The organism is Sphingopyxis sp. BE235, from assembly GCF_031457175.1.
Taxonomy (GTDB): Bacteria; Pseudomonadota; Alphaproteobacteria; order Sphingomonadales; family Sphingomonadaceae; genus Sphingopyxis.
The window spans coordinates 1-54207 of record NZ_JAVDWC010000004.1; the positions used below are offsets into that span (position 1 = coordinate 1).

62 protein-coding genes and 1 tRNA gene are annotated in these 54207 nt (G+C 64.4%); 45 read left to right on the plus strand and 18 right to left on the minus strand.

The genetic code is table 11. The features are described from left to right. Window positions 1-123 precede the first annotated feature (123 nt). The 15 genes from J2X38_RS16320 to J2X38_RS16390 all read left to right on the plus strand — a co-directional run bounded on the left by J2X38_RS16320 (window position 124) and on the right by J2X38_RS16390 (window position 7829). Window positions 124-540 (plus strand): hypothetical protein, encoded by a 417-nt coding sequence (locus J2X38_RS16320; RefSeq protein WP_310255486.1) that lies wholly within the window; start codon window positions 124-126, stop codon window positions 538-540. Further along, window positions 537-767 (plus strand): hypothetical protein, encoded by a 231-nt coding sequence (locus tag J2X38_RS16325; RefSeq protein WP_310255487.1) that lies wholly within the window; start codon window positions 537-539, stop codon window positions 765-767. Before J2X38_RS16320 ends, J2X38_RS16325 begins: the two co-directional genes overlap by 4 nt. Window positions 768-791: 24 nt before the next feature. Beyond that, entirely contained in the window at window positions 792-2807 is a 2016-nt protein-coding gene (locus tag J2X38_RS16330) for a hypothetical protein (RefSeq protein WP_310255489.1), read from the plus strand. Then, on the plus strand, window positions 2807-3148 hold the full coding sequence (locus J2X38_RS16335; RefSeq protein ID WP_310255491.1) for a hypothetical protein: 342 nt from the start codon (window positions 2807-2809) through the stop codon (window positions 3146-3148). The genes J2X38_RS16330 and J2X38_RS16335 overlap by 1 nt, the downstream gene beginning before the upstream one ends. A gap of 215 nt (window positions 3149-3363) precedes the next feature. Next, entirely contained in the window at window positions 3364-3531 is a 168-nt protein-coding gene (locus tag J2X38_RS16340; RefSeq protein WP_310255493.1) for a hypothetical protein, read from the plus strand. Window positions 3532-3558: 27 nt separating this feature from the next. Further along, a complete protein-coding gene (locus J2X38_RS16345) occupies window positions 3559-4146 on the plus strand; it encodes a hypothetical protein (RefSeq protein WP_310255495.1) in 588 nt (195 codons plus the stop codon). Continuing rightward, window positions 4143-4478, plus strand: coding sequence for a hypothetical protein (locus tag J2X38_RS16350; RefSeq protein ID WP_310255497.1), 336 nt, complete (start codon window positions 4143-4145; stop codon window positions 4476-4478). The genes J2X38_RS16345 and J2X38_RS16350 overlap by 4 nt, the downstream gene beginning before the upstream one ends. Continuing rightward, the gene (locus tag J2X38_RS16355) at window positions 4475-4732 is read left to right on the plus strand and encodes a hypothetical protein (protein ID WP_310255499.1); all 258 of its coding nucleotides are present in this window, start codon (window positions 4475-4477) and stop codon (window positions 4730-4732) included. The genes J2X38_RS16350 and J2X38_RS16355 overlap by 4 nt, the downstream gene beginning before the upstream one ends. Before the next feature lie 121 nt (window positions 4733-4853). Beyond that, the gene (locus J2X38_RS16360; protein WP_310255500.1) at window positions 4854-4988 is read left to right on the plus strand and encodes a hypothetical protein; all 135 of its coding nucleotides are present in this window, start codon (window positions 4854-4856) and stop codon (window positions 4986-4988) included. A gap of 1046 nt (window positions 4989-6034) precedes the next feature. Continuing rightward, complete coding sequence (locus tag J2X38_RS16365) at window positions 6035-6283, plus strand: hypothetical protein (RefSeq protein WP_310255502.1); 249 nt, start codon at window positions 6035-6037, stop codon at window positions 6281-6283. A 1-nt stretch (window position 6284) separates the two neighbouring features. Beyond that, window positions 6285-6782 carry a hypothetical protein gene (locus J2X38_RS16370; protein ID WP_310255504.1) on the plus strand — a complete coding sequence of 166 codons (498 nt, stop codon included), beginning with the start codon at window positions 6285-6287 and terminating at the stop codon, window positions 6780-6782. Continuing rightward, window positions 6779-7096: a hypothetical protein gene (locus tag J2X38_RS16375; protein WP_310255506.1), complete on the plus strand. Its 318-nt coding sequence runs from the start codon at window positions 6779-6781 to the stop codon at window positions 7094-7096. The genes J2X38_RS16370 and J2X38_RS16375 overlap by 4 nt, the downstream gene beginning before the upstream one ends. Then, window positions 7096-7299 (plus strand): hypothetical protein, encoded by a 204-nt coding sequence (locus J2X38_RS16380; RefSeq protein WP_310255508.1) that lies wholly within the window; start codon window positions 7096-7098, stop codon window positions 7297-7299. The genes J2X38_RS16375 and J2X38_RS16380 overlap by 1 nt, the downstream gene beginning before the upstream one ends. Window positions 7300-7313: 14 nt before the next feature. After that, complete coding sequence (locus tag J2X38_RS16385; RefSeq protein ID WP_310255511.1) at window positions 7314-7568, plus strand: hypothetical protein; 255 nt, start codon at window positions 7314-7316, stop codon at window positions 7566-7568. A 21-nt stretch (window positions 7569-7589) separates the two neighbouring features. Then, on the plus strand, window positions 7590-7829 hold the full coding sequence (locus J2X38_RS16390) for a hypothetical protein (protein WP_310255513.1): 240 nt from the start codon (window positions 7590-7592) through the stop codon (window positions 7827-7829). Between the two features lie 6 nt (window positions 7830-7835). Here the strand turns inward: J2X38_RS16390 and J2X38_RS16395 are convergent, their stop codons facing one another. Genes J2X38_RS16395 through J2X38_RS16405 form a run of 3 tightly spaced genes read right to left on the minus strand, consistent with a single transcriptional unit; the run spans window position 7836 to window position 10996 of the window. Then, window positions 7836-7958: a hypothetical protein gene (locus J2X38_RS16395; RefSeq protein ID WP_310255514.1), complete on the minus strand. Its 123-nt coding sequence runs from the start codon at window positions 7956-7958 to the stop codon at window positions 7836-7838. 59 nt (window positions 7959-8017) lie between these two features. Next, window positions 8018-10657: a VapE domain-containing protein gene (locus tag J2X38_RS16400; RefSeq protein ID WP_310255516.1), complete on the minus strand. Its 2640-nt coding sequence runs from the start codon at window positions 10655-10657 to the stop codon at window positions 8018-8020. 39 nt (window positions 10658-10696) lie between these two features. Further along, entirely contained in the window at window positions 10697-10996 is a 300-nt protein-coding gene (locus J2X38_RS16405) for a hypothetical protein (RefSeq protein WP_310255518.1), read from the minus strand. A gap of 200 nt (window positions 10997-11196) precedes the next feature. On the opposite strand from J2X38_RS16405, the gene J2X38_RS16410 reads away from it, so the two are divergent. The 8 genes from J2X38_RS16410 (at window position 11197) to J2X38_RS16445 (ending at window position 18904) form a co-directional block, all read left to right on the plus strand. Continuing rightward, on the plus strand, window positions 11197-11889 hold the full coding sequence (locus J2X38_RS16410) for a hypothetical protein (protein ID WP_310255520.1): 693 nt from the start codon (window positions 11197-11199) through the stop codon (window positions 11887-11889). Window positions 11890-12043: 154 nt separating this feature from the next. Beyond that, window positions 12044-12595, plus strand: coding sequence for a hypothetical protein (locus tag J2X38_RS16415; protein ID WP_310255522.1), 552 nt, complete (start codon window positions 12044-12046; stop codon window positions 12593-12595). After that, a complete protein-coding gene (locus J2X38_RS16420) occupies window positions 12592-13827 on the plus strand; it encodes a DUF2800 domain-containing protein (RefSeq protein WP_310255524.1) in 1236 nt (411 codons plus the stop codon). Before J2X38_RS16415 ends, J2X38_RS16420 begins: the two co-directional genes overlap by 4 nt. A gap of 41 nt (window positions 13828-13868) precedes the next feature. Then, window positions 13869-14582 (plus strand): ssDNA-binding protein, encoded by a 714-nt coding sequence (locus J2X38_RS16425; protein WP_310255526.1) that lies wholly within the window; start codon window positions 13869-13871, stop codon window positions 14580-14582. Between the two features lie 47 nt (window positions 14583-14629). Beyond that, on the plus strand, window positions 14630-16606 hold the full coding sequence (locus tag J2X38_RS16430) for a hypothetical protein (RefSeq protein WP_310255527.1): 1977 nt from the start codon (window positions 14630-14632) through the stop codon (window positions 16604-16606). A 2-nt stretch (window positions 16607-16608) separates the two neighbouring features. Next, window positions 16609-16902 carry a hypothetical protein gene (locus tag J2X38_RS16435; protein ID WP_310255528.1) on the plus strand — a complete coding sequence of 98 codons (294 nt, stop codon included), beginning with the start codon at window positions 16609-16611 and terminating at the stop codon, window positions 16900-16902. Further along, on the plus strand, window positions 16889-18304 hold the full coding sequence (locus tag J2X38_RS16440) for an SNF2-related protein (RefSeq protein ID WP_310255530.1): 1416 nt from the start codon (window positions 16889-16891) through the stop codon (window positions 18302-18304). Before J2X38_RS16435 ends, J2X38_RS16440 begins: the two co-directional genes overlap by 14 nt. A 219-nt stretch (window positions 18305-18523) precedes the next feature. After that, window positions 18524-18904, plus strand: coding sequence for a hypothetical protein (locus J2X38_RS16445; RefSeq protein ID WP_310255532.1), 381 nt, complete (start codon window positions 18524-18526; stop codon window positions 18902-18904). A 102-nt stretch (window positions 18905-19006) separates the two neighbouring features. On the opposite strand, the gene J2X38_RS16450 is transcribed toward J2X38_RS16445, so the two are convergent. Continuing rightward, window positions 19007-19080 (minus strand) — tRNA-Gln (locus J2X38_RS16450). 156 nt (window positions 19081-19236) lie between these two features. Between J2X38_RS16450 and J2X38_RS16455 the strand changes: the two genes are divergently transcribed. Both J2X38_RS16455 and J2X38_RS16460 read left to right on the plus strand, forming a co-directional pair. After that, entirely contained in the window at window positions 19237-20529 is a 1293-nt protein-coding gene (locus J2X38_RS16455) for an FAD-dependent oxidoreductase (RefSeq protein WP_310255534.1), read from the plus strand. Continuing rightward, window positions 20526-20927 (plus strand): DoxX family protein, encoded by a 402-nt coding sequence (locus J2X38_RS16460; protein WP_310255536.1) that lies wholly within the window; start codon window positions 20526-20528, stop codon window positions 20925-20927. The genes J2X38_RS16455 and J2X38_RS16460 overlap by 4 nt, the downstream gene beginning before the upstream one ends. A gap of 3 nt (window positions 20928-20930) precedes the next feature. Here J2X38_RS16460 and J2X38_RS16465 read toward each other — a convergent pair whose 3' ends face one another. Continuing rightward, window positions 20931-22202 carry a dipeptidase gene (locus tag J2X38_RS16465; protein WP_310255538.1) on the minus strand — a complete coding sequence of 424 codons (1272 nt, stop codon included), beginning with the start codon at window positions 22200-22202 and terminating at the stop codon, window positions 20931-20933. A 78-nt stretch (window positions 22203-22280) separates the two neighbouring features. Between J2X38_RS16465 and J2X38_RS16470 the strand changes: the two genes are divergently transcribed. Next, complete coding sequence (locus tag J2X38_RS16470; RefSeq protein ID WP_310255540.1) at window positions 22281-23456, plus strand: acyl-CoA dehydrogenase family protein; 1176 nt, start codon at window positions 22281-22283, stop codon at window positions 23454-23456. Here J2X38_RS16470 and J2X38_RS16475 read toward each other — a convergent pair. After that, window positions 23453-23788, minus strand: coding sequence for a metalloregulator ArsR/SmtB family transcription factor (locus tag J2X38_RS16475; protein WP_310255542.1), 336 nt, complete (start codon window positions 23786-23788; stop codon window positions 23453-23455). The genes J2X38_RS16470 and J2X38_RS16475 overlap by 4 nt on opposite strands. 71 nt (window positions 23789-23859) lie before the next feature. On the opposite strand from J2X38_RS16475, the gene J2X38_RS16480 reads away from it, so the two are divergent. Genes J2X38_RS16480 through J2X38_RS16490 form a run of 3 tightly spaced genes read left to right on the plus strand, consistent with a single transcriptional unit; the run spans window position 23860 to window position 26247 of the window. Continuing rightward, window positions 23860-24819 (plus strand): acyl-CoA desaturase, encoded by a 960-nt coding sequence (locus J2X38_RS16480; RefSeq protein WP_310255545.1) that lies wholly within the window; start codon window positions 23860-23862, stop codon window positions 24817-24819. After that, window positions 24800-26005 (plus strand): M20 family metallopeptidase, encoded by a 1206-nt coding sequence (locus J2X38_RS16485; protein ID WP_310255548.1) that lies wholly within the window; start codon window positions 24800-24802, stop codon window positions 26003-26005. Before J2X38_RS16480 ends, J2X38_RS16485 begins: the two co-directional genes overlap by 20 nt. Beyond that, complete coding sequence (locus J2X38_RS16490) at window positions 26002-26247, plus strand: GlsB/YeaQ/YmgE family stress response membrane protein (RefSeq protein WP_310255550.1); 246 nt, start codon at window positions 26002-26004, stop codon at window positions 26245-26247. Before J2X38_RS16485 ends, J2X38_RS16490 begins: the two co-directional genes overlap by 4 nt. A 4-nt stretch (window positions 26248-26251) precedes the next feature. Here J2X38_RS16490 and J2X38_RS16495 read toward each other — a convergent pair whose 3' ends face one another. After that, the gene (locus tag J2X38_RS16495; protein WP_310255552.1) at window positions 26252-26977 is read right to left on the minus strand and encodes an AAA family ATPase; all 726 of its coding nucleotides are present in this window, start codon (window positions 26975-26977) and stop codon (window positions 26252-26254) included. A gap of 57 nt (window positions 26978-27034) precedes the next feature. Beyond that, on the minus strand, window positions 27035-28612 hold the full coding sequence (nadB, locus tag J2X38_RS16500) for an L-aspartate oxidase (RefSeq protein ID WP_310255554.1): 1578 nt from the start codon (window positions 28610-28612) through the stop codon (window positions 27035-27037). Window positions 28613-28684: 72 nt separating this feature from the next. Here nadB and J2X38_RS16505 point away from each other — a divergent pair, with 72 nt between their 5' ends. After that, complete coding sequence (locus J2X38_RS16505) at window positions 28685-29509, plus strand: endonuclease/exonuclease/phosphatase family protein (RefSeq protein ID WP_310255556.1); 825 nt, start codon at window positions 28685-28687, stop codon at window positions 29507-29509. Window positions 29510-29512: 3 nt separating this feature from the next. Here the strand turns inward: J2X38_RS16505 and J2X38_RS16510 are convergent, their stop codons facing one another. Beyond that, window positions 29513-30433 (minus strand): ABC transporter ATP-binding protein, encoded by a 921-nt coding sequence (locus J2X38_RS16510; protein WP_058537820.1) that lies wholly within the window; start codon window positions 30431-30433, stop codon window positions 29513-29515. A 102-nt stretch (window positions 30434-30535) separates the two neighbouring features. On the opposite strand from J2X38_RS16510, the gene J2X38_RS16515 reads away from it, so the two are divergent. The 13 genes from J2X38_RS16515 (at window position 30536) to J2X38_RS16575 (ending at window position 42475) form a co-directional block, all read left to right on the plus strand. Further along, entirely contained in the window at window positions 30536-31096 is a 561-nt protein-coding gene (locus J2X38_RS16515) for a DUF4402 domain-containing protein (protein WP_310255562.1), read from the plus strand. 136 nt (window positions 31097-31232) lie between these two features. Beyond that, a complete protein-coding gene (locus J2X38_RS16520) occupies window positions 31233-31430 on the plus strand; it encodes a zinc-finger domain-containing protein (RefSeq protein ID WP_037513506.1) in 198 nt (65 codons plus the stop codon). A 184-nt stretch (window positions 31431-31614) separates the two neighbouring features. Beyond that, on the plus strand, window positions 31615-32106 hold the full coding sequence (locus J2X38_RS16525) for a DUF4402 domain-containing protein (RefSeq protein ID WP_058800982.1): 492 nt from the start codon (window positions 31615-31617) through the stop codon (window positions 32104-32106). A 39-nt stretch (window positions 32107-32145) separates the two neighbouring features. Further along, window positions 32146-33585 carry a metalloprotease TldD gene (gene tldD / locus J2X38_RS16530; protein WP_310255568.1) on the plus strand — a complete coding sequence of 480 codons (1440 nt, stop codon included), beginning with the start codon at window positions 32146-32148 and terminating at the stop codon, window positions 33583-33585. A 220-nt stretch (window positions 33586-33805) separates the two neighbouring features. After that, window positions 33806-35026, plus strand: a complete 1221-nt coding sequence (locus J2X38_RS16535; protein ID WP_310255570.1) for a hypothetical protein — start codon at window positions 33806-33808, stop codon at window positions 35024-35026. A gap of 80 nt (window positions 35027-35106) precedes the next feature. Next, complete coding sequence (locus J2X38_RS16540) at window positions 35107-35508, plus strand: hypothetical protein (protein ID WP_058537552.1); 402 nt, start codon at window positions 35107-35109, stop codon at window positions 35506-35508. A gap of 162 nt (window positions 35509-35670) precedes the next feature. Continuing rightward, window positions 35671-36240 (plus strand): DUF924 family protein, encoded by a 570-nt coding sequence (locus tag J2X38_RS16545; RefSeq protein WP_310255573.1) that lies wholly within the window; start codon window positions 35671-35673, stop codon window positions 36238-36240. Window positions 36241-36268: 28 nt separating this feature from the next. Further along, a complete protein-coding gene (locus J2X38_RS16550) occupies window positions 36269-36829 on the plus strand; it encodes a pyridoxamine 5'-phosphate oxidase family protein (RefSeq protein WP_058537550.1) in 561 nt (186 codons plus the stop codon). Continuing rightward, the gene (locus tag J2X38_RS16555; RefSeq protein WP_058537549.1) at window positions 36829-37059 is read left to right on the plus strand and encodes a DUF2007 domain-containing protein; all 231 of its coding nucleotides are present in this window, start codon (window positions 36829-36831) and stop codon (window positions 37057-37059) included. Before J2X38_RS16550 ends, J2X38_RS16555 begins: the two co-directional genes overlap by 1 nt. Window positions 37060-37077: 18 nt before the next feature. Beyond that, complete coding sequence (locus J2X38_RS16560) at window positions 37078-37776, plus strand: endonuclease/exonuclease/phosphatase family protein (protein WP_310255574.1); 699 nt, start codon at window positions 37078-37080, stop codon at window positions 37774-37776. Between the two features lie 249 nt (window positions 37777-38025). Then, window positions 38026-38364: a P-II family nitrogen regulator gene (locus tag J2X38_RS16565; protein ID WP_056367782.1), complete on the plus strand. Its 339-nt coding sequence runs from the start codon at window positions 38026-38028 to the stop codon at window positions 38362-38364. Between the two features lie 17 nt (window positions 38365-38381). Then, window positions 38382-39731, plus strand: coding sequence for an ammonium transporter (locus J2X38_RS16570; RefSeq protein ID WP_058537819.1), 1350 nt, complete (start codon window positions 38382-38384; stop codon window positions 39729-39731). Between the two features lie 353 nt (window positions 39732-40084). Then, on the plus strand, window positions 40085-42475 hold the full coding sequence (locus J2X38_RS16575) for a TonB-dependent receptor (RefSeq protein WP_058537547.1): 2391 nt from the start codon (window positions 40085-40087) through the stop codon (window positions 42473-42475). A gap of 232 nt (window positions 42476-42707) precedes the next feature. Here J2X38_RS16575 and J2X38_RS16580 read toward each other — a convergent pair whose 3' ends face one another. Both J2X38_RS16580 and J2X38_RS16585 read right to left on the minus strand, forming a co-directional pair. After that, window positions 42708-43187: a hypothetical protein gene (locus J2X38_RS16580; protein WP_310255580.1), complete on the minus strand. Its 480-nt coding sequence runs from the start codon at window positions 43185-43187 to the stop codon at window positions 42708-42710. Beyond that, complete coding sequence (locus J2X38_RS16585) at window positions 43184-43558, minus strand: VOC family protein (RefSeq protein WP_310255582.1); 375 nt, start codon at window positions 43556-43558, stop codon at window positions 43184-43186. Before J2X38_RS16585 ends, J2X38_RS16580 begins: the two co-directional genes overlap by 4 nt. A gap of 96 nt (window positions 43559-43654) precedes the next feature. On the opposite strand from J2X38_RS16585, the gene J2X38_RS16590 reads away from it, so the two are divergent. Further along, window positions 43655-44197 carry a winged helix-turn-helix transcriptional regulator gene (locus J2X38_RS16590; RefSeq protein WP_058800981.1) on the plus strand — a complete coding sequence of 181 codons (543 nt, stop codon included), beginning with the start codon at window positions 43655-43657 and terminating at the stop codon, window positions 44195-44197. Here the strand turns inward: J2X38_RS16590 and J2X38_RS16595 are convergent. The 4 genes from J2X38_RS16595 to J2X38_RS16610 all read right to left on the minus strand — a co-directional run bounded on the left by J2X38_RS16595 (window position 44194) and on the right by J2X38_RS16610 (window position 47713). Beyond that, the gene (locus tag J2X38_RS16595) at window positions 44194-45780 is read right to left on the minus strand and encodes a GMC family oxidoreductase N-terminal domain-containing protein (RefSeq protein WP_310255584.1); all 1587 of its coding nucleotides are present in this window, start codon (window positions 45778-45780) and stop codon (window positions 44194-44196) included. The genes J2X38_RS16590 and J2X38_RS16595 overlap by 4 nt on opposite strands. Before the next feature lie 187 nt (window positions 45781-45967). Then, window positions 45968-46882, minus strand: coding sequence for a sterol desaturase family protein (locus tag J2X38_RS16600; RefSeq protein ID WP_310255586.1), 915 nt, complete (start codon window positions 46880-46882; stop codon window positions 45968-45970). Further along, window positions 46875-47282 (minus strand): hypothetical protein, encoded by a 408-nt coding sequence (locus J2X38_RS16605; RefSeq protein WP_310255588.1) that lies wholly within the window; start codon window positions 47280-47282, stop codon window positions 46875-46877. The genes J2X38_RS16600 and J2X38_RS16605 overlap by 8 nt, the downstream gene beginning before the upstream one ends. Next, a complete protein-coding gene (locus tag J2X38_RS16610; RefSeq protein WP_310255590.1) occupies window positions 47279-47713 on the minus strand; it encodes a TIGR01244 family sulfur transferase in 435 nt (144 codons plus the stop codon). The genes J2X38_RS16605 and J2X38_RS16610 overlap by 4 nt, the downstream gene beginning before the upstream one ends. A gap of 104 nt (window positions 47714-47817) precedes the next feature. Between J2X38_RS16610 and J2X38_RS16615 the strand changes: the two genes are divergently transcribed. Further along, the gene (locus J2X38_RS16615; RefSeq protein ID WP_310255592.1) at window positions 47818-48444 is read left to right on the plus strand and encodes a GNAT family N-acetyltransferase; all 627 of its coding nucleotides are present in this window, start codon (window positions 47818-47820) and stop codon (window positions 48442-48444) included. A gap of 12 nt (window positions 48445-48456) precedes the next feature. On the opposite strand, the gene recQ is transcribed toward J2X38_RS16615, so the two are convergent. The 3 genes from recQ to J2X38_RS16630 all read right to left on the minus strand — a co-directional run bounded on the left by recQ (window position 48457) and on the right by J2X38_RS16630 (window position 54169). Next, window positions 48457-50244 (minus strand): DNA helicase RecQ, encoded by a 1788-nt coding sequence (recQ, locus tag J2X38_RS16620; RefSeq protein WP_310255593.1) that lies wholly within the window; start codon window positions 50242-50244, stop codon window positions 48457-48459. A 161-nt stretch (window positions 50245-50405) separates the two neighbouring features. Next, a complete protein-coding gene (ybaL, locus tag J2X38_RS16625; protein WP_310255595.1) occupies window positions 50406-52049 on the minus strand; it encodes a YbaL family putative K(+) efflux transporter in 1644 nt (547 codons plus the stop codon). A gap of 77 nt (window positions 52050-52126) precedes the next feature. Next, window positions 52127-54169 (minus strand): EAL domain-containing protein, encoded by a 2043-nt coding sequence (locus tag J2X38_RS16630; RefSeq protein WP_310255598.1) that lies wholly within the window; start codon window positions 54167-54169, stop codon window positions 52127-52129. Window positions 54170-54207: the final 38 nt, after the last annotated feature.

A 54207-nucleotide genomic window follows, 5' to 3' on the forward strand; every position in this document is an offset into this window, starting at 1 on the left:
AAAACCAGTCGGCCGACTAAATCCCCGGGATGAAGGGGTCCTTTTTGCACGCCGATCACCCCACGAAGGGGGTGCCTATTGCACGCTGATCCTCAATCGTGGGATTGCGTTCGCGAAGTCGAAATGACTGACGAGCGCCCCGACGAGAGGGACGAGGGTTTTTGGCCGTCGCTTGATCCTGAGGCGCCCGGCTATATCGGCGACCCGCTTCCGACCGACGTGAACGGTTCGCAGCACGCGGCCGAGTATGAGCAGCAAACGCACTTCGCTACCGCGCGCATGGCAGCGTTCGAGGCTGGCGATTGGGAATATATCGGCCTTCGGTGCCGCGCGATTATCCATATTCCGATTGGCGGCAATTCGTTTCGGGTCCTGACCATCGAGTCGGCTGGCCTTTGGGGCGTCGAGTCCGATGCGCCCGACGACTATGTCCGCAAGGTCTTTGGCGACGAACGCGAAACGCTTCTGTCCGAACTCCGCACGCTCGGCCGCGCGCTCGGATCCGAACCCGACTTTGACGAGGAAGGGCCGGAACTGTGAACCGGTGCGAATGGGAAGCCGACGCCGCCGCGCGTCGCCGGGGCTTCGCGGATCGTCACGAACTGTTCGCCGCTATCGCTGCGGAGCGCTTGGCCGCCATTCGCGAAGCTGAGCACCTCCGGGAAGTTGAGGCAGCGCGGGAAGCGTCGAACAGCAAGGTTTCCGACTGGATCGGCCGGTTTGACCGCGCCCGGCAGTCGAATTGCGCCCACAATATCACTATTTAATTGAACTACTGAGGGAGTCTTACCATGAACGCACAAACTACCATCGTCGCCCCCTGCCCCGTCATCGTTGGACAGCCGCTCTATTGCAGCGCCCACGGGTTGCATTGGGTTGCGACCATCGAGCCAAACGCGGCCGGTCAATTTCTGGCTATTGGTGGTCCTGCCCCTATGTCGCCGATCCGGTGGGACATCGTCGCAGTGTCAAGCGACGCAAAGCGGTTCACTATGGACGAATATACGGCGACCAAGCGAGCCGCTGACGGTGAACGCTTTCCCGCCCGGTCGGACGTTGCGGACCTTCTGGCACTCGCGGACTCGGCGGCCGAAACGCGCCGCGCCGCCTATCAGCAAGAGCAAGTAGAGACGCAAGCCGGCCGATCGGCCGCCGAGTCCGCTATTGCTCAGTACAAACCGGCGTGGGCCGAATGCGCTATCATCGCAGAATTGCACGAGGACGCCAGCGACAGCGCAAGCGACTATCACAATCATCGGACCGTGCGGACTGTAGTGCTCGCCTGGTCTTCTCATCGGCGCGACCTGTTCGCGGAAATGCGAAAGGCGGCCGCAACCTTCCCCGAAACGGCGCACCTTGCCGAGGCTCCCGAAAATGCCGAGCACCGCGAAAAATACAGCATGGGTGCGGGCTACTATCTCAAGAATGGCTGGCGCGACTCTAGCGGTTGGTGCGTCAAAAAATCCCACGGTCAGTATTTCGCGGTAGCGGGACTGGAATTCAGCGACTCGGCTAAGGGCATTACTCCGGCAAAGCCGGCGGCGGCAACTCGCGACATCCCGCCAAGCGCTGCGGGCGGCCTGTTCACGATCGAAGAGCACACGCACACGAAAAAGGGCTTTCAGATGCATATCGCTATCATGGGCGAGCGCGTTGACCGCGACACCTATGACGCGCTGTTGTCCGCGGCTCGACCGCTCGGCGGTTGGTACTCGAAGCCCTGGGGCGGCACGCCCGGCGGTTTCGCGTTTAAGGACGGAGCGAAAGCCCGCCAGTTTGTCGCCGAGCAGGGAGGCGCGGCGCCGGGGTCAAATGAGGGGAAGGCGCGACCCGTCGCCGACAGCAAACCCGCACCCTCTACCGGTCCGGCCAAGCTGCGCGCGCACGCCGATAGCATGCAAGCGAAGATTGACCACTGTTTGCGCGACCGCGACACGAACACGCCCCGCAAGGCCCGCATGGCGGCAGAGGCGCGCAACGAGGGGACGCAGTGGGAGCGAGCGCAGCGGATTGCCCGCACTCTTGCCGAGCGTCTCGAAGCCGGCGATTATCCTTCGGCCCTCGCTCGCGTCTCGACCAAGGCGGAACTTTTCGACTTGGCGGCCGAGGCGATGGACCGCGGCGGCGGTTATTATGACGCAGGGCGCCCCCTTGGCCGTCCCTATGACCATCGCGACCTTGCGAAGAATGACAAGGCCGCCGCGGCGTGGGCGTTGCTCGATGCTCCCACCGATCCGGCGCGCGCCAACGAAGAGGAACTGCGGCGGCAACTCGAAGCTATGAGGTTTGCCAAAATTCCCGGTTATTTCCCGACGCCGTCGGCGTTGGTGGTCGAGATGATCGAACGGGCCGAATTGCCCGACGGCGCGGACGTACTCGAACCGAGCGCAGGCAGCGGGGCTATTGCCGACGCGCTGCGCGACGCCGGGCACAATGTCCATTGCATCGAACGCCATGCCAGCCTTGCGGATATTCTGCGCCTCAAGGGGCACGAGGTCGAGCAGGGCGACTTTATGGAACTCGACACCGCGCGACAATTTGCCGCCGTGATTATGAATCCCCCGTTTGAGAACGGGCAGGATGTCGAGCACGTCCGCCGCGCGTTCGAAATGGTCCGTCCGGGTGGCGCACTAGTTGCCATCATGGGGGCGGGCGTGTCGTTCCGCGCGCAACGCCCTTATTCGACGTTCCGCGAATGGCTCGAAGAGCAGGGCGGCGAAATGGCCGAAATTCCGGCCGGGGCTTTTAAGGAAAGCGGCACGGGCGTTGCGTCGGTGATGATCGTTGTTCGTAAAGGGGCGGAATAATGAACATTCTGGCCAAAATTCACTCGATCGGCCTTCGGGCTATCACCTACACCAATAAAACAACCGAGCCCGACGAAAACGGCTCGCGCTATTGGATCCCGCGCGACTGCGTAGCGACGAATGGCAAGGCGGGAATCTTCTATCGCATTAGCGAGGGCGGCCGTCGGGATGTTCCGGGTGCGACGTATGACTTCGACGGGTGGGAACCCTGGGCTGACGGGGCTTTCGGAACGATGTTCGGCGGGCGCTATCAGACATTTGAACAGGCGATAGGCTGGCTGACAGATTCCCGCTTTGGCAATCTGCAACCGGTCGAAGCTGAGAATGAGAAGGCAGCATAATGCGCGCGCTTGTCCCCCTGCTCATTCTGACGATCGTCATATTTCGCCACCAACGCCGAAAGGGGCGCCCTAGCTGGCTGGCCTATGGCAGCGCGGCGCTCATTTGGGCGGTTGTCGTTTTCAAAGCCCCTTGGCCAATCTGAATATCTCAAGTTTTAATTGATATTCAACCTTTGGTGCGGTATACCCGAATCATCAAAGGAAAGGGAATCACAATGTTCGCACCTATCGCAATCGCTGCCTTCCTCTTCGTCGCTATCGTCGTTGCTGGCCTGCGTGCCTTTGACAGGCTCGACCGCGCCGCGCCTTCCAAGCGCGTGCCCAACCCGACCGCCTACACGGGTCCGCTTTTCAGCAAGCACGGCCGGGAAATTCGCGCCTAACAGTTCACTATTAAGGAGATATTCGCCATGAGTGATTTTCGCAAAGAGTTCCCGGACTATCCGGCCGACGCCGTGCCGACAATACCGGCGGGCTTCATTGATCGTAGCTGGAAACAGGAACCTTGCCCTTGCTTCATCCATGAGGCGAGCGGCGTTGTGCTTTGGGTGGATTATCCCGACGCGAACGACCGCGAAGCCGGAGGCGACTTCTCACGCTTTCAGGTGCAGCGCTGCACCAATCGTCACCCTGAGGGGGGCTGGCAGTTCGCCGACGGAATCCTCAGCCTGTTCGAAACCGACGATTGGGACGCCGTGTTGCGGTCCCTGCCGGGATTCACCGAACCGGCCGCCATCGCCTTTGCGTTCGTTGAAGGGCTGCGCAAAACGCTTTCACCGGACGAATGGGTAGAGATGCGAGTTCGCAACTTCGCCGCCGAACCCGGCATTTGCGCGAGCCACGATTTTTGCGACGCCAATGTCCCCATGGCCGTCGCATTCAAGGCAGTCACGGGCCGCGACATGACACCCACCAACGCCGACGATGCGGCGCTTTGGTCCACAGCGTGGGACATCGCCAAGGCCGAGCACCTGACTGCTGGAAAGGTCGACCAATGAGCGCGCGCCGCTATCTGCTCGGCGCAATCGTTCCGCTCGCTTTGGTCGGCATTGTCACCGCAGCGAATACCCCCGCGCCAGCGGTCAAGGAATCGTGGCGCGCCATCGTCGAACATGCGGACGGCAATAGCGACATCGTGGAGCACGGCGTCACCCTGTCCGATTGCATGGCGGCTTTGCAGTCCCATACGGCCGCGCCTGTCACCTATTGCGAGCGCGAGCCGCACAACCCGCCCCGCTTCATTGGTCTCGGCTGCGATGGTGCCGCCGGGCCGCTCTATGCGGTCGAAGAGTCGGACTTCCCGACCTGCGCACGGATCGAACGGCTATGAGGAGCGAGCAATCAACCTCATTCGCCTACGCGCAGCGGTGCGAGTTGCTGCGGCGCATCCGTCGGGCGCTTGCTGCCCTCAACAAGGGCCGAATCAGCGGCGACACGTTCGACCGCCTGATTGCTCGTCATGCCACAATCGAACATGCGACACGCTTCTATGACCCGTACCGCAAGGCCGACGCGGCACGCAATCCAAGAGCCGCGGCCCATGAGATAACCCGCTATTTGGATTCACTCACCGAGGATCCCTAACCCCCTTCCTCTGCTCCCTCACCTTGGCCCGCTGGCGCAACCCGCCCGCGGGCCTCTTCGTATGTGCGCCCCGCACCCTGGCCGACCTGCACCCCTGCCATGGGTGGCCAGCGCGCCGCGCTTGAGAGTCGATGACCTTGCCGAGCCCGTGGCGCTCGACCTGCTCGACCTTGCCTTACCCCTGCTGTTCAAGCCCCGCGCCGCGCCTGACCCGCCGGCATTGCTTGCCCATTGGGTAGCTGCACCGCTTCACTAATCGAATAATTCGATCACTCGTGAGTCCCTCAATGGGGGCTGCTGGGTGTCTCATGGTGTCTCTCTGCGTAGCAGTAGAGCCCACGGCTTCTCATGCCTTCTCATTATGCGCATCCGTGCATCCGTGTGGATTGATGCGAACGCGGCCTTTGTGTCTCTCGTCGTCTCATGCCTGCTCAGAGGGGGGTTAGGGTCCTTCCGGGCGTCGGGGGGCTTCCGGGGGTGGCGCTGAGCGCGGAATCCCGGTGTTTTCAAATTCTGCTATATAGACATAGGGTGATTGTTAATCAGGGCTACGCAATCGCTGCGCATTGATCGACTGGCCCGATATGTCGCGCAGATCGGTTATCGGAAAATTCGATCAAAAGCGGCCGATTGATCGGGAATTAACAGGGTTACAAGGTGGGTTGGGGACCTGTTCGACCTTAAGTGCTTGAAATTACACGTCAGAACACAGGATTTACAGGGTAACAAGATTATATAAGAAGTTGTCGAATTAGAGGGGAAGCGGAAAAGGAGGATTGGAGCGCAAGGCGAACACCAGTGGGCGTGATGCGAGCGTGAGAGATGACACGTATAGGGGGAAAACCCTGTTACCCTGTCAATTGCGTGTATTATCATGCGAAATCAGCACTTTAAGGTCGAACAGGTCCCAAATCGACCCTGTTCGACCTGTATTTGCCCCGCAAAATCAGTGATTTGCTTGTGTTCGATACGTCGTGAGACACAAAACCGGATTCAAAGCCCGATGGCCCGATCAACAATGGCCGGAATGTTGAGACGGCCTGAGATTCCTGCTTGCGAAAATCTGAATCTCAACTTAAACGTGAGATTGAAAGAATCGGAGATGCAAGCGATGGCCGTTCCAAATAATCCCGCCTCAAGGGCACTATTGAACGCCGCAATGTTCAAGATTTTGACTGCCATCGCCAACGATGACGTGCGAGGCTACGGAAACAGCCCCTATGTCAAACTGGTCAAGCATGTCCGTATCCATTGGCCCGAGCACGTCTTGGTCCCCCGCCGGCCGATCCAGGAGTACAGAGCGTGAGCAATCAACCGGACCTCAATATTCCGCCGACGACCGACCCAATCGCTCAAAAGGCGTATGACCTCGTTAAGGCGACCAATGCTGCCATCGCGCAGGCATGCAAAGAGGCGGCCATGGTGCGTTGGATGTCGATCGCCGAGCGCGAGGCCGCGCTGTTGATCGACCCCGAGCATTGGGACATCCTGTGGAGCGTTTCTCTCGGCCAGCCGCCTCGCGTCGCAATCACACGATATAAGGGACATTGAGATGACCGAGGGGCGCTATCCGCCAGCGCGCGGCATTCCAGGCAAAGCCCGCTTCAAGAAGCCGGCCGATCTTCGATATGGCGAGACGCCATTTGACGACCTGACCCGCGGGGAACTCCTACGGCTGGTGCAGGCTTATCATTCAGCAGCGGTGAGCGCGAACGGCGTCCTTGCAATGACGGAGCACCACCAGAAAGGGCACCCCTATTGGGGGCCTGAGGGCTCGGGCGGCCGGGCGAAGCGCCGACTCGAGTATCTGATCGCGCGATGCGGAGACGGCGGCGCCAACAGCGGATCCGAGCGTATCTATCGCTCCTTTTTTCGGTATGCGAGCGACTTGCTCTTTCCGGGCGTCGAGGGCGACAAGGATTATTGGGGAATCGACGCCAAAGGCGAGATGGTCGCCCCGTCGGCGCCGGGAGACATCAACAGATTTACCGGCTTGCCCCTACGGCCGCTGAAATGGTCGGACATCACCCCCAAGGAGCGCGCAGCATGAGCATCCTGAAACGCATCTTCGGTCGCCGCGCGCAGCCGACGGCCGCCCCAGCTTCGGATTGGGACGGCCTTGCCGCCCACGTCCACCCGCCAATCACAGTCGAGCAGCACAAGGCCGCCATCGCGCGCATCCAGGCCCAACAGGCAAAGGTCGTCGAGTTCGTGCTGCCGGACGGTCAGCTTGTGCGTTCGGCGGCCGGCGCGATCGACATCCGCGATATTCAGCACGCGCAGGGGTACACCTATTTTATCGTCGGCTATGACACCTTCGGTTGGCCCCTTGGGCACCCGGACAGCCCGCGGGCAGCAATGTGATGCCCGCCACATTCGAAATTCTACCGTTCTGCGTCACGAAACCGCCGCGCACATTCGCCGAGCGCTTTGCTCAAGCTGTTTGGCAAGCCTGGTGCGCCGAGAATATTGGGGCTGGCGTTACTCCTATCACCAGCGTCTTCTTCGGCTACGATCCGCAATTGCTGCTAGCCGCGCCGGACAGCCCGCGAGCGCTGCCGGCGTGATCGGAGCAAAAATCATGCTCGCCGACGACACGGAAATCGCGAGCCTCTGGCTTCGGGCGAAACCGTCCGTCGGCGAGTATATCTGGCTCACGGGCAATGCTGGTGAAGCCGCCCGCGCGGAGCACGGCACTTCAAGCTTTACCGTCCAGGAAGTCGCCCATTGGGTCAATGCTGCATGGTCTCCCGGCACGCACACCGGAGACCCAATTCACACGCTCGCGGTCTATGTCGAGCCGACGCAGTGCCCCGAATCGGTTGCGAACGAATAGGGAACATCCCAAAGCGGCCCCATGGCCGCAAATTACAATCGACCGAAGCCGATCGACCCGATTGGGTATCGGATGGGCTGCTATCTCAACATCCGCTGCGGCTGCGGGCGTTCGGTAAGCGAGCCGCTCGGGCGATTCGCGCAGGCGCGCGGCCTGTCGGAAAAGACCGTCGTCTACAAACTGATTAAACGGCTCCGGTGCCAGCAATGCGGCGCGCGGCCGACCTACGCCGATGTGACGCGCTATCGTGGCTCAAACTAACACAATTCAGGGCGTCGGCGAGCGTGCAGCCTCGTACATAAAATCCCGCATCCGTTCGTTGCCAGCGGTCATATAAGCGACTGCGGCGATCGCGACGAGAACAAGCGCAATGGTGATTTTTTGCTTCATAACCGATCCTTTGCGCCTTGATACGCCGAGATGGTTAATCAAAGGATAAACGGGACCGGTCAGAAAATGAGGTCGAGCCCGCCGCGATCCAGGTCAGCGCGCGCCGCGCCGCGGAAATATGCCCGCTGCTTGCCATACTTCCCGAAGTCTCGCGTGCGCGTCGAGCGGTTGTCCCAGCCCTTGATACGCTGGAACGCCCGGCCGACCGTCTGTGCCGCCTGCGCGTTATAGGAGCGCGGGTCGTTGCCGAGCCCTTCGATCCAAACTTGCTTGAGGCAGGTGGCATTGCGCAGCACCTTCTCGTCATCGGCGAAACCGTCACCCTTCGAGATGGGCATTTCGAGCCAGCCGGCGATTTGCCCGGCCATGGCGTCCTCGACGGTCTCGACGCGACGCGATTCTTGCAGGCGCTCGGCCTCTTCGTTCGCTTCGGCGTCAGCAAGATAGAGCGGCAGGGGGCCATTGGGCTGCTCGGCGCGCATCGCACGGTATCCCGCGCGCGCCTCGGCCCAAAGCTGCTCCACTTCCTCGCGCAGCGCCTCGATGTCGATGTTCGAGTCTTCGTCGAGCAGGCATTCCACCGGCCAGAAGCGGCGCCCGCCGGTTTCGTCGCGCAGATACTTCGCGTCGTTCGTTGACCCGATGAAGATGCACTGCCGATGGTAGTCCTGCGCGCGCTTGGCCCATGCGAGGCGGGCGCGATCGACGCGCCGGGAGATGAACGCCTTAATTGCCTGCACGTCATGCTTCGAGAAGCCCGAGAGTTCGGGAATTTCGATGATCCATGCGTTCTGCATCGACTCGATCATCTTGTTCGTGTTGTCGAACTCGGACGCCAGTTCGCCGAACCAGTGGCAGGCCAGCGTCTCGATGAAAGTGGTCTTCCGCTTGCCCTGCATACCTTCGAGGATGACCGCATAGTCGAATTTGTGGCCCGGCTCGTAGATGCGCGTCACGCCCGCAATCATCATCATGCGCGCAACACCGCGGGTATACGGGTTGTCGGGCGCGCCGAAATAGCGGACGAACAGCGTGTCGAGGCGGCTTTTGCCGTCCCATTCCAGCCGGTCGAGGTAATTGCGGACGGGGTGGAACAGGTTGTCGCTGGCGGCCATCGAAATCGCTGCGGTGAGGTCGCGATCCGACACCTTCACCCCATAGCCACCCATGCGGCCGGGCGTTTCGATGAGGTCGCGGACAGCGTGATCGTGAACGTCCTTCCAAAGGTCGCCGTTCACATTGTCGCGCCGCTCCCAAATCGAGCCGAACAGTTGCTTGGTGCCCTGCGCGCCGTCGCGCTTCTTCACCAGCTTGCCCGGCGTGCCCATGCGCACGAGGCCCTCGGAGAACTCGTTATAGGCAAGGACGCCGCGGATACGGATGTCGTGCGCGACGATGAGCCGGATGTTCGGCAGCGTCGGGCGGATCCCGCCGTCGTCGTTGAAATCTAGCTTCGACATCCACTCGGCGGCTGAGCCCGCGGGCTTGCCCTTTTCCATGAGGTCGTCGAGGTCGCCGAGCGGATTGTCGAGCCCCGGATTGATCGGTGTGCCCGGCTTCACGCGCTCGATGAGGTCGTCATCGTCGTTCGCTGCGGCGGGCGCGCCAAGGAGGTCGTCGATACCCGGTGCCGAGGAGGCTTGGAACTCGGCTGCACCGTCAGCTTTTGCGCCACTTTCGGGCGGTGCTGAGGGTGTTTGCGCATCGTCCCCCGGCGTCTCATCGAACCCGTCGCCTTGGGCTTCGATCGTCCCCTCGAACATGCGCTCGAACCGTGCCAGCCGGGCGGCCTGCATGATCGTCGCCATGCGGATGTTGCGGCTCTTCGTGTCCTTGAAGCTGACCCACACCCGGCGCGCGTCGTTGATGTCGAACTTATCGGACTGGCCCGAGAACTCGCACCACAATCCGAACGCCTCGCCCGCGAGTCCGCGCCCGGCGAACTCGTGATGAAGCGCCATGCCGACATTTGTCCAGCCGTCGCGGTCGATGCACCACTGCTCCGTCGGCAATGCCATCACATGGTCACGCGCCTGGCCGAGCGTCAGCCCGATCGGAGGCCGCGCGTCGGCATCGGCGCCACCTTCCGACACGACTGCGATGCCCTCGATATGGTTTGCCGGGATCGTCGGCGCGATGCCAAGGTCGAGCATGGACCAATCGAAATCGCGGCCCCACGCATATTCGGCGCCCGTTTCGGGGTGAACCGATGGCGGCATTGCCACCTGTTTTCCGGTCCCGAACAGGTCAATTTCCCAATCGTGCTTTTTGACCGGCCGCCCTTTCGCGGGATCAAACACCATGGAGAAGCCCTCGGATCGCCCCAGCTTGCGGCTCGCGAACGGCTTGTCAGACACGAAATAGAAGTGGCGGCTTTCACCGCCTGAGCCCGAGATGACGTGCGGCAGGGTCGTATAGGTCGGGAATAGCGCGGCGAGGCGCGAGTGCGCTTCATCGACAAGGTCGTCTTTTCGAATATCGAGGTCGATGGCGTGGAGATAGCCGCCGCCAACCTTCGAATATTCGCCGAGCCGGACGCCAACGTTGAGGTCAGCCGAATAGCTGGCCTCCAACTGGTCGAGCGTCTTGCGCGGCAGGGTGGACCACGCGGACTCGACGGGCGCCTTCGATTGGGCCTTGAGCCAGTGGACCGAGAACCCTGCGGCTACATACGGTCGGATTTTTGCGATAATCGACATGCGTTCCTTTCCCGATGACAAGCGTGCGGCGTCGCGCGCTTACGAGAAGGGCCGGAGGTCGTTTTCGGTCAGGGGAGCGATGTCGAGCAGGCAGAGATTGTCGAGCAGGTGGAGATTGTCTTCGGCATTGCCGATTTCGACGAGGCGCTTCCGGCCGCGCTTCGAGATTTCGTCGGAGCGGAGCCAGCGATAGACGCCTTCGTGGCTCATTTGCAGCCGGTCCGCGAGCGTGGCGATTTGCAGAACCCCGTTCCCGTTGCAGCACACCGGCAGCTTGTCCGCGAGCAACTTATATAGGTCCCCTGCGATTGCATCGGACTTGGGGGCAGTGGTGCTCATCTCAATCTTCTCCTGATTCGCTCCGACCTTATGACGATGTAGAAAAAGAGTTCAACTTTAAGTTGACATTGAAAATGAGACGGAGGCATTAGGAGCAAGTCAGATGGGATTCGACATTTGCGATTCGACATACACGAAGGGACGACGATCCAATGAGCCTTGAACAAGCACTCCTCGAAAATACGACCGCTCTCAACCGCGTGGCCGACCTGCTCGAAGTCAGCAACGCCGACCGGGCCAAGCTGCTCGCATCTGCTGGCGCCGGGGCGACCGCCTCGGGTGGAGCAGGTGGCGATGACGGCCTGAGCGTCGCCGACATCAAAACCAAGGCAGCAAGCGCCGACGCCGCGACCCTCAGCGCCATGCTCGCCGAGGAAAAGGCAGGGAAGAACCGTTCGAGCGCCGTGAAGGCCATCGAAGATGCGATTGCGAAAGCCAAGCCCGCCGATGAGGGAAACTCCGGTGCGAACGCGGGCACGGGAGCGTCGTCGGACCAGGCTGGTACGCAGGAAGTTGGATCGAACAACTCCGCAAATGGCCAAAATGCGACGAATACTGCGTCCCCTTCTGACAAGAACGCTCAGCCGGTCCCGGCCGCAGTCACGGCCGAACAGGCAGCGGCAGCGTTCGGCGCGTGGTTCGGTGAGACCGACGAAGAAGGCGAGCGCGCGACGCGCCGTGGCTTCGTCGAGCAGATCGTCGGCAAACTCGGCGCCCGTGTCAGCGAACTCGAACCGGCCAAGGCACGTCAGGCGGTCTTCTATCTCCGCCGCAAGCGCGCTGGCCTGACGGTCGATTTCGACGCCGCCTACGACTTCGACGGCTCGCCGACGCAGGACGCTCCGGCCGCTGCTGCGGCACCTGCCGCCGAAGCGGACGACGACCTGCTCTGATTGTTCCGCCGCCGGGGCCTTGCAGCCCGGCGGCGCCACCTGCCCGACGCACCTCCCCTCTCCTGCGTCGGGCAGGTGCTCAGATGGCCAGCGGGGGTCCTCCCCTCTCCCTGCTCCCGCTGTCCTTCTGAGCACCTGCCAAGGAGGCCCCCGAATGCTCGACTTCACAGCACTCTCCTGCACTCCGCCTGAGCGGACGATCCCCGAGATTGTCGGCGTGAACGGTCCCGAATTGTGGGACCAGATTCTCGCATTCTTCCCCGGTGCAGTTATCGGAGGCGGAGCGGTTCGCGATTACCTGCTCGGCGTCGAGCCGAAGGACATCGACGTTTTTGCGTATTCCGCTGACCTCGACATTCCGACGAATTTCGCCTCGTTGGATAGCGATCGTCGCGAGGAATATGAGGCTTTGGGCTTCATCGACATCGTCACCCGCGCCACACTGGCCGGCTATCAGGTCGATCTTGTCGGCATCAACATGTTCTCCACCCCCGATGCGCTGATTGAGTCCTTCGATTTTGGGGTGTCGCGGTGCGCCTACACCACCGAAAGAGGGATCATCGACACGCCGGAATGTCGCTCCGACCGGGAAAATAGGACCGTCAGCATTCTTCTCGACGACCGCCTCATTCGCGGTCGGCGCCGATTTGAAAGGTTCAACGATCGCATGGGCGGCGATTGGACTCTCATCGAGGACGCAGCTTGAGCGCACACGCCCGATTAGGTCCCTCCGGCGCCGAAGCCTGGATGACGTGCGCCGGCTATCCGGCTGCGGTCGAAGGCCTGTATGATCCCGGCAGCGAGTTCGCGGCCGAGGGAACGGGCGCGCATTCCATCTCGGACGATTGCCTCGCCCTCGGGCTCGATGCTTATGATTTCATCGGCTCGAAGCTGACCGTCACCGAGAAGGACCACGATGGCAAGGTCCTGCAATCCTGGACCTTCGAGTGGACCGAAGAGGATGCCCACGACCTCCAACCCGGCCTCGACGAGATTCGCGCGTTCGAAGGCAAGTTCTATGGCGAACACCGGGTCGATTTGAGCGAGGTGTACGACACCGATGGCCAGTTCGGCACGCTCGACCGCGGCGTGGTCGGTAAGGACCTCATCGTCATCTCCGACCTCAAGTGGGGCCGCGGTGTTCCGGTCTCACCGGTTCGAAACAAGCAGTTGATGATTTACGCCCTCGGCTTCTGGCGCAACGTCGCCATGTACGAGACCGAGGCGACCGATTTCCTAATCATCATCGACCAACCGCGATGCGCTGGCGGTGGCGGGCACTGGCGCTGCACGCTCGACGACCTCCTTGAGTTCGAGAATGAAGTTCGCGCTGCCGCGCTCCGCACGCTGGATCCGGCCGCGCCGCGCACGGCGTCCGAGAAGGGCTGCTATTGGTGCGCCCGCCGCAAACAGCCGCCGAGCGAGCCGGGTGCGGTCTCGGGTTGCAAGACCTATGACGATTTCGTGCTCGACCTCATGGGCTCCTCGTTCGACGCGATCGACGGTGCGAACCTCATCGGTGCCGAGTTCCAGCCGCCGCGGTACGACACGCTTTCCGCCGAGCGCCGCACTTGGGTCGTTCGGCACAAGGGCGCAATCGAGAAGTGGCTTGAGAACCTGCACGCGCAGACGATCCAAGCCGCGATCAACGGTGAACCGACGCCGGGCCTCAAAGCCGTCGATGGTCGGCGAGGTCGTAAGAAGTGGGTCAATGAGGACAAGGCCGCCGAATATCTCGACCCGCTGCTTGGTGAGAAAAAGTTCACTATTAAGTTGAGTTCTCCGGCTCAGGCACTCAAAATGCTCCCAGCCGCAGAGAAGAAGGCCCTGAGTGATTCGGGCCTCTTCATCGAAGGCGAGGCGAAGCCGGTGCTAGTCGATGAAGCCGACGACCGACCGGCAAAAGCAACTGTCGATGACAAGCTTGAGAGCCTCTGACGCTGTGACTTTGTGATGATGTGAATTTGAAAGGAAGAATTGTGGCTGCTGACATCGAAATTATTCTCAAGAGCACCGCCGAACATCCGGTGTTCCTCTCGTTCCCCGACCTCTTCACCCCGAAGGAGTATGAGAACGAAGGGCGTAAATCCTACGTCCGCGAAGCGAACTTTATCATCGGGCCGGACCATCCGCAGGTCGAGCAGATCAAGGAAGGCATTCGCCGCGCCATCGCCGACAAGTGGCCGAGCAATCCCCCGACGATTCCGGTCGAGCGCCGGCCGCTGCGCAGCGGCATGGTCGAAGACCCGGACACGGGCGAAAAGAAGGCCCGGTGGGATGGCTACGACGGCAAGCTGTTCATCTCAGCAAACCGCCGCTGCAAGGGCGAGACCCGCGAAGCCGCAATGGCCGAAACCAACCCGATCCAGCTTATCGACGGCGTGAAAGGACCCGACGGAAAGTTCGTCCGCCTCAAGGAATCCGACGGGAAGCTGTACGCTGGCGCGCGGGTCAACGCGATCCTCCGCATCTATGCCTATGACGGTACGCGGCACCAGAACCCGAACCGTATCAACTGCTCCATCGAAGCGGTGCAGTTCGCGGGCCATGGCGAAGCGTTCGGCGCCAAGCCGGTCGATGCCGACGGCCTGCTCGACGAAGTCCCCGGCCTCATGGAGGACGGGTTTGACGCACCTGCTGGTGGCGCAGCCGCCGGGAGCAAGTCGTCCGGCGCAACGGACGACTTGCTCTAAGCAGGGAAGCCGGGGGAGCGTGCCAAGGCGCTCCCCCGGCGTTTGCCATGAAACGCACCCTCGCGAACGACATCGAAGTTTATGAGAACTATTTCCTCGTCGCGTTCATGGACATCGCGACGGGACAGATTCTCACGTTCGAGCGATTTCAGGAGCATCCGGGCGGTCCCGTCGAGGGGAATTGGGACCCCGATCGCATCCAGACAATCCTCCGCTCGTGCCAGATCGTCACCTTCAACGGCAAGACATACGACGTTCCGCTGATTTTCCTCGCGCTCGCGGGGACCCCACTGGCCGACCTCAAGGCGTCCTCGAACCGTATCATCAACCAGAATTTGAAGTGGTGGGACGCAGGCCGCGAACTCGGGGTCTATATCCCCGACTGGCTCGACCATATCGACCTCATCGAACCGAACCCCGCGGTGATGCAGGGGCTCAAGGTCCTCAACGGGCGCCTGCACGGCCCTCGCATGCAGGACCTTCCCTACCCGCACGAAAAATGGCTTACCCGCGAGGAAGCCGACAACGTCCGCGACTATTGCGGCAACGACCTCGATGCGACCGGGAACCAGTTGTTCAAGGCGCTCGAAGAGCCGTTGCAAATGCGGATCGACGTAGCGAACCGCTACGGTCTCGACGACATCCGTTCGAAAAGCGACGCGCAGATTGGTGAGGCGATCATCAAAAAGCGCGTCGAACAGATCACAGGCCTTCGTCCTAAGCGCGATCCTGTGGCGCCAGGCACGCAGTTCCAATATGAGGTCCCCGACTTCATCCGGTTCGAAACGCCGGAGATGAACGCCCTCCTGGACGAGGTTCGCGCGACCACATTCCGGGTGAAAAGCGACGGCCGTGTTGACCTTCCGAAGTCGCTCAACGGTCGATACGTCAAACTCGGCGACACGACCTACAAGATGGGAATCGGCGGCCTCCATTCGACCGAGGCGAACCGGGCGGTCCACGCCGACGCGAATCATCTCCTTATCGACGCCGACGTGGCGAGCCAGTACCCGTCGATCATCCTCAAGCTAGGCTTGTACCCGAAGGCGCTCGGCCCGGCGTTCCTCGAAGCATATCGTCAGATTTACGACGAGCGCTTGGGCGCGAAGGCCAGAGCCAAGGTCATTGAGAAGGTCGAATTGCCCGCGGCGTTCGGCGACCGCATCGCCGCGCTCAAGGCAGAACTGCTTGCCTGCACCGTGGTCGATAAGGGGCTCAAGATCGCGCTCAACGGCTGCTACGGCAAGTTGGGCTCGAAATGGAGCGTGCTGCACGCTCCGCACCTCCTCATCGCCGTCACGCTTACCGGGCAGCTTTCGCTCCTCATGCTCGCGGAGCGTGCCGAACTCGCCGGTATCGGCGTCGTGTCGGGCAACACCGACGGCCTGCTCTTCCGGTGCCCGAAGCACCTCAAGTCGACGCTCGACGCCATTTGCGAGCAGTGGGAGCGCGAGACCAGCTTCGTGCTCGAATATGCCGAGTATCAGGCGATCTACAATCTCTCGGTCAACACCTATTACGCGATCAAATCCGACGGCTCGGTGAAGCGCAAAGGCACCCTCTCGAACCCTTGGGCCGAGGGCGACCTGCGCGGCCAGATGATGAAAAACCCGAACATGACCATCTGTTCGGATGCGGCGCTGCGCTGGATTACCGACGGGGTCGATCCCGGTGAGACCATTCGCGAAAGCCGCGACATTCGAGGCTTCGTGACGGTCGTGAACGTCGCGGGCGGCGGGAAATGGCGCGAGGAGCCGATCGGCAAGGTGGTGCGCTATGCGTGGTGCCGAGGCGGCGAGCCCATCTTCTATAAAACACCGCACGAGACGACCGGCAATTTCAAGAAGGTCAGCCGCACCGATGGGTCCCGGCCGATTATGAACCTGCCGTCCGAGTTCCCCGACAACATCGACTATGACCGATACATTGAGGAGGCGTGGGACATCCTGCGTCAGGTCGGCGCCATTGCTGCCAACGATAACGATCCGGGGCCGATGCTGCGCGCCGAGGCGGCGTCGCTCTGAGCGTGGCCGAACTCGAAGCCGAGATTGAGGACGATGTCGTCGCGTGGGCCGTCCTGCGCGGCTGGCTCGTGCGCAAGATGGTCTATCCCGGCCGCCGCGGCTGTCCCGATCGTTGGTTTTTCAAAGCCGGTCGTCTCGTCATCATCGAGTTCAAGCGAGCCATTACCGGCCGCCTCTCCGGGAATCAGGGGCGGGAACGGAAACGGTTCGCCGAGGCGGGCTGGACGGTCCACGTCGTCGATGACCGCGACACCGCCTGTATGCTGCTAGAGGGCAAGCCCTATGTACGGGACTGAGCGCCGGCCGCGCTCCATGCTGCGCGAACAACAGGTCTTCATTTCGGATGTGGTGAAGCGCGAGCGGTTCAAGATGATCGTCAGTCACATGGCGTCCGGCAAGACCGGCGCCGCGCTCGACGGCGCGCGCTGGCTACTCGACAATCAGCGCGTTTCCCGGATCCTCGTCGTCGGCCCGAAGCTTGTCGCAAAAGACACCTGGAAGGATGAAATCGAGACGTGGGAGCACACGGCCTGCCTCTCGAAGGCCATTTGCGTCGGCACTCCTGAGCAGCGCCGCGCGGCGCTGGCGCTCGATGCGGAAATCACCTGCATCAACCGAGAGAACCTGACCTGGCTTTGGCAAGAGGTCGGTGGGCTCACCGGCTGGCGCTTCGATATGGTGATTATTGACGAATCCAGCATGTTCAAAGCCGGGAAGAAGCGGACCTCGAAGACTCGAGTCCGCGACAAAAAGAGCGGTGTAATGAAGACCCGCAAGGGCGGTCGCATGACTCGCTTCGGTGTCCTCGCGCAGGCACGGCCGAAAATCCGTCGCCTCATCGAACTCACCGGCACACCCGGCGAACTCATCGACCTGTGGGGCCAATTCTTCCTGCTCGACCAAGGCGAACGGCTCGGGCACGATCGCGAGGCGTTCGAGGGCAGGTGGTTCAAGAAGAACCAGTACACCCACGAAATCTCCCCCTACGATCATTCCGAAGCCGAGATTATGGGGAAGGTCAGCGACCTCATGGTGTCGCTGCCGAAGCTAGACATCGTCCCGCCCCCCGTCATTTCCCCGGTTTGGGTGGACCTGCCCGCCGACACGATGGCAGAATATCATCGTTTCCGGCGGACTCTCGTTTCTGAGGTCTACGACATCGAGGCCGTCAACAGCGGCGTCCTGACCAACAAGCTTATGCAGTTCGCCAACGGCTCGATGTACAACGAGGCCGGGCAGGTGATCCCGGTCCACGAGGAAAAGCTAGACGCGCTCGACGAACTCATTGAGCGCGCTGCCGGCGAAAACTTCCTCATCTTCTACAGCTTTCGGTTCGACCTAGACCAGATTCGGCGGCGGCATCCCGACGCCGTCGTCTTGAACGAACACGACGACGCAATCGCACGATGGAACCGCGGAGAAATCAATAAGCTGCTGGCCCACCCCGCCTCCTGCGGGCACGGCACGAACATGCAATTCGGCGGGCACCTGGCCGCATGGTTCGGCCTGACGTGGAGCCTCGAACTCTGGTTGCAGGCGAATATGCGCCTTCCGCGGCCCGGTCAGGAAAGTATCGTCGGGATTTATCCGATCATGGCCCGCGGGACCGTAGACGAGCGCGCTTACGGAGCGCTCGGGGTCAAAGACGCCAACCAGCAGAGAATTATCGACGCGGTGAAAGCGGAAATCGGGCGTTAATCATCTCTCTGCCGATTGTTCTGAAATGATACGACCCGGAAAGTGTTAACAGAATTAAACACTTAGCCCTTGTTGGTATAAAATCCCATCTTGCTATCTCAATTAAAAGTTGATATATAGCGCCCCTTCACAAGGGCTTGTTTGGGAAAGAACATGAGTTTAGCCACAGAACCGCCGGGGCGGGCTAGTAATCCGGTAGAGACACATATCGGAGGCACAATGGGCGGCATTCAACCAGGTTCGCGAGAGCGCGCTTTTGCAAAGCGCCTTGAGCAGGCGTTGGACAACCATCCCCGTTGTCCGGCCGACTACGGCCGCCTGACTTGGGTGACGCGCGAACTGGCGCACCAGCGGATCAACGTCACGATTGAAACCGTGCGGCGTTGGCTCGGTGGCATGTCGATGCCGCGGCGCGCGAAGATGACGGCGCTGGCGAAGATTCTGCAAGTCGATGAAACTTGGCTCGCTATGGGCGTCCAGCCGGTCGCTGCGGACGTGCCGCCGAGCCGCGTCGAGGAGTTGGAAGCGGTGCTCCGTCAGATCGAAGCGTCCACGGACGACGAAAAGATCAAGGAACTCATCGCGAAGACCCGCGAATAGGCATTTCGCAATTTGTTGGGTAAGTTGTTGGGTAAGGCCTGGTCTCCTCTGAGGAAATCAGGCCTAACTTTTTGAATTAGCTTGATTTCTCAGGAGGAGGTTTGGATGCCCCGCGAGGATTCGAACCTCGATAGGCGGTATCAGAAACCGCAGTCTTACCATTAGACGACAGGGCAGCAGAGGCGGGCCAAATATGACTGCACGGGCCCGCTGTCAAGGCCGGTTCGCCCACTCGAACAAGTCCGCTTGCCCTGACGCATTTCGCCGCTAGCATCGCCCGCATAACAAGATAGGGGCCGCGCGCCCGCGCGGACACCCGAAGGAGTGGGTTGATGCGTCATGTCGCGATCGTCGGGTCGGGCCCTGCGGGTTATTATACAGCCGAAACATTACAGAAAGCGGACGATATCGCGGTCGACGTCATCGACCGGCTGCCCGTCCCCTATGGCCTGATCCGCACCGGGGTCGCGCCCGACCACCAGTCGATCAAGGCGGTGTCCCGCCGCTATGAGGGCACCGCGCTCACCGACAATGTCCGTTTCGTCGGCCATGTGTCGGTCGGCACCGACGTGACGATCGACGAACTTGTCGGCCTTTACGACGCCGTCATCCTCGCAACCGGCGCACCCAACGACCGTCCGCTCGACATCCCCGGCGCCGACCTGCCCGGCGTGATCGGCAGCGCCGCCTTTGTCGGCTGGTACAACGGCCACCCCGATTTCGCCGATCTGAACCCGCCGCTCGACGCCCCGGGGGTCGTGGTGATCGGCAACGGCAATGTCGCGCTCGACGTCGCGCGCATCCTCGCCAAGACGCCGGGCGAATTCGCGGGTAGCGACATCGTCGCGCACGCCCGCGATGCACTGGCGCAAAGCGCGGTGCGCCATATCCAGATCCTCGGCCGCCGCGGCCCGCACCAGATCGCGATGACGCCGAAGGAGCTCGGCGAACTCGGCCATCTCGAACGCGCCAGCCCGCGCGTCGACCCCGCCGACCTGCCGCCCGAGGGCGACGACGCCATGCTCGAACCCGGCATGCGCAAGTCGGTCACCCACCTGCGCAGCTTCACCGCCAACCCGGTCGCCAAGCCGGTGACGATCGATTTCGACTTCTTCGCCATGCCCGTCGCGATCGAAGGCGACGGCCGGGTGCAGCGCGTGATCGTCGAGCGCACGACGCTCGACGCCGACCTCACCAGTCACGGCACGGGCGAGACCTATGCGCTCGATGCCGGGCTGGTGATCAGCTGCATCGGCTACCAGACCCCGCCGATCCCCGGCGTCCCTTATGAGCACGGCCGCGGCCGCTTCGCGAGCGACGAAGGGCGCATCCTGCCCGGTCTCTACGCGGTCGGCTGGGCGCGGCGCGGCCCGTCGGGAACGATCGGCACCAACAAGCCCGACGGCGCGCGCATCGGTGAAATGGTGCTCGAGGATATCGGCCGCGGTGCGGGCAAGGCGGGACGCCCCGGTCTCGATGCGCTGCTCGCCAGTCGCAACGTCACCCCCGTCACCTTCCGCGACTGGCGCCGAATCGAGGAGGCCGAGGTCGCGGCCGCGCTCGACGGCCGCCCGCGCGAAAAATTCACCAGCATCGAGGCGATGCTCACCGCGCTCGGGCGTTGAACGCCCCGGTCCGCACGGCACTGCGCTGGCTGCTCGCGCTGGCTTATGGCTATGCGGGCTATCGCCACCTTGCGGCCCCCGCGCCCTTCCTCGCGATCACGCCGCCGTGGGTGCCGCAGCCCGGGCTGGTCGTCGCCGCGACCGGCATCGCCGAGATCGCGGGCGCCATCGGGCTAATGATCCCCGCCACGCGCAAGGCGGCCGGCTGGGGCCTCGCGCTCTATGCGCTCTGCGTCTGGCCCGCGAACTTTCACCACGCGCTCGCCAATATCGCGATCGGCGGCGAGACTTTGAGCTGGTGGTATCACGGCCCGCGCCTTGCCGCACAGCCGCTCATCATCTGGTGGGCGCTATGGGCGGGCGGCGCGACCGACTGGCCGTTTCGCCGCCGCCCCTAGCTCTTATTTCGCGACCGGCGTCTCGATCGGCGGCTGGCCCTTCTGGCTCGCCGCATAGGCCTCGACCGCCTTCAGCACACGCAGCATGTTGCCGCTCGCGATCTTCTCGAGATCGGCCTGACTGTATCCGCGCTTCGCGAGTTCGGTGAACAGCGCGGGGTATCCCGACACATCCTCCATCCCGACCGGCGCAGAATCCATCCCGTCATAATCGCCGCCGAGCCCGATATGATCGACCCCGATCGTCTTTTTGAGATGATCGATATGCTCGGCAACCTTGGCGATACTGGTCGTCGGCATCGGATTGGCCGCATCCCATGCCTTGAGCGCCGCCTTCTCCGCCGCCGGATCACCCGGATACATCGCCTTCAGCCGCGCCTGCTCGGCGGTGCGCGCGAGACCCTGCGCGCGGACATCGGCATCGAGGAAGCCCGGCAGCAGCACGATCATCACGATCCCGCCATTGGCCTTCACCGCAGGCAGCACGCTGTCGGGAACGTTGCGCGGATGCGGATTGATCGCGCGGACGCCCGAGTGGCTGAACATCACCGGCGCCTTCGATACCTCGAGCGCATCCTTCATCGTCGCTTCGCTGACGTGGCTCAGATCGACGATCATCCCGATGCGGTTCATCTCGCGCACCACCTGGCGGCCGAAATCGGTGAGGCCATCGTGCGCGGGCGCGTCGGTAGCGGCGTCGGCCCAGCTGAGATTCTTCGAATGGGTGAGCGTCATATAGCGCGCGCCCAGATCGTACATCTGGCGCAGCACCGCGAGCGACGAGCCGATCGAATGGCCGCCCTCCATGCCGAGCATCCCGGCGATCTTGCCCGCCTTCATCGCCTTTTCGAGCTCGGCCGAGGTCGAGGCGAGCGCGAGGTCGCTCGGGTAGCGCGCAACCAAGCGCTTCATCACGTCGATCTGTTCGATCGTCTGCTGCACCGCCAGCTGCTCGTTCGGGTTGCTCGGCACATAGACCGACCAGAATTGCGCGCCGACATGCCCCTTGCGCAGCCGCATCAGGTCGGTGTGCATCGCGATCTCGGGCGGCGTCGCATCGGGCTTCGCGGTGTCGGTCGTGTCCTGGAAATCGAAGCCGTTGATGACATTGCCCTCGCGCAGCCGCAGCGCCCATGGCACGTCATTGTGCCCGTCGAACACCGGCGCCTTTTTGAGCGCGGCTTCGGCGGTCGCCTCGGGCGACTTTTGCGCCATGGCGGGGGTGGAGATGAGGGCGAATGCGGCGAGGCCGGCGAGCAGGAAGGGCTTTGTCATGGCGCGCGACCTTAAGTCCTTGTTGCCGCAGCGCAAGCCCGACTTGACGGGAACGTCAACGCCGCGCAGCATCGCACCATGACAGCCTTTGACGACTGGCGCGCAAGATCGCCCTATTATGACGAAACCCACGAAGCGCTCGCGCAGAGCGTCCGCCGGTTCGTCGCGCGCGAGATCGCGCCCAACATCGACCGTTGGGAGGCCGAGGGCGAGTTGCCGCGCGAACTCCACAAGAAAGCTGCGGACGCGGGCATCCTTGGCCTCCGCTTTCCCGAACAATATGGCGGGCACAGCACCGGCTTCGACAATTTCCACAGCCTCGTGCTGACCGAGGAACTCGCCGCGGTCGGCGCGGGGGGCGTGGGCGCCTCGCTGATGACGCACGGCATCGGCCTGCCCCCGATCATTGCGCGCGGCTCCGATGAGCTGAAGCAACGCATCGCGCCGCCCGTCCTCGCGGGCGACAAGATCATTGCACTCGGCATCACCGAGGCGGGCGGCGGCAGCGACGTTGCGAACCTCAAGACCACCGCGGTTCGGGACGGCGACGATTATATCGTCAACGGCGGCAAGATGTTCATCACCAGCGGCATGCGCGCCGACTGGCTGACCTGCGCGGTGCGGACCGGCGGGCCGGGAGCCGCGGGCATCTCGTTGCTCCTCATCGACATGGACAGCCCCGGGGTCGAGCGTACAAGGCTCGACAAGATGGGCTGGCGCTGCAGCGACACCGCCGCGATCCATTTCAGCGATGTCCGCGTCCCGGCTGAAAATCTGATCGGCGAGGAAAACGCCGGCTTCATCGGCATCATGCGCAATTTCAACAGCGAGCGGCTCGGCATGGCGATGGGCTGCTGCGCCTACGCGCGCGTCGCAATGGCCGAGGCGGCCGAATGGGCGCAGAACCGCGAAACCTTCGGCAAGCCGCTCGTCGGCCACCAGTCGATCCGCATCAAGCTCGCCGACATGGAACGCCAGATCGAAGCGACGCAGGCATGGGTCGACCTCTGCGCCTGGCAGGTCAAAAACGGCAAGGACCGCCCCGCCGACTTCGCAATGCTCAAGGTGCAGGCGACGCGGATGCTGGAAAGCGTCGCGCGCGAGGCGGCGCAGGTACTCGGCGGCGCGTCCTATATCACCGGCAGCAAGGTCGAACGCATCTACCGCGAAGTCCGCGTCAACGCGATCGGCGGCGGCAGCGAAGAAATCATGCTCGACCTCGCGGGGCGGCAGTTGTTCGGGGGGAAGCGCTAGCCCTCTTCGCGCCGCTTTTCGGCCAGCGCGCGCGATTCGGCCTTCAGCGGCCGCGAAACCGGGCAGACTTCCTGCACATAGCCGTTGAGCACATTGGTGAGCGCCTCGGGGACGAGGCGATAGAAGACGAACTGGCCGCGCTTCTCGCTCACGATCAGCCCCGCATTTTCCAGCACCGACAGATGCTGCGACACCGCCGGTTTGCTCATTTCGAAACGCGCCGCGATGTCGCCCGCGCTCAATTCGGCATGCGCCAGATAGGCGAGAATCTTGCGTCGCGGCGTCGACGCCAGTGCCTGAAAAACCCGTTCCATATGCCCCAAAATGGGCATGGCACGCGCCCTTGACAAGCAATAATTTATTTAAGTAATTACTTATATTCTTTTGAGCGAGGAGTCGGGCGATGCGAAGCGATGATGACCCCCATGCTGTCAATTTCCTGATCGACGAGCCCGGCCCCGATCCGCGCGTGGGGCGCGTTCGCGGCGATGCGCCCAGCATCCTGTGGAACGGCGGCATGGCGTTGGTCGCCCTGATCGCCGGCCCCTTCTTCGCGACGCCGTCCGCCATCCTCCTCTTTTTCGTCACCACCGGCGCGGCGCTGCTGCTCGGCCACAGCGTCGGCTATCACCGGATGATGATCCACGGCAGTTTCAAGGCCCCCCGCTGGCTCACCCGCACGCTCGTCTGGTTCGGCGCCTTCGTCGGCATGGCAGGGCCCCATGGCATCATTCGCGCGCACGACACGCGCGACTGGGCGCAGCGGCAACCCGATTGCCACCCCTTCCTCGCGCACAAGACGCACATATTGCGCGACGCCTGGTGGCAAATCTATTGCCGCCTCGACCTCGATCGCCCGCCGCGTTTCGATTTTTCCGAACTCGACCGCGACCCCTTTTATCGCTGGCTCGAGGCGACGTGGCGCTGGCAGCAACTCCCCGTCGCGCTGCTCTTTTTCGCGATCGGCGGCTGGGGCTGGGTCATCTGGGGCGTCGCGGTGCGCGTTGCCGTGGCTAACCACGGACACTGGCTGGTCGGCCACCTCGCGCACAATCGCGGGCCGCAGCACTGGACCGTCGACGCGCACGGCGTACAGGCGTTCGACGTCCCTTGGGCCGCGATCCCGACGATGGGTGAGGCCTGGCACAATAATCACCACGCCTACCCCGGCTCGGCGCGCATCGGGCTGCACCCCGGGCAGAGCGACTGGGGCTATGCCTTCATCCACCTGTGCGCGCGGCTAGGGCTGATGTGGAATGTTCGCACGCCCGACACGATGGACGTGCGCAACGGGCTCTCCGAGGTCCCTCGACACGAGCCCGGCTTCGCGGCACAGTCGCCGCATGGACACCCTATCACATAGCTGGCCCGCCGAGGCCGAAACCTTGCTCGGCGATCTCGTCGACCTCCGCCGCGCGATCCATCGCGAGCCCGAACTCGGGCTGCAGAACCCGAAGACGCTCGCGAAGATCAAGGATGCGCTCGCGGGGCTGCCGCTCGAATTTCGCGAGGGGCCGTCGACCACGGGCCTGATCGCGATCCTCCGCGGCCCCGCGAACGGGCGCACCGTGCTGCTGCGCGGCGACATGGATGCGCTGCCTTTGCTCGAGGATACGGGGCTCGATTTCACGTCCGAGATCAGCGGCGCAATGCATGCGTGCGGGCACGACACGCATGTCGCGATGCTCGTCGGCGCGGCGAAGCTGCTCTGCGCCGCGCGCGACCGGCTGCCCGGCACCGTGATGTTCATGTTCCAGCCGGGCGAGGAGGGGCATCATGGCGCGCGCTTCATGCTCGATGACGGGATCATCGACCCGCTGCCCGACGCCGCCTTCGCGCTCCACATCATGCCCAACGCGCCGCACGGGATTTTTGCGGGGCGCGCGGGTCCGCTGCTCGCCTCGTCCGATGTCCTTTCGATCATCGTCAAGGGCGCGGGCGGCCATGCATCGATGCCGCACGACAGCATCGACCCGATCCCCGTTGCCTGTTCGATCGTCACCGCGATCCAGACGATGGTGACACGCCGCATCTCGGTGTTCGATCCCGCGGTTGTCACCATCGCCAAGATCGCGGCGGGCACGACGAATAATATCATCCCCGAAAGCGCCGAGATGCTCGGCACGATCCGCACGCTCTCGCCCGAACGCCGCGCGATGGTCGCGCGCGAGCTGAAGCGCCTCGCCCCCGCGATCGCCGAGGCGCACGGCTGCACCGCCGAGGTGACGATCGAGGAAGGTTTCCCCGTCACCATATGCGACGCCCGCGCGGTGAGCTTCGGCCAGTCGGTGGTCGAAGAGACCTTTGGCGAGCAAGCCTGGCTGACGATGGACAATCCGGTGATGGGCGCCGAGGATTTCTCCTACGTCCTCGAGAAAGTCCCCGGCGCGATGTTCTGGCTCGGCGCGAGCGAGGCGGGCAGCGACTGGCGCCAATGCTGCGGACTCCACTCGAACCATATGGTGCTCGACGAGAGCGTAATGGCGCGCGGCGCCGCCTTGCACGCCGCGCTCGCGGAACGCTTCCTCAATGAAGGATTCAATGCATGATCAACATCATCGGCGCGATCATTTCGGGCTTGGTCATCGGCGCACTCGCGCGCTTCTTCTATCCCGGCGCGGTCGAGATGGGATGGATCGCCACAATCCTGCTCGGCATCGGCGGCTCGCTTCTTGCGGGCCTCGCGACCTCGCGCGGCCGCGGCGACTTCAGCCGCGCGGGCTGCCTCGCCTCGGTCATCGGCGCGATCGTGCTGATTTTGGTCGGGCGGCTGCTCGGCGTCGGGGGCTGACCGCCTATTCGATCATCGCCTCGACCGTCTCGTGCGGATAGAGCATAAATTCGCGATAGAGCCGGTAATGCGCCGTATCTTCGAGCTGGACCGGCTCGATACCGAGCGGGCTGATCTGCCACAGATCGGCGTCGGGCAGCGCCATCAGGATCGGCGAATGCGTCGCCATGATGACCTGGCTGTTGTTCGCGCGCTGGATGCGGCGAAGCAATTTGAGGAATTCGAACTGGCGCGACGGCGACAGCGCCGATTCGGGTTCGTCGAAAATATAGATGCCCTGTTGATCGGCGCGCTCTTCGAAAAAACCCAGGAATCCTTCGCCGTGCGACCAGGACAGATAATCGGGCCGTCCTGCGCCAACGTCATAGGCGGCCTGATCGACGTAGCGCGCGAGGGTGAAGAAGGTTTCGGCGCGGAAAAAGAAACCTTTGCCGATCTTGGGGAGCCACGCGGCGCGCAGGGCATCGGCCAATATGCCGCCATCGCTTCCCGAAATGTCCGACCGCTCGACGGCCATATGGCCATAGCCGCCCCCGCCCTCGCTGAATCCGGCGAGCACCGCGATCGCTTCGAGCAAGGTCGATTTGCCCGATCCGTTTTCGCCCACCAATATCGTGACGGGTTTCTCGAGCCGGATTTCGAACGCCGGGTCGGCGAATAGGGGGATATTGAAGGGATATTGATCTCGATCGACCGCGGGCGGGTCCGCATCCGGCGTGGGCTCGCGCATCCACACCCGCCGCAGATAGGGCGGCGGAAGCTTCGTCCGCGACCCTTTAGCCACCGATCACGGCACCAGCACCGTATCGACCGCCTGCGGCAGCAGATCGGGGTAATCGAGCGTGTAATGCAACCCGCGGCTTTCCTTGCGGTGAAGCGCGCTGCGCACGATCAGCTCGGCGCATTGCAGCAGGTTTCTAAGCTCGATCAGGTCGGTGGTGACGCGGAAATGGCCGTAATAATCCTCGACCTCGTGCGTCATCATGTCGATGCGGTGCCGTGCGCGCTCCAGCCGCTTCGTCGTGCGCACGATGCCGACATAATTCCACATGAAGCGGCGAATCTCGGTCCAGTTCTGCTTGATCACCACCTCTTCGTCCGAGTCGGTGACGCGGCTCGCGTCCCACGGCCGGATCGCGGGCGGCGTGTCGAGCTGGTCCCAGCTTTCAATGATATGCTTCGCCGCCGCCTCGCCGAACACGAAACATTCGAGCAGCGAGTTCGACGCGAGACGATTGGCGCCGTGCAGCCCGCTCTCGGTGCACTCGCCCGCGGCATAAAGCCCCGGCAGGTCGGTGCGTCCGTCGAGGTCGATCAGCACCCCGCCGCACGTATAATGCTGCGCGGGCACGACCGGGATCGGCTGCTTCGTCATGTCAATGCCGAGCGTCAGCAGCTTTTCATAGATGTTCGGGAAATGCCCCGCGACGAAATCGGGGTCCTGATGGCTGATGTCGAGGTGGACATAATCGAGCCCCGAACGCTTGATCTGGTCGTCGTTCGCGCGCGCGACGACATCGCGCGGCGCCAGCTCGGCGCGCACGTCATAATCGGGCATATAGCGATGCCCCGTGACCGGATGCTTCAGGATTCCGCCCTCACCGCGCACCGCCTCGGTGATCAGGAAATTCTTGACGTCGAGATTATAGAGGCAGGTCGGGTGGAACTGCATCATTTCCATGTTCGAGACGCGCGCGCCCGCGCGCCACGCCATCGCGATGCCGTCGCCGGTCGCGCCGCGCGGCGCGGTCGAAAACTGATACACGCGCCCCGCGCCGCCGCTCGCGAGGATCGTCGCGCGGCCGACATGCGCTCGGACCTTCCCCGTTTTTTCGTCGAGCGCATAGACGCCCCACACCCGCCCCGACCCCGAATAGCGTTCCTCGTGCCGTCCGGTGATCAGATCGATGCACGCCTGCCCCGGCAGCAGGGTGATGTTCGGATGCGCCTCGGCGGTCTTCAATAGCGCCGCCTGCACCGCCCAGCCGGTCGCGTCGTCGACATGGACGATGCGGCGATGCGAATGCCCACCCTCGCGCGTCAGGTGCAGCGCCTCGGCATCCTTGTTGAACGGCACCCCCATCTCGACGAGCCGCTCGATCGCGTGCGGGGCATTCTCGACGACGAACTCGACCGTCTCGCGCCGGTTCAATCCGCCGCCCGCGATCATCGTGTCCTCGATATGATTCTCGAACGTGTCGCCCGCGTCGAGCACCGCCGCGATCCCGCCCTGCGCCCATGCGGTCGACCCGCCCGTGAGCTCGCCTTTCGCGAGCACGAGCACCTTGCAATGGTCGGCGAGCGCGATGGCGGCGGTCAGCCCCGCCGCACCCGAGCCCACGATAATGACGTCGTATTCACTCATGGCGCCTCTGTTGCACAGCAAGGCGCCGCATGACAGGGGGATCGAAGACGCCGACCAAGGGAATTTGTCGACATGCTCAAAGCGGAACTTAACCGGCGCGCGCTGCTGGCCGCGATGGCGACACTGTCGCTTGCGGCCTGCGCGCATCGCGTCGGGGCAGGTTCTGCCGGCGACCTCGGCGTCGCGACCTTCAATATCTGGCACGACGCGGGGGGGCATTGGCCGGCGCGGCGCGCGTTGCTCGTGGCGGCGCTGCGCGAAGCGGACGCGGACGTCATCGCGTTGCAGGAAGTGCTCGAGGACGCGAAAAAAGGACTGCCGAATCAGGCCGCCACGATCGCCCGCGACCTTGGCTATACGCAAGTCCACTTCGTCGCGCCCGAGCCCGAGGGTTCGCCCAAACGCTATGGCAATGCAATCCTGACGCGCCTGCCGGTAATCGAGGTCGCGCGCCGCAAGCTTGCGCCGCTGTCGGATTATCGCACCGCGATCCGCGTGCGCGTCCAGACCGCAAGCGGGCCGGTCGACATCGTCGCGACGCATCTCGCATGGCAACCCGACGCCGCAGCGGTGCGCGCGGAGCAGCTTGCCGACCTGCTCGCCTGGCTACCCCGCGATAGCGTCCCGCTTGTCGTGATGGGCGACTTCAACGCGCCGCAGGGCGACCCCGGCCTCAGCGCGATGGGGAGGCCGCGCTTCGTCTCGGCGTTGCCGCAGGGCGCGGCGGAAACGACGCTCAATCCCGCGCGCGGTCACGCGCCTCGCGTGATCGACCATATCTTCGCCGACGTGGCGGCGTTCGCCGTCACCGGCGCGCGAGTCATCGGCGACACGCCGGTGGACGGCGAATATCCGTCGGATCATTTCGGGGTCGCCGCGCGCCTGACGCGGCGCTGACGCTCAGACGGCGCTGCGCGTCAGATTCAGGAACACATCTTCCAGATCGGCCTCGCGCGTCGAGACGTCGACGATGCCGTGCCCCATCGCATTGACCGCGGCGAGCACCTCGCCCGCGTTCATCCGGTCCTTGTTATAGCTGATCGCGAGCCCGCGCTCGCCCTCGCGCTCGACCTTGTCGAACGCGGGGTGCGCCGGCAGTTCAGCGACGTCGGCGTCGAGCGTGACGACAACGATCTTCTCGCGCGCCATGTCGACCAGCTCGCGCGTCGGCTTGTTCGCGATCAGCTTGCCATGGTTGATGATCGCGATGCGGTCGCACAGCTCCTCGGCCTCTTCGAGATAATGCGTCGTCAGCACCACGGTGACACCACGATCGTTGAGCCGCTGGACATAGTCCCACAGCTGCTGGCGGAGTTCGATATCGACCCCCGCGGTCGGCTCGTCGAGCACGATGATCGGCGGCGAATGGACCATTGCTTTTGCCACGAGCAACCGCCGCTTCATCCCCCCTGACAGCGTGCGCGCATAGGCGTCGCGCTTGTCCGAAAGATGCACCGCGGCGAGCAGTTCGTCCGAAATGCGCTTCGCCTTCGGCACTCCGTACAACCCCGCCTGATTCTCGAGCGTCTCGTACGGCGTGAAAAAGGGGTCGAAGACGATCTCCTGCGGCACGATGCCGATCGAATATTTGGCGTTGCGCGGATCGGCGTCGATGTCGAAGCCCCAGATGCTCGCATGCCCGGCCGTCTTGTTGACAAGCCCCGCGAGGATGTTGATCAGCGTTGACTTGCCCGCGCCGTTCGGCCCGAGCAGCCCGAAGATCTGGCCGCGCGGCACGTCGAAACTGACATTGTCGAGCGCCTGCTTGCCGCCGGCATAAAGTTTGGAGACGGCGTCGATGCGGATGGCGGCTTCACTCATGGCCGCCTCCATAGCGGCGCGCCTCGGCGTGCGAAAGCCTGCTAATTTTTCGTCAGCCCCGCGTTAACGCTAAATTGGAAACTCGCCGCTAGGACGGCGGATGTGGGGACCAGTCACATCTTTTGCCCGCTGCCAATGCAGCGCGGCCTAGCCATATTTGCGCTCCTGATCGCGCCCGCCGCCGCTTCGCCGGCGCTGGCGCAGGGCAGCGCGCAAGGCGAAGCCGAAGCCATCGTGCTTCGCCCGCTTTCCTTCTTCAAGGTCAACGATCTCGACTTCGGCGATATCATTCCGTCGGCGACCGCGGGGACGGTGACAATCGAGCCCGACGGATCGCGCAGCCGCACCGGCGGCGTCACGCTCGCGGGCAATGGCGGCGAGCCCGCGCGCTTCGCGGGGCTCGGCAGCTTCAACCGCCAGGTCAATATCTCGCTCGGATCGAACACTATCTGGATCATCGGGCCGGGCGTCCGGATGCGCGTCCGCAATTTCGAGATCGGCAGCACGCCGACCGCGATCCTGTCGACGACCCCGACGCGCTTCCGCATCACCTCGCCGCTCGGCAACTATAATTTCCCCGTCGGCGGCACGCTCGAAGTCGGCGCGAACCAGGCTCCGGGCGATTACAGCGGTACGTTCACGATCACCTTAAACTATCTTTAGGCCTTCCTGTGGGGGGAAGACGGCACCGGGGGACCACTTGCACCCGAAAGGGTGCCTGCACCGGTGCCGTCAAAGCCCACACCGATTACGCAGACCCGATTGCGGGCGCCCGTCCTGCTTGCTATGGGCGCGGTCGATGACCCAGCCCGCACCCGAAACCATCCGCACGCCCAAGACCCGCATCGCCTGCGACGGCACCGGCGATGGCCTCGCCGATGCGGCGCTCGGCCACCCGCGCGTGTGGCTCGAAATCGACACCGACGAGGGTTTCGCCGACTGCGGCTATTGCGACCGCCGCTTCATTCTCATCGGCGGGATCGCCGACAAAGGCTGAACGTCGGCGTTGCCGACAACGCGTGATTCCCGGGCCGGAAGTAAACGGCCGATTCACCAACCCCATGCATCAGTGATGAAGGTCCCGCTGGCATAGGATGTGCCAGACAGGAGCAGAATCTGTGGGGATTCAGGGGACCAGACATAGTCGGGGGGCTACTCGCGCCCTGACCCTCGCTGTGGCAATGGCGAGCGCGGCACTATGCGGACCAGCCTATGCCGCCGACATGCCCGGCACCGCCAACGCGGCGGTCGTCCGCCCGAACACGCTGATCAAGACCGACGATCTCGATTTCGGCACGCTGATCAGCGGCGCGACCGGCGGCACCGTCACGATCAGCCCCGTCACCAACGCGCGCACGACCGGCGGCGGCGTCACCCCGGTCGGATCGGCGGCGCAGCGCGCGGTGTTCCAGGGCACCGGCGGCATATTGCTGATCACCGTATCGGGCAGCACCTCGGTCACGCTGACACGCGCCGGCGGCGGCGCAGCCCCGATGACCGCGAGCCTTGTCCGCGCGGCGAGCACCAGCGGCGGCGGCATCGCGCTGCTCGGCGGGACATTGCTGCCCAGCGGGGTCCAGAGCTATTATATCGGCGGCACGCTCACCGTTCCCGCGAACCAGCCCGAGGGCGATTACAGCGGCACCTTCACGCTGACCGTCAATTATCTCTGACAGCTGGCGTCGGGGGATGCGCGTGCCTATATCGGCGGCATGACCAGTCTCGATCCCCGCCGCTTCCTCTATCGCGCCGACGCGCTCGACCCCGATCTGGCGCAGGCGCTCGCGCGCGAAGCGCTCGCCAAGGCCGACGACGGCGAGCTGTACCTGCAATATCGCGCGACCGAGAGCTTCGGCTTCGACGACGGGCGGCTCAAGACCGCAGATTATTCGACCGACGCGGGCTTTGGCCTCCGCGCCGTGTCGGGCGAGATGACGGGCTTTGCGCACGCGAGCGACATCAGCGCCGGCGCGATCCGCCGCGCCGCCGAGACGCTCGCCTTGCTCGACCCTTCGAATCAGGCGCACGCCGCACCGCCGCCTCGCACCAACCGCCACCTCTATGACGAAGCAAACCCGCTCGACCTCATCCCCTTCGCGAAGAAGGTCGCGCTCTGCCAGGAAATCGACGCCGCCGCGCGCGAACGTGACCCCCGCATCGTGCAGGTCTCGGTTGCGCTCGCGGGCAGCTGGTCAGTGGTCGAGATCGTCCGCGCCGACGGCTTCCTCGCGACCGACATCCGCCCGCTCGTCCGCCTCAACGTGTCGATCGTTGTCGAGGAAAATGGCCGCCGCGAAACCGGTTATTTCGGCCTCGGCGGTCGCTATATGTACGACCATCTGTTCGAACCCGCGCAGTGGAACCGCGCGATCGACGAGGCGCTGGCGCAGGCGCTCGTCAATCTGCGCGCGGTCGACGCCCCCGCGGGCGAATTCACCGTCCTCCTCGGCCCCGGCTGGCCCGGCGTGCTGCTCCACGAAGCCGTCGGCCACGGGCTCGAAGGCGATTTCAACCGCAAGGGCACGAGCGCCTTCTCGGGCCGCATCGGCGAACGCGTCGCCGCGCCCGGCGTCACCGTCGTCGACGACGGCGCGATGGACAGCCCGGTCGGCGGCGGCCGCCGCGGCTCGCTTTCGATCGACGACGAAGGCACGCCGACCGGCGAGACGGTGCTGATCGAAGACGGTATCCTCAAAGGCTATATGCAGGACCGCCTCAACGCGCGCCTGATGGGGGTCGAGCCCACCGGCAACGGTCGCCGCGAAAGCTTCGCCCACGCCCCGATGCCGCGGATGACCAACACCTTCATGCGCGGCGGCAACGACGATCCCGCCGAGCTTCTGTCGCGCGTCAAGAACGGCATTTTCGCTAAAAGCTTCGGCGGCGGACAGGTCGACATCGTGTCGGGCAAGTTCGTCTTCAGCTGCACCGAGGCGTACAAGATCGAGAACGGCAAGCTCGGGGACTCGATCAAGGGTGCGACCTTGATCGGCGACGGCCCGAGCGTGCTCACCAAAGTCACCGGCATCGGCAACGACATGGCGATCGACGAGGGCATCGGCATTTGCGGCAAGGCCGGCCAGAGCGTCCCCGCGGGCGTCGGCCAGCCGACCCTGCTGGTCAACGGGCTGACGGTGGGCGGCACGGCCTGATCCCATATCCGTCATGCCGGGCTTGACCCGGCACCCGCCTTTTCTTCGCGAAGGAAGGCAGGCCCCGGATCAAGTCCGGGGTGACGAAGATTTGCATCGCATACAGCCTGTGATCACCCTCACTTGGCGTTCCGCCCTCCCGCGCATATAGCTTACGCAAACAGAAGAAGAATCGGTCGCATCATCCGTGGGGGGGATCCCCTGCAACAGGGAGGGTAATATGCGTTCGAATCTGCGTTTCGTTTCCGTGGCCGCCGTCGCCGCGGTCCTCGCCGCCGTTCCCGGCTCTGCGCAAAAAACCACCGGCCCCAAAGAGCGTTACGAAATGGACGTCGCGACGATGTCGGGCTTCGCCGCGATGGCGGGCGGCGGCAGGGGCGGCCTCGGCGGCGCGATGGGGATGATGTTCGGCGGCGATCCGTCGAGCAAGGTCGCGCACCAGCTCCTCCTCCGCCTCGGCTCGAATGATGCCGCCACCGCGCCGCCACCGAAGGGCGACCATTTCTTCCTGCCGCAGGCGAAGATGGGCAAGTCGGTCCCGCTGACGACGATCGAGGGCAAGGACGAGCCCGGAACCACCCCGTTCGAACGCCCGAAAGGCCGTCTATTGCTCTATTGGGGCTGCGGCGCGAAGGCGGGGCCAGGCCAGCCGGTGGTGATCGATTTCGCCAAGGTCGCCGCGGGCCAGATGCCGCAGGGTCTCTTCTCCAGCGCGGTCCCGGTGATCCGCGAAGTGAGCAAGGCGAATAGCCGTTCCTATGTCGACTGGCCGAACAACAAGGGCGGCAAGCAGCCCGGATCGGGCTCATCGCTGCTCGGCGCGCACCGCGTCGCGAGCAATATCGGCCCCGACATCAACTTCACGCTGGGGCAGGATTATATGCAGGGGCTCAGCGCCTCGACCGCGATCCAGGGCGACCAGTCGGTGATGGTCCGCTGGAACAGCGTGCCGAACGCTACGGGCTATGTCGCGTGGACGATCGGCGGCATGGGCAATGGCGGCGGCAAGAATGACATGGGCGATATCGTCTGGTGGACGAGCAGCGCGTCGAAGGAATTCGGTGGCGGTCTCTGGGACTGGCTGCCGCCATCGGTCGTCGCGAATCTGATCACCAAGAAGATCGTGATGCCACCAACGCAGACGAGCTGTCAGATCCCCGCAGAGGTCAAGAAAGCGTCGGGCGAAATGCTGATCGGCAACCTCAACGCTTTCGGGCCCGAGGCCAATTTCTCCTATCCGCCCAAGCCCGCGGGCAATGCGGCGTGGAACATCGACTGGACCGCGAAGGTGCGCTTCCGCTCGCATACCATGCTGATGGTCGGTGCCGATTTCGGCGGGATGAGCGGATCGAATATGGGCGGCAGCACCCCGGCCGAACCCGCGAAGAAAAAGAAATGCAAAGGTCCGCTGGGCATCCCGCTTCCCGACGGGGCGTGCTGAAACAACGGCGAGTCAGCCCCTGTTCACGCACGTTGGCGCAAAAAGGCGCCGGGTAGGGTATGAAAGACAGGAGTCGAACCATGCGTCACCTCATCCCGGCGCTTCTTGCCGCCGCAGCCATCGCGGCCGCACCCGCCGCCACCGCGCGCGAAAAGCTTGCGCCCGAAGATCAGCTTGCCAAGCTGCTCGAAGGGCGCGTCGCGGGCGAGCCGCAGGACTGCATCTCGCTCTCGACCGCGCGCAGCTCTCAGATCATCGAAAAGACCGCGATCGTCTACAAGGTCGGCAGCACCTATTGGGTCAACCGGCCGAAGGGCGGGGCCGAATCGCTCGACGATGACGATATCCTCGTCACCAAGACGATCGGCAGCCAGCTGTGCAGCATCGACGCCGTCGAACTGCGCGACCGCACCAGCCATATGTACGCCGGCTTCGTATCGCTCGGCCAGTTTGTGCCGTACAAGCGCGTCAAGGGCGAATAAGCTCCGGCGCGGTTGCGCGCCCTTCGATCCACATTAAAGTCGTCGTCCCGGCGAAGGCCGGGATCTCCGCGTTGCGTCAAACCGTTACGTCGAGATCCGGTTTCAGAGTCACGTGCCTCTGAACACCCTTCGCCGGGATGACGCTTGATGGGAACAAAGACCTTGGCCGAAAACGAAAACGCCCCGCCCCCCGCCGACTGGGCGCAGCAACTCCTCGCCTTCTGGTTTGACGAGCATGGCATGGACGACTGGTACGGCGGCGGCGCCGAATTCGATGAAGCGGTCCGCGATCTGGCGGAAGGCTGGCACGAGGCTTTGCGATCGCAGCCCGCCGAAGCCTTCCTCACCGATCCCGACACCGCGCTCGCCGCGACGATCCTGTTCGATCAGGTGCCGCGCAACATCTATCGCGGTCACGCCGATGCCTTCGCGACCGACGATCTCGCCCGCGCGATCGCGCGCGGCACCGTCGCGCGCGGCTGGCACGAAAACTGGCCCGACGAGCGGCGCCAATTCGCCTGCCTGCCCTTCCAGCATAGTGAGAATATGGACGACCAGCGCGAATCGCTGCGCCTGTTCGCCCAGTTCGACGCCCCGATGTTCCAGGATTATGCGCAAAAGCATTTCGACATCGTCGACCGCTTCGGCCGCTTTCCGCATCGCAACGAGGCCCTCGGCCGCGCCACCCGCGCCGACGAGGAAGCCGCGATAGAAGAGGGCAGGAATTGGTGATAGGGCTGGCGCGATACGGAGAACAGTCATGGAATTCACCGATACGCTGACTGACAAGCATATCGCCTTTATCGAAAAACAGCCGGTCTTTTTCACCGCGACGGCCGCCGCCGATGCGCGCATCAACCTGTCGCCCAAGGGCTATGCCGACAGCTTCAAAGTCCTTTCGGACGCGCAGGTCGCCTATCTCGACCTTGGCGGATCGGGCAACGAGACGCACGCGCATCTTGCCGCCGACGGGCGCATCACGATCATGTTCTGCGCCTTCGATCGCACGGCATTGATCCTGCGCATCTATGGCCGCGGCCGCCCCGTGCTGCCGCAGGATGCCGAGTGGGACGCGCTCGCCGCAAACTTCACCCTGCTTCCCGGCACACGCCAGATCTTCGTGATCGATATCGACAGCGTACAGACGAGCTGCGGCTGGGGGGTGCCAATGATGGAATTGCAGCACGAGCGCGACACGCTGCAAAAATATCACCGCCAGGCCGACCGCACGCTGTGGGTCGAAAAATTCAAGGAACGCGACCGAAGCATCGACGGCCTGCCGACGCGCCCGACCGACCGTTTCATCGCGGGCGACGCCTGATGCCATTGGTCGAGCTGGTGCGCCTTCCCAACGGCGCCGAGGCCGAGCTGCTGCGCGGCCGGCTCGAGAGCGCCGGCGTCCATGCGGTGTGCTTCGATGCGGGCATGAACATCGCCGAAAGCGTCGGTCTGCTCATCCCCGTCCGCATCATGGTGCTCGACGAGGATTTGGACGAGGCGCAGGCGCTGATCGCCGAATTCGAGTCCGGCGGGAACGGAAACGCGGCCTGAGCGCTTGAAAAACACGTCATGATCAAGGTCGCCAGTTACAATATGCGCAAGGGCATCGGGCTCGACCGGCGCCGCGACCCGGGCCGGGTGCTGTCGGTGCTCGGCGAGCTCGACGCCGATATCGTCGCGCTGCAGGAGGCCGACCGCCGTTTCGGCACGCGCGCGAGCGCGATCCCGCCGCATATGTTCGAGGACCATAGCGATTATGTCCCGGTCGACCTGCTCAGCGGCCGTCCCTATGCGATCGGCTGGCACGGCAACGCGCTGCTCGTGCGCAAGGGCGCCGTGGTCGAGGAAAGCCACGCGCTCCATTTGCCGACGCTCGAGCCGCGCGGCGCCGTCGCGGCGACGGTGCGCATCGGCGAAACGCGGCTCCGCGTCGTCGGCATGCATCTCGACATTTCAGGGCTGCGCCGCCGCCAGCAGGCGCGCGCGATCCTGAACCATGTCGCCGAGGGCGAGGATCTGCCGACGATCCTGATGGGCGACTGCAACGAATGGCGGCCGCGCGGCGGCTGCCTCGCCGATTTCGGCGAGCGCCACCGGCTTGTCGACACCGGCCACAGCTTCCACAGCCGCCGCCCCGTCGCGAAGCTGGATCGTATTTTCGCGACGCCCGATCTCGAAGCCGTCGAGGCGGGCGTCCACCAGAGCGCGCTCGCGGCACGCGCGTCGGACCATCTGCCGATCTGGGCGCGGTTCAAGGCGGCCGAGTAGAAACCGTCGCCCCCGCGGAGGTGGGGGCCGCGAGAGATGTTACGCAAGGCAGACTGCGGCCCCCGCCTTCGCGGGCGCGACGGCCATTGCCCAAATTTTAGGCAATCCGCTGCCTTCCCTGCCCACCGAACGACCGAATAGGTCGCTTACTCCGCCCATACCGTCACAAAATGTTAACTTTCGCGCGCCCCGCGCAATCTGGCACGGCCGTTGCAGTGCAACATGGTGCCATTAGCAAAAGGGGGCGTCATGAAGCTGATCTTGGCCATCATCAAACCATTCAAGCTCGACGAGGTGCGCGAAGCGCTCACCGGTCTGGGCATCGCCGGCATGACCGTGACCGAGGTCAAGGGCTTCGGCCGGCAAAAGGGGCAGACCGAAATCTACCGCGGCGCCGAATATGCCACCAACATGGTGCCAAAGGTGAAGATCGAGCTCGTCTGCGACGACGCGCTTGCACCGCGCGTCGTCGAGACGCTGCAGCACACGGCCGGCACCGGATCGATCGGCGACGGCAAGATTTTCGTCCTAGACGTGGGTCAGGCGGTGCGCATCCGCACCGGCGAGACCGGCGAGGCGGCACTGTAATGACGAAGGGGGAAAACATGACGTTCGCAAAGAAATTTGCGGCGGGCGCCGGGGCCGTCGGCCTCTCGCTGTTCGCCGCGCTGCCCGCCTGGGCGCAGGAAGTCGCCGCGGCGGCACCCGAACCGGTGGTCGCGGCCGTGGTCGACAAGGGCGACACCGCCTGGATGATGACCTCGACCGTGCTCGTGCTCCTGATGATCCTGCCGGGCCTCGCGCTCTTCTACGGCGGTCTCACGCGCACCAAGAATATGCTGTCGACGATGACGCAGATCGGCGCCGCCGCCTGCCTCGCGATGATCATCTGGGTGATCTATGGCTATGGCCTCGCCTTTGGTCCCGAGGGCAATGCCTTCATCGCCTGGGGCAAATTCTTCCTCGCCGGTGTCACGCCCGACAGCCTCGCCGACACGTTCAGCGACGGCTTCAAGCTGCCCGAATATGTGTTCATCAGCTTCCAGATGACCTTTGCCGCGATCACCCTCGCGCTGGTCCTCGGATCGGTCGTCGAACGCATGAAATTCTCGGCGGTGATGGTGTTCGGCGCGATCTGGCTGACGATCGTCTATTTCCCGATCGCGCACATGGTGTGGGCGGCGGGCGGCCTCTTCTTCGAAATGGGCGCGCTCGATTTCGCCGGCGGCACCGTCGTGCACATCAACGCGGGTGTCTCGGCGCTCGTCGCCGCGATGATCCTCGGCAAGCGCATCGGCTACCAGAAGGAAATCATGGCGCCGCACTCGCTGACCCTCACGATGGTCGGCACCGGCATGCTGTGGGTGGGCTGGTTCGGCTTCAACGCCGGCTCGGCGCTCGAAGCCAATGGCTCGGCCGCGCTCGCGATGATCAACACCTTCGTCGCGACTGCCTCGGCCGCGCTGTTCTGGATGCTCGCCGAAAAGCTCGCGGGCCATAAGCCCTCGGCGCTCGGCTTCTGCTCGGGCATCATCGCCGGCCTCGTCGCGGTGACCCCGGCGGCGGGCAATTCGGGGCCGTTCGGCGCCATCGTCCTCGGCGCGGTCGCGTCGCTGATCGCTTTCTACGCCGTGACGGTGCTCAAGCCCAAGCTCGGCTATGACGACTCGCTCGACGCCTTCGGCATCCACGGCGTCGGCGGCATCGTCGGCGCGATCGGCACCGCGATCGTCTATGCCCCCAGCCTCGGCGGCCCCGGCGGCGACGATTTTGCGATCGGACCGCAGCTCGTGACCCAGATTTCGGCGGTTGCCGCGACGATCGTCTGGGCCAGCGTCGGCACCGTCATCGCCATCTATGTCGCCAAGCTGCTCACCGGCCTCCGCGTTTCGGAAGAGGTCGAACGCGAAGGGCTCGACCTCGGCGAACATGGGGAGCGCGCCTACAACTACTGACGAGACAGGATACCCGTCGCCGCACGTCTCTCTCCTTTCAAACGGCGGCGGCGGGATCCTACCGAGGTTCCTCCTGCGAACCACTGGCCGGGGCTTGCCCCCGGCCATTTTTTAAGTTTGTGGCCCGAACGGCCACTGGCCGGGACACAGGTCCCGGCCTTTTTTTGTGGCGGGAACGGCCGCGAGCGCGGGGCACAGTCTCGTCCATTTTTGTCATTTTCTTACTGTGGCTGGCGCGCAACATGTCCCGGCCTTTATTTCGCGCAATATTCATGCGCCATTGCGTAATGGAAACAAGAAGCGCACCCTCCCGCCCGGACCAGCGTAGATTGGCCATCAGGAGGAGGATTATCATGAATGCACGAGCATCTATGCTCGCGGGCTTGTCGTGCCTTGCGCTTGCAAGCACCCCGGCAGTGGCGCAGGACGCGCCTGCGAACAGCTATGACGGCAACGAGATTATCGTCACCGCGACCAAGCGCGACGCGAGCCTGCAGGACGTTCCCTTTTCGATCAACGCGCAGACCGAACAGGCGATCGAGCGCGCAAACGCGAGTACTGTCGAGGATCTGTCGCGCAACGTCGCGGGCCTGACGGTCCAGAATCTCGGGCCCGGGCAAAGCCAGGTGTCGGTGCGCGGCGTCTCGGCGGGCCAGATCGCGCGCGACCAGCCGGGCGTGAAGGAACAGGTTGGCGTCTATCTCGACGAATCGGTCGTCTCGCTGTCACTCTTCACCCCCGACCTCGACCTGTTCGACCTCAACCGCGTCGAGACGCTGCGCGGGCCGCAGGGCACGCTCTTCGGCTCGGGTTCGGTCGGCGGCACGCTCCGCTACATTACCAACCAGCCCAATCTCGACGGCATCGAGGGCAAGGTCGAAGGCAATGTGAACCTCGTCGACGGCGACGATTTCGGCGGCCACCTCAAGGGCGCGATCAACCTGCCATTGAGCCCCAATCTCGCGATGCGCGCGGTCGGCTATTATACGCGTTACGCGGGCTTCATTAATGCGCTGCGCGAAGGCGGCGGCGAGAGCGAGGACGTCAACAGCGGCGAACGCTATGGCGGACGCTTCTCGCTGCTGTGGAAACCTGCCGAGAATCTGTCGATCACCCCGCGCTTCGTCTATCAAAAGGTCAAGACCGACGGCTTCAACCGGCAGGAGGTCTATAACCTCTTCGCCAACCAGTTCACGACGACGCGGCCGCAGGTGACCTTCAAGGAACGCCAGCAATATCTGCTGCTCGACGAGGCGTTCGAGGATGAGGTCAAGCTCTTCGACCTGACAATGAGCTATGATGGTGACGTGATCGGCGTGACGTCGGTGACGACCTACACCGATCGCGACATCCTCGTCAGCCGCGACGCGAGCGCGCTGACGGGCAGCGTTTCGGCCGACCTCGGTTTTCCGGTTGCGGGCATATTGTTGCCCTCGAACCTTGTCGACACCACGGGCGTCAAGCAATTCACGCAGGAATTGCGGGTGAACTCGGCGGGAACCGGCCCCTTCCAGTGGCTCGTCGGCGGCTATTATGCCAACGTCAAACGTGACTATACCCAGCGCCTTCCGACGCCGGGTTATGACGTGTTCACCGATGCGAGGTTCGGCGCGGGCACCTCGGCGGCGCTCGCCAACGGCTTTGGTCCCGATTCGCCCTATAACGCCGACATCCCTTATGACCTGTCGCAGATCGCTATTTTCGGCGAGCTGAGCTACGACCTCACCGAAGCCTTCACCGCGACGCTCGGCGGTCGTTATTATGCTTTCGACGAAAGCCGGCGTTTCGTATCGGGCGGGCTATTCCCCAACGGCGACAATGCCCGCGACAAGACCTCGTCGACCGGCTTCTCGCCGCGCTTGCTGCTCAGCTATGATGTCGCCGACGGCATCACGCTCAACGCGCAGGCGTCGAAGGGCTTCCGCCTCGGCGGCGTCAACGATCCGCTCAACCTGCCGCTGTGCGACGGCGGCGTGCCGAACGGCCCCGACGCGCAGACCTTCAGCGGCCGCCCGCGCTACGACGACGAAACCTTGTGGAACTATGAAGGCGGGGTGAAGGCGCAGTTCGGTGGCATCACGTTCAACGCCGCCGGCTTCTATACCAAGATCAACAATCTGCAGGTCACCGCCGATGCCGGCAGTTGCTCGTCGCGTATCGTGTTCAACGCCGACGCGCATACGATGGGGCTCGAGGTCGAGCTGTCCGCCAGCCCGTTCACCGGGCTCGATCTCGGGCTGTCGGGCAGCTATGTCGAGGCCGAGTTCGATTCGACGCTCACACGCCCGAACGGGACGGTGATCGAGGGCATCCGCGAGGGCAACCGCCTGCCCTCGGTGCCGAAGTTCCAGATGGCGGCGAACGCGACCTACAGCTTCCCGATCGATGCGTCGTCGGACACCAACGCCTTCGTCACCGCATCCTTCCAGCATGTCGGCAGCCGCTATACCCAGCCCGGCGATCAGGAAAACAACCCGCGGACCTTCGTCCACGGCTTCACCTTTGGCGGCGCGCCGATCGGTTCGGCGACGACGCTTGACCTCAAGCTGCCCGATTATCAGCTGGTGAACCTCGGCGCAGGGATCGAGTTTCCGAACGAGTTCGAAATCTCGGTCTATGTAAACAATCTGCTCGACGAAAATGCGCTGCTCGCCTTCGACCGCGAACGCGGCGGGCGCGCGCGGCTCGGCTTTGCAACGAACCAGCCGCGCACCTTCGGCGTCACGGTTCGCAAGGGCTTCTGACGGAGAGAGATGGGCCGGGCGCGGACGCGTTCCGGCCCATTTTCAGGCGCTGAAATGTTGCACAAAATTTGCGCAGCATTGCCGCAATTTAAGCCTTCCCATCATGACATTAATATGGCATTCATTGCGTCAACAGTTTCAGGAGGGGAGAGCCTGAAAGGCTGGGCCGGGACGCAAGTCCCGGCCCTCTTTTTTTGTGCGCAACACAGATTCTGCCCAAAATCGGCAGTTTTCAGCGATTTGTGCGCGCATAGCGCAGCATGGCGAAGATGCGCCAGCTGCCGTCGTCCTGCAGAATCGAATCGCTGACGACGAGTCTTCCGTCCGCTTCAAGGACATAGGTCGACCGGCCGATTTCGACATCGGCGCTGCCCCAATGCGTCCACCATTTCGCCGCATTCACCCCGCCGACCACCGCGCGCGTCCCGCCATAGCTGTCGGTCCATTTTCCGCGCACGCGCCCCTTCGTGTCGAAGGCGTACGTCGCCTCGGCCGAATAGGCGATCGGCGGCGTGCCCGCGATGCGCAGACGATAGGCGAGCGTCGTCGCCTCGCCCACGCCCGGTGCGATGTCGAGCGTCGCCGTCGCGGGCTTGCCGAACGCCTGGCCCTCACCGGCCCAGCTGCCATGCCAGGCGGCGAGCGACGGGGCTTCGGCGGCGGGCGCGGCCGGCGCCATCAGCGCCGCCGCCGCCCACCAGAGCGATGTCATGCCGCTATCTCGGACTGCGAGAACATGAAGGCGTTGCCGTCGGGATCGTAAAAAGTGAGCAATTTCACCAACCCCGGAATATGCTGGATATCGCCATCCTGCCGCACACCCTCGGCATCGAGATGCACTTTCGCCTCCTCGATGTCAGCCACCTCGAACACATTGGTCGCGCCGCCGCCCTGCACCACCGCCTCGACCTGACTGAGCCCGATATTCACCCCCGCCATCGGCGTCTTGAGCTCGCACCAGCCGAGCTCGTCGGCGCGGTAGAGCAGCTCGCACAACAGCACGCGCTCGTACCAGGCGATCGACGCGGTCATGTCCTTGACCCCCATCGAACAGGTGAGTTCGGATCCGATCTGAAGCGCCATGCCATTCCTCCCTTTTCGCGAAGCACCGAGCCGCGCGGAGAATCGCATGGCCCATATCGCTTGCCTCAATGGTCTGGTTTGTATAGTTAGTTGCAAATGCCGTCAACCGCGTCCGACCCCGTGCTGATTCAGCTCGGCAGCCATCGCTGGCTGGTGCCGCTGCTCGCCGATCTGGCGGCACACAAGGGCGCGCGCTTCGTCGAACTGATCCACCGCCTCGGACTCTCGCGCGACAGCCTCACGCGCACGCTGGAGGCCGCGGCGACGATCGGCTGGGTGGCGCGCAACTCCGGTCACGGCCACCCGCTCCGTCCCGAATATATCCTGACCGAAGCCGGCGCCGCCGCCGCCGCACGCGCCGCAACGATTAGCGAGGCGCAAGCGGCAATTGACCTGCCACCCGGTGCCGCGACGCGCTGGGGACTTCCGCTCGTCGTCGGGATCGGCGCGGGCCACGACCGCTTCAACGCGCTGTCGCGCCTGCTGACTCCCGCCACCCCGCGCGCACTGTCGCAGGGGCTGACCGCGCTTGGCAAGCACGGGCTGGTGACGCGCGAAATACTCGATATGCGTCCGCCGGCGAGCCGTTATGACCTCACGAAAAGCGGCGCGCTGCTGGCCGCAGCGTGCACCGCCTAGTTCAGCGCCGCCTTCACGAAATCGGCCGCCCGCTCCCCGATCATGATGCTCGGCGCATTGGTGTTCCCCGACACCAGCCGCGGCATGACGCTCGCATCGGCGACCCACAGCCCGTCGATGCCGTTCAGCTTCAGCGTCGGATCGACCACGGCATCGGCGTCGCTCCCCATCCGGCATGTGCCGACAGGGTGATAGACGGTGTCGGCGCGACTGCGGATCAGCGCGTCGAGCGCGGCATCATCGTCGAGGTCCACCGGATGGCGGTCGGCCCCTGCATAATCCGCCAGCGGCGGTGCCGCCGCGATCCGGTGCATCATCCGCACGCCCGCCCGCAAGGTTGCCATATCGCGCGCATCGGTCAGAAAGCCCGGATCGATCGCAGGCGCCGCCGCGGCATCGGACGACGCCAGCCGCACCGTCCCGCGGCTCTCGGGCCGGAGCACGCAGGCGTGGCATGAAAAGCCGTGCCCCTTCACCTTGGTGCGCCCGTGATCCTCGAGCATCGCGGGCACGAAATGATATTGGATGTCGGGCGCGGGCAGGTCGGGCCGCGATTTCCAGAATCCCCCCGCCTCGGCGAAACAGGTCGTCATGATCCCGCTGCGTTTCGTCCGGTGCTCGAAGATCGCCTTCACCATCCGCCAGGTGCCGCCGGCGCTGTCGCCGAACGGCTCGGTCGAGCGCGTCTCCCAGCTCGACACATAGTCGATATGATCCTGCAGATTGTCGCCGACCCCCGCGCGGTCGAGCGTCACCTCGATCCCCTTGTCCTTCAGATGCGCGCCCGGCCCGATCCCCGACAGCATCAATATCTGCGGGCTGTTGAAGGCGCCGGCCGACAGGATCACCCCACCCCGCGCGCGCAGCGTCTCGCGGCGTCCACCGCGCCGGATCACCACCCCCGTCGCGCGCCCGTCCTCGACGAGTATCTTCTCGACGAGCGCGCCGGTTCGCACCGCGAAATTGCCATGCTCGCGCAGCGGCTCGACATAGGCGCGCGCCGCCGACCAGCGTTCGCCGCCCTTCTGCGTCACCTGATAAAGGCCGAAGCCTTCGTTGCTGGGGCCATTGAAATCCGCCGTGCGCGGCAATTGCAGCGACGCCGCGCTCTCGACGAAGCGCCGGCTCGTCACATTGGGCCAGCGCTGGTCCATCACATTCAGCGGCCCGCCGCCCCCGTGGAATTCGTCGCCGCCGCGCTCATTGCCTTCGCTCCGCTTGAAGAAAGGCAGCACGTCGGCATAGCTCCACCCCGTCGCGCCGAGCGCCGCCCACTGGTCGTAATCGAACTGGTGCCCGCGAATATAGACCATCGCGTTGATCGCGCTCGACCCGCCGAGTCCGCGCCCGCGCGGCTGATAGCCGGCGCGCCCGTTCAGCCCCGCCTGCGGCACCGTCTCATATTTATAGTTCGAGCTGTTCCGGATGAAGGGCATGAACCCCGGGGTCTTGATCAGCATATTGTCGTTGCGCCCGCCCGCCTCGACCAGACAGACGGTACGCTTGCCGTCCTCGGCCAGCCGCCCCGCCGCCGCGCTCCCCGCGCTGCCGCCGCCGATGACGATGATGTCGAACTGATCCATGCTTGCGACTCTCCCTTACGCCGCCTGCTGGCGGTCGCCCGGGTGCTTACATGAATGTCATTAGGGGGTGAGGCAAGGGGGCTGATACCCTTCACCGTTCGCATCGAGCGAAGTCGAGATGCCCATCGGTCGCGCGCGCCTTCGAGGTGTCTCGACTTCGCTCGACACGAACGGGTTTAGGGCAGCCCTACTCCGCCGGTTCTTCCACCGCCCGCCCCGCCGCCCAGCGTTCCTTGATCATTGCGCTCGTCGCGCGGCTGCCGTCGTGGCTCCAGCCGGGCTCGCGCCACATATAATCGAGCTTGTGCCGCCACGGCGCGTGCCAGACATCCTTCGCGATCCCGACCCATTCATGCACCGCGGCCCATAATATGTTGAAGCTGCCAAGCTGCTTGACGATGCCGTAACGCACGGGTTCGTCGTCGCGTTCGGCGACGAAGCTGCCGAACATCTTGTCCCAGATGATGAACACGCCCGCATAATTGGCGTCGAGATAGCGCGGGTTCACGCCATGATGGACGCGGTGGTGCGACGGGGTATTCATCACCGCCTCGAACCATTTGGGCAGCCGCTTGATTGCCTCGGTATGGATCCAGAATTGATAGATCAGGTTCAGCCCGGCGCAGAAAAACACCATCGCGGGCGGAAAGCCGATCAGGAAGAGCGGCAAGCGGAACAGGAAGGTCAGGCTGAAGAAACCCGTCCATGTCTGCCGGAGCGCGGTCGACAGATTATAATGCTGCGAACTGTGGTGGATGACATGGCTCGCCCAGAACCAGCGCACGCGGTGCGCGCTGCGGTGGAAGGCATAATAAGCGAGGTCGTCGAGGAAGAAGCAGAGGATCCACGCCCACCACCAGCTTTTGAATTCGATCCCGATGTCGAACAGGCGGTATTGGTACACCCACACCGACGCGCCAATCACCGCCGCACCGACGAGAGCGCCCGCGATCTGGCTCACCGTGCCGAGCATCAGCGAGGTCAGCGTGTCGCGCGCTTCGTACCGGCTTTTGTCGGCGCGCAGCGAAATGATCATCTCGGCGATCAGAAGCAGGATGAAGGCGGGAACGGCGTAGGTTACCGGATCGGGCAGCTTATCCACGGCTGAACTCGCGCATCCGGCTGGCCCACATTCCCGCATCCTTCCCCAATTGCAGCGTCACCGCGCCGAATGTCCGCTCGGGCGTCGTCAGTGTCAGGAAATCCTTGTCGAGCCGCCCGATCACGCTGGCATCGACCGGCCGCGCGGCAAAGAAATTGCCATGCGCGCGAACCAGCATCATCCGTCCCTCGGCATTGCGCACGATCGCGGCAAAGCCCGCCCGGTCGCGCGCGACCTCGACCCCGCGAAACCCCGCCTCGGCCTCTTCGGCCAGCTGGATTGCGTGGCTTGCATCCGCGATCCGCGGATCGCCGCCGAGCCCGATCTTCCCGACCAGCCAGGCAATGAAAAATACCGCGATCAGCGATGCGCCCAGCTGGATCAGCGCCGCCTGATTCATTTTTCCCCCGCGAGCGCGTCCAGCATCGGTCGCAACCCACTGAGATCATAGCCCGCATTCGCGGCTGCCTCGGCGATGCCATCGACATCGTCACCCGCGCGCGCGCGGGTCAGCGCCCACAGATGCGTCGAGCGCGTGCCCGACCGGCAATAGGCGAGGATCGGCCCCGTCGCATCGCCGAGCAGTTTGTCGAGCGCATCGATCTGCGCATGGCTGAAGCCCGCATGGCCGATCGGGATCGCGGCATAGGCCAGCCCTTCGGCCGCCGCGGCATGCGCGATATCGTCGCCCTGCGGCGCCGAAGGCTCCTCACCATCGGGACGATTGTTGATCAGCATCGCAAAGCCCGCGGCTTTCGCCTCGGCGACATCCTCGATGCTGATTTGCGGGGCGACGCTATAGTCGGCGGACAGGGTTCGAAAATCGCTCATGCCCTCGATCTACTCCTGCCGCGCGCTTGCTGACAAGCATGAAGGTGGGGCACGAAGGCGCGTTGTCACTTTCCTTGCCGCGCGCATCACCTATGGTCGCGACCATGAACGAACATTTCGATTGGGCCTTCGGTTACTGCGCGGCCCGTGAATACGCCCAACCTGTTGCCGCCACGCTTCCCTCGGCGCTGTGGTTCGATGTCGGCAAGCCCGACCAGGCCGGCCGCTTCATCCTCGGGAATGCGTCGGGCGAAGCCGCAGCCGCCGCCTTCGCTGCGGTTGATGCGCCCCACATCTATGTCGACTTCGCGGCCCCGCGCGATGCGATTCTCCAGCATATTCCGCCAAATTGGCAGCCGCGCGATCCGATGTGGCTGATGGCGACCGGAACCGACATGCCGCCGGCGCGGCCCACGCCCGATTTCATATTCGAGGTCGATGAAAGCGCCGACCGTTTCGAGGCGATCGCTAGGCACGTCGACGGCTCGCCCGCCGCGCGCGGCGTTCTCGGCATCCACGGCACCACCGCCGTCTACGACCAGATCGTCACCGAACCGCAGTTCGGCCGCCGCGGGCTCGGCTCGGCGATCATGGCCGAACTCGGCCGCTGCGCCCTTCGCCGCGGCGCCACCGAATGCCTGCTGGTCGCCACAGCCGACGGCAAGGCGCTCTACGAACGGCTCGGCTGGACGCTGCGCAGCGACATCGTTTCGTTCATTTCGCCGGGCTAGCCGACGATCGGCTCAAAATTGCCGGATCACATTCAGGAACGCATCGCCCCACGCCTCGAGCTTCTTGCCCCCGACGCCGGGGATGTCCGCCAGCGCGCTCCGCGTCGCGGGCCGCCCGCTCGCCATCGCGCGCAGCACCGCGTCGTGGAAGATCACATAGGGCGGCACCCCGGCCTCGGCGGCGAGTTCGCGCCGCATCGTGCGCAGCGCATCGAACAGCGGATCGCCAACGGGGTTCGCCGCCGCGCGGTCGGCGCGGCTCGTCCGCCCACCCTCGCGCTGCGTCCGCTTCACCGGCGGTTCGGCCATAAGCACCGCGGTCTCGCCCTTCATCATCGCGCGCGCCGCCGGGCCGAGCATCAGCCCGCCATGCTCGGTGGTGTCGAGCGCCTCGCGCGCCATCAGGCTGCGCACCAGCGGCTTGATCAGCCGCGCTTCCTCGCCCGCGACAATCCCGAACACCGACAATTTGTCGTGCCCGCGGCTCGCGATCCGCTCGTCGCTCCGCCCGGTCAGCACCGCCTCGATATGCCCCGCGCCAAAGCTCTGCCCGGTGCGATACACCGCGCTGAGCAGCTTCTGCGCGAGCACGGTCGCATCGACCTGCGCCGAGGGCTCGAGGCAATTGTCGCAATTGCCGCAGCGTTCGGGCGGGTTCTCGCCAAAGTGCCGCAACAGCAGCGCGCGACGGCATTCAACCGTCTCGACCAGCGCCGCGAGCGCGTTGAGCCGCACCCGCTCGCCCGCAACGCGCCCCTCGGGCAGCTCCGAAAGCCGCATTCTTGCACGTGCGAAATCGTCGGCGCCCCACAGCATCATCGCCTCGGCGGGGTCGCCGTCGCGCCCCGCGCGCCCCGTTTCCTGATAATAGCTCTCGATCGATTTCGGCAGGCCGGCGTGCGCGACGAAGCGCACGTCGGGCTTGTCGATCCCCATGCCGAAGGCGACCGTAGCGGTGACGATGCCGTCCTCCGACGCAACGAAATCATGCTGCACCTGCGCGCGCCGCTCGGGGTCGAGCCCCGCGTGATAGGCGGCGACGCTGCGCCCCGTCGCCGCCGCGATCTGCTCGGCGAGCCGCTCGGTGCCGTTTCGGGTCGGGGCATAGACAATCCCCGGCCCCGGATTGGCGGCGATGAAATCGACCAGCTGCTTCGCGGGGCTCACGCGCGGACGCACCGCATAGCGAATGTTCGGCCGGTCAAAGCCCGCAAGGATCAGCCCGTCGGCAGGAATCCCGAGCTGGACGAGAATATCCTCGCGCGTGTGCTTGTCGGCGGTTGCGGTCAGCGCGAGCCGCGGCACCGCCGGAAAGGCATCGAGCAGCGGGCGCAGCAGGCGGTAATCGGGACGAAAATCATGCCCCCATTCGGACACGCAATGCGCCTCGTCGATCGCGAACAGCGCCGGCGTCTGCGCCTCGAGCAAGGTACGAAACCCCTCGCCCGTCGCGCGCTCGGGCGCGACGTACAAGAGGTCGAGCTGGCCGTCGCGATACGCCTGCCGCGTCTCGGCCCAGTCGGCATCGACGCTGGTGAGGCTCGCGGCGCGAATCCCCGCCGCGCGCGCACCGCGCAGCTGGTCGTGCATCAGCGCGATCAGCGGCGACACGACGACGACGCAGCCGTTCAGCGCGACCGCGGGCAGCTGGTACGTCAGCGACTTGCCCGCCCCCGTCGGCATCACCGCGAGCGTCCGCGCGCCCGCCATCACGCGATCGACGACCTCGCCCTGGCGGCCACGGAAGGCGTCGAAACCGAAAGTGGATTTGAGCAAAGGGAGGAGAGCGTCGGCGGACATTGCGATGGCGATAGGAAGTTTGGGGGAGCGGGGGAAGCCCCGACCTCAACCATTTCAATCCTTTTCCGTTCGCATCGAGCGAAGTCGAGATGCCTCTCGACCTTGCGCGACGCCGATAGGTGTCTCGACTTCGCTCGACACGAACGGAACTGAAGGCTGGTCTAAGCCAGCGTCAGCATCGCCCGCTCGGCCATCCGCGACGCGGTCTCGCGTTCGGCCATCACGACATGGTCGGCGCCGCGGCGCACCAGATCGTCGACCTCCTCGTCCGAATGCGCGCGCGCGACGATCACCAGCTTGGGATTGATCGCGCGCGCGCGCCGCACGATCGCGCCGGCCTCGACCCCCTCGGGGATCGCGATCAGCAGGGTCGACGCGATGTCGAGCCCCGCCTGCCGCAAAATGCTTTCCTTCGTCGCGTCGCCGACGATCACCGTCGCCCCCGCTTCGCGCGCCGCCGCGGCCATATCCTTCTGGTCCTCGATCACCGTCAGCCCCTCGCCGCGCCCGCAGATCAGGCTGCCGATATGGCTGCCGACGCGGCCATAGCCGATCAGCACGACGCCGGCGTTGCACGGCGCGGGCGCAACCTCGCCCTCCGCCTCCGCTTCTTCCTCCTCGGCCTCCGCGTCGCGCATATATTTTACCGCGAGCGAGAAGAGGATCGGGTTGAACAGGATCGACAGCAAGGACCCCGCGAGGATCAGGTCGCGCCCCGTTTCGGGCAGCACTTTCAGGCCTACCCCCAGCCCCGCGAGAATGAACGAAAATTCGCCAATTTGCGCAAGGCTAACCGACACCGTCAGCGCGGTCCCCGAATGATGCCCGAAGGCACGGACGAGCGCGTAGGCGGCGACCGACTTGCCGAGAATGATGATCGCCACCGTCGCCAGCACCGGCCCCGGTTGCTCGACGAGCACCTTGGGATCGAAGAGCATGCCGACCGACACGAAGAACAGCACCGCGAACGCATCGCGCAGCGGCAGCGTCTCTTCGGCGGCGCGCCGCGACAGCTGCGTTTCGCCGAGGATCATGCCCGCGAAGAAGGCGCCCAATGCAAACGACACATCGAAAATCACCGCCGCGCCGAACGCGACCCCGAGCGCGATCGCGAGCACCGCGAGGCGGAACAGCTCGCGCGACCCCGAATGCGCGACCCAGTGGAGCACCCACGGCAGCACCCGCCGCGCGATCACGAACATGAAGGCGCCGAAGCCGACGACCTTGAGCAGCACGATCGCCGCCGATTGCAGCAGCCCCGCAGAGCCCCCCTCATCGCCGCGGTCGCCGAACATCGCGGGCAACAGCACGAGCGCGAGCACCATCACGAGATCCTCGACGATCAGCCAGCCGACCGCGATCCGCCCCTTTTCGGTCTCGACCATGTCGCGCGCCTGCAGCGCGCGGAGCAGCACGACGGTCGACGCGACCGACAGTGCCAGGCCAAAGACGATGCTGCCCTCGACCGGCCAGCCGAGCCACAGCCCGAGCATCATGCCGAGCGCGGTCGCGACCGCGATTTGCGCGATCGCTCCCGGCACCGCGATCTTGCGCACCGACAGCAGGTCTTTCAGCGAAAAATGCAGCCCGACCCCGAACATCAGCAGGATCACGCCGATCTCGGCAAGCTGGAGCGCGAGCCCGGTGTCGGCAACGATCCCCGGCGTAAACGGCCCGACGAGCACCCCCGCGAGCAGATAGCCCGCGATCGGCGATATCCTGAGCCGGTGCGCCAGCGCCCCCATCAGGAACGCCACACCCAGCCCGGCGACGATGGTTCCGATCAGGCTGGTGTCATGCGGCATGGCCCCCTGCGTAAAGTGCGCGGGCGCGCGGGGTCAACCCAAGGCAAGTAATTTAGTTGCGATTGGCTCGCCGCGGCTCAGGCTGCACACACCTGACCGGACGTATCGCCCTCGCCGCCGGCCGGAACCGAACGGCCGGGCCGCCCGATCAGGAAGCCCTGCGCCTCGTCGCAGCCTTCGCGGCGGAGCACGTCGAGCTGTTCGGCCGTCTCGATCCCCTCGGCCAGGATCGGGATCGACAGGCTTTTGCCGAGCGCGAGCACCGCGCGGAGGATCGCGGTCGACTGGATATTGCCCTCGAGCTCGGCGGCGAAGAAGCGGTCGAGCTTGATCTTGTCGAACGGAAAGGCGCGCAGGGTTTCCAGCGACGAATAGCCCGTGCCGAAATCGTCGAGCGCGACGCCGATGCCGAGCGCCTTGATCTGGCGCAGCACGTGCAACGCGCGTTCGCGGTCGGCGATGATCGCGGTTTCGGTCAGCTCGATTTCCAGACGCCTTGGCGGCAAGCCGGTATCGAGCAATATCTGATGGAACAGGCGCGGCAGGTCCACATGCGCCAGCTGGAGCGGCGACACATTGACCGCGACCTTCGACGCGTGCGGCCACGCCGCCGCATCGGTGCAAGCGCGCCGCATCACCCATTCGCCCAGCGCCAGGATAAAGCCGTTCGCCTCGGCCAGCGGGATGAACACCGCCGGCGGAATCGCCCCGCGAACCGGGTGCGCCCAGCGCAGCAGCGCCTCATATCCGGTGACCTCGCCCGTCGTGACCGAGGTCTGGACCTGATAATGGACGTCGAGTTCGTCGCGGTCGATCGCTCCCCGAAGGTCGGCGGCGAGTTCGCGCTGGTCGCGGATCGCCTCGTCGAGCTGCCAGTCATAATAGCAGGGCGCGGTCGCGGCATCGGCCTTGGCGCGATACATGGCAAGGTCGGCGTTGTTCGACAGCATCTCGGCGGTCGCCGCATCGTCAGGGAACACCGCGACGCCGATGCTCGCACCGAGACGCGCCTCGAAATCGGGGAAGGCGAGCGGCGCCTTCAGCTCGGCATCGAGCCGCGCCGCGAACGCAGCCAGCTGCGTGCGATCGGTAAAGCGCGTCAGCGCGACGAACTCGTCGCCGCCGAGCCGCGCTACGAATTCATTATGCCCGAGCGTCTCGCGCATCCGCCCTGCGAGCCGCGCGAGCACCTCGTCGCCCGCCTTGTGGCCGTGGACGTCGTTGATTTCCTTGAAGCGGTCGAGATCGATCGCGCACAGCCCGACGCGCTCGCCCTTCACGATCGCGCCGCCGATCTGCCGCGCCAGTTCGGTGCGAAAGGCGGTGCGATTGGGGAGGCCGGTCAGCGCATCGTTCATCGCCATATGCGTCAGCTCGCGCATCGCCTCCGAGCGTGTCTGGCGATCGAGCATCGCCGCGAAGACCCCCGCCGCGATCACGATCCCGCCGACGAGCACCGTCGCGAGCGCCAGCGCGTTGAATTCGGCCGGACGCAGCGGCGTTTCGTCGAGCGCCATCGGCGTGATTCGCATCGCGGTCATCGCCAGGAAATGGAGCGAGGCAATCGCAAGCACGATCAGCCCCGTCGCCAGCGGCACACGGCCGCGCACCGCCCGGCTCGTGCGGAGCACCGTCAGCGCGGCTGCGGCAAAAACCATGCCGCAAATCACCGCCGCGGCGACATAGGCGTCATCCCAGGCGACGATTCCGTCGACGCGATAGGCGGTCATGCCGGTGAAATGCATCGCCGCAATGGCGCCGCCGAACAGCGCCCCGCCGATCGCACCAAAAACTTCATCCTTGCCCCACGCGGCGACCGCGAAGCCGATGAACGAGCCGACCATCGCGACCATCAGCGAGGCGATGGTCAGCACGGGATCGAGCGTGACCGGCGCCTTCGCCTCAAAGGCGAGCATGGCGACGAAATGGGTGCACCAGATCGTCGCGCTGGCGGCGACCGCGACCAGGAACGCCCAGGCGATCCCCTGCTTTCGCTGCGCATCGCGCGCGCGTTCGAACATCTGCACGATCGCAAAGGCGCCGACGCCGCAGATCGCAACCGCCAGCGCGACGAGCCACGGATCGTGGTCGATCGCGATACACATCGCCAGCCTGATCAAGATCCCCGCCTTTCGCCTCGACATCCGTCCACGCGACG

Excerpts from the sequence above, each read along its gene's own strand:
- J2X38_RS16320 (WP_310255486.1), top strand. The coding sequence starts at position 124 with ATGACTGACGAGCGCCCCGACGAGAGGGACGAGGGTTTTTGGCCGTCG.
- J2X38_RS16330 (WP_310255489.1), top strand. The coding sequence starts at position 792 with ATGAACGCACAAACTACCATCGTCGCCCCCTGCCCCGTCATCGTTGGA.
- J2X38_RS16335 (WP_310255491.1), top strand. The coding sequence starts at position 2,807 with ATGAACATTCTGGCCAAAATTCACTCGATCGGCCTTCGGGCTATCACC.
- J2X38_RS16340 (WP_310255493.1), top strand. The coding sequence starts at position 3,364 with ATGTTCGCACCTATCGCAATCGCTGCCTTCCTCTTCGTCGCTATCGTC.
- J2X38_RS16345 (WP_310255495.1), top strand. The coding sequence starts at position 3,559 with ATGAGTGATTTTCGCAAAGAGTTCCCGGACTATCCGGCCGACGCCGTG.
- J2X38_RS16350 (WP_310255497.1), top strand. The coding sequence starts at position 4,143 with ATGAGCGCGCGCCGCTATCTGCTCGGCGCAATCGTTCCGCTCGCTTTG.
- J2X38_RS16355 (WP_310255499.1), top strand. The coding sequence starts at position 4,475 with ATGAGGAGCGAGCAATCAACCTCATTCGCCTACGCGCAGCGGTGCGAG.
- J2X38_RS16370 (WP_310255504.1), top strand. The coding sequence starts at position 6,285 with ATGACCGAGGGGCGCTATCCGCCAGCGCGCGGCATTCCAGGCAAAGCC.
- J2X38_RS16375 (WP_310255506.1), top strand. The coding sequence starts at position 6,779 with ATGAGCATCCTGAAACGCATCTTCGGTCGCCGCGCGCAGCCGACGGCC.
- J2X38_RS16380 (WP_310255508.1), top strand. The coding sequence starts at position 7,096 with ATGCCCGCCACATTCGAAATTCTACCGTTCTGCGTCACGAAACCGCCG.
- J2X38_RS16385 (WP_310255511.1), top strand. The coding sequence starts at position 7,314 with ATGCTCGCCGACGACACGGAAATCGCGAGCCTCTGGCTTCGGGCGAAA.
- J2X38_RS16390 (WP_310255513.1), top strand. The coding sequence starts at position 7,590 with ATGGCCGCAAATTACAATCGACCGAAGCCGATCGACCCGATTGGGTAT.
- J2X38_RS16395 (WP_310255514.1), bottom strand. The coding sequence starts at position 7,958 with ATGAAGCAAAAAATCACCATTGCGCTTGTTCTCGTCGCGATCGCCGCA.
- J2X38_RS16400 (WP_310255516.1), bottom strand. The coding sequence starts at position 10,657 with ATGTCGATTATCGCAAAAATCCGACCGTATGTAGCCGCAGGGTTCTCG.
- J2X38_RS16405 (WP_310255518.1), bottom strand. The coding sequence starts at position 10,996 with ATGAGCACCACTGCCCCCAAGTCCGATGCAATCGCAGGGGACCTATAT.
- J2X38_RS16415 (WP_310255522.1), top strand. The coding sequence starts at position 12,044 with ATGCTCGACTTCACAGCACTCTCCTGCACTCCGCCTGAGCGGACGATC.
- J2X38_RS16430 (WP_310255527.1), top strand. The coding sequence starts at position 14,630 with ATGAAACGCACCCTCGCGAACGACATCGAAGTTTATGAGAACTATTTC.
- J2X38_RS16440 (WP_310255530.1), top strand. The coding sequence starts at position 16,889 with ATGTACGGGACTGAGCGCCGGCCGCGCTCCATGCTGCGCGAACAACAG.
- J2X38_RS16445 (WP_310255532.1), top strand. The coding sequence starts at position 18,524 with ATGGGCGGCATTCAACCAGGTTCGCGAGAGCGCGCTTTTGCAAAGCGC.
- J2X38_RS16455 (WP_310255534.1), top strand. The coding sequence starts at position 19,237 with ATGCGTCATGTCGCGATCGTCGGGTCGGGCCCTGCGGGTTATTATACA.
- J2X38_RS16465 (WP_310255538.1), bottom strand. The coding sequence starts at position 22,202 with ATGACAAAGCCCTTCCTGCTCGCCGGCCTCGCCGCATTCGCCCTCATC.
- J2X38_RS16470 (WP_310255540.1), top strand. The coding sequence starts at position 22,281 with ATGACAGCCTTTGACGACTGGCGCGCAAGATCGCCCTATTATGACGAA.
- J2X38_RS16475 (WP_310255542.1), bottom strand. The coding sequence starts at position 23,788 with ATGCCCATTTTGGGGCATATGGAACGGGTTTTTCAGGCACTGGCGTCG.
- J2X38_RS16480 (WP_310255545.1), top strand. The coding sequence starts at position 23,860 with ATGCGAAGCGATGATGACCCCCATGCTGTCAATTTCCTGATCGACGAG.
- J2X38_RS16485 (WP_310255548.1), top strand. The coding sequence starts at position 24,800 with ATGGACACCCTATCACATAGCTGGCCCGCCGAGGCCGAAACCTTGCTC.
- J2X38_RS16490 (WP_310255550.1), top strand. The coding sequence starts at position 26,002 with ATGATCAACATCATCGGCGCGATCATTTCGGGCTTGGTCATCGGCGCA.
- J2X38_RS16495 (WP_310255552.1), bottom strand. The coding sequence starts at position 26,977 with ATGCGCGAGCCCACGCCGGATGCGGACCCGCCCGCGGTCGATCGAGAT.
- nadB (WP_310255554.1), bottom strand. The coding sequence starts at position 28,612 with ATGAGTGAATACGACGTCATTATCGTGGGCTCGGGTGCGGCGGGGCTG.
- J2X38_RS16505 (WP_310255556.1), top strand. The coding sequence starts at position 28,685 with ATGCTCAAAGCGGAACTTAACCGGCGCGCGCTGCTGGCCGCGATGGCG.
- J2X38_RS16510 (WP_058537820.1), bottom strand. The coding sequence starts at position 30,433 with ATGAGTGAAGCCGCCATCCGCATCGACGCCGTCTCCAAACTTTATGCC.
- J2X38_RS16520 (WP_037513506.1), top strand. The coding sequence starts at position 31,233 with ATGACCCAGCCCGCACCCGAAACCATCCGCACGCCCAAGACCCGCATC.
- J2X38_RS16525 (WP_058800982.1), top strand. The coding sequence starts at position 31,615 with ATGGCGAGCGCGGCACTATGCGGACCAGCCTATGCCGCCGACATGCCC.
- tldD (WP_310255568.1), top strand. The coding sequence starts at position 32,146 with ATGACCAGTCTCGATCCCCGCCGCTTCCTCTATCGCGCCGACGCGCTC.
- J2X38_RS16535 (WP_310255570.1), top strand. The coding sequence starts at position 33,806 with ATGCGTTCGAATCTGCGTTTCGTTTCCGTGGCCGCCGTCGCCGCGGTC.
- J2X38_RS16540 (WP_058537552.1), top strand. The coding sequence starts at position 35,107 with ATGCGTCACCTCATCCCGGCGCTTCTTGCCGCCGCAGCCATCGCGGCC.
- J2X38_RS16550 (WP_058537550.1), top strand. The coding sequence starts at position 36,269 with ATGGAATTCACCGATACGCTGACTGACAAGCATATCGCCTTTATCGAA.
- J2X38_RS16555 (WP_058537549.1), top strand. The coding sequence starts at position 36,829 with ATGCCATTGGTCGAGCTGGTGCGCCTTCCCAACGGCGCCGAGGCCGAG.
- J2X38_RS16560 (WP_310255574.1), top strand. The coding sequence starts at position 37,078 with ATGATCAAGGTCGCCAGTTACAATATGCGCAAGGGCATCGGGCTCGAC.
- J2X38_RS16565 (WP_056367782.1), top strand. The coding sequence starts at position 38,026 with ATGAAGCTGATCTTGGCCATCATCAAACCATTCAAGCTCGACGAGGTG.
- J2X38_RS16570 (WP_058537819.1), top strand. The coding sequence starts at position 38,382 with ATGACGTTCGCAAAGAAATTTGCGGCGGGCGCCGGGGCCGTCGGCCTC.
- J2X38_RS16575 (WP_058537547.1), top strand. The coding sequence starts at position 40,085 with ATGAATGCACGAGCATCTATGCTCGCGGGCTTGTCGTGCCTTGCGCTT.
- J2X38_RS16580 (WP_310255580.1), bottom strand. The coding sequence starts at position 43,187 with ATGACATCGCTCTGGTGGGCGGCGGCGGCGCTGATGGCGCCGGCCGCG.
- J2X38_RS16585 (WP_310255582.1), bottom strand. The coding sequence starts at position 43,558 with ATGGCGCTTCAGATCGGATCCGAACTCACCTGTTCGATGGGGGTCAAG.
- J2X38_RS16590 (WP_058800981.1), top strand. The coding sequence starts at position 43,655 with ATGCCGTCAACCGCGTCCGACCCCGTGCTGATTCAGCTCGGCAGCCAT.
- J2X38_RS16595 (WP_310255584.1), bottom strand. The coding sequence starts at position 45,780 with ATGGATCAGTTCGACATCATCGTCATCGGCGGCGGCAGCGCGGGGAGC.
- J2X38_RS16605 (WP_310255588.1), bottom strand. The coding sequence starts at position 47,282 with ATGAATCAGGCGGCGCTGATCCAGCTGGGCGCATCGCTGATCGCGGTA.
- J2X38_RS16610 (WP_310255590.1), bottom strand. The coding sequence starts at position 47,713 with ATGAGCGATTTTCGAACCCTGTCCGCCGACTATAGCGTCGCCCCGCAA.
- J2X38_RS16615 (WP_310255592.1), top strand. The coding sequence starts at position 47,818 with ATGAACGAACATTTCGATTGGGCCTTCGGTTACTGCGCGGCCCGTGAA.
- recQ (WP_310255593.1), bottom strand. The coding sequence starts at position 50,244 with ATGTCCGCCGACGCTCTCCTCCCTTTGCTCAAATCCACTTTCGGTTTC.
- ybaL (WP_310255595.1), bottom strand. The coding sequence starts at position 52,049 with ATGCCGCATGACACCAGCCTGATCGGAACCATCGTCGCCGGGCTGGGT.